The sequence below is a fragment of the Caballeronia arationis genome (assembly GCF_001544975.2).
GTDB classification, from domain to species: domain Bacteria; phylum Pseudomonadota; class Gammaproteobacteria; order Burkholderiales; family Burkholderiaceae; genus Caballeronia; species Caballeronia arationis.
This window is the reverse complement of sequence record NZ_FCOG02000012.1, coordinates 1-55,442: the sequence shown is the minus strand read 5'-3', so window position 1 is coordinate 55,442 and position 55,442 is coordinate 1. Positions and strand designations below refer to the sequence as shown.

The window sequence follows — 55,442 nt, the reverse complement described above, 5'->3', positions numbered from 1 at the left end:
GGCGACGAAGTGCTGATGCCCGATCCGTGTTACCCGTGCAACCGCCATTTCGTCGCGGCCGCCGACGGCAAGCCCGTCCTCATCCCGAGCGGCCCCGCCGAGCGCTTCCAGCTGACCGCCGAACACGTCGATGCGCACTGGGGCGAGCACACGCGCGGCGTGCTGCTTGCGTCGCCGTCGAATCCGACCGGCACGTCGATCGAGCCCGCCGAACTGCGGCGCATCGTCGAGTCGGTGCGGGCGAAAGGCGGCTTTACGATCGTCGACGAGATCTATCAGGGTTTGAGCTACGACGCGAAGCCTGTCTCCGCGCTCTCGTTCGGTGACGACGTCGTCACCGTCAACAGCTTTTCGAAGTATTTCAGCATGACCGGCTGGCGGCTCGGCTGGCTCGTCGTGCCGCCCGCGATGATCGGCGCAATGGAGAAGCTGTCGCAGAACCTCTTCATCTGCCCGTCGGCGCTCGCGCAATATGCCGCGCTCGCCTGCTTCGAGCCGGAAACGCTCGCGATCTATGAAGCGCGGCGCCTGGAATTCAAGCGCCGCCGCGACTTCATCGTGCCCGCGCTGCGCTCGCTCGGCTTCGGCGTGCCGGTCGTGCCGGACGGCGCGTTCTACGTCTACGCCGACACGCGCGGCGTCGCGCACCCCGCCGCCGGTGACAGCGACGCCCTCACCCGCTCGATGCTGCACGACGCCGGCCTCGTGCTCGTGCCGGGCGCGGATTTCGGCTTTCACGCGCCGAACCAGTATCTCCGGCTGTCCTATGCGACGGCGTATTCGAAGCTCGAAGAAGCGGTCGAGCGGCTGGCGAAGCTGTTCAGGCGCTGAAGCATTTATCGTCTGCTGATAATAAAAAAGGCACCTTCCGGTGCCTTTTTGCATTCCAGCCAACGCTTCCTTCAGATCAGGCGCCAAACTCCGCCGATGCCACATGCTTCGGCGCGGCATCGCTGTCGGCGTCGTCCTGATCGTGCGACGCGCCCGACTTCGGCGCCGTGATCGGCTTGGCGCCGTCGAGCGTCGCGTGCACGCGCTTGCTCGCATCGGTCGACGTCGAAGCCAGCACCTGCTTCTGCGCCGGTGCCTGCGGTGCGTTGATGGGCACGTTGCGGCCGCGCGCGACATCGCGCAGACGCGTACGCTCGGCCAACACCTTGGCGCCGTAGCCGCCGTCGTCCTGCGTCGTCGAGCCGACGTAGTAGCGCAAGCCGCCCGCCACCGAGCCGCCGCGCGCGATGCAGTCCTTCAGCACCAGCGCGCCGACCTTGATGTTCGCGAGCGGATCGAGCGCCGCGTGCGAGCCGCCGAAGTATTCGAACTTGTCGGAGTGGACCTTGGACATCACCTGCATCAGGCCCTGCGCGCCGACGCCGCTTTCCGCATACGGATTGAAGCCGGATTCGATCGCCATCACCGACAGCAGCAGGAGCGGATCGAGACCGACTTCGCGGCCGGTATCGAAGGCAGCGCGCACGAGCTCGCTGACCGGCTCCTGCGCCACGCGATAACGCCGCGCGATGAACGTCGCGACGAGTTTTTGCTCGCGTGTCGAGATGAGCACGCGATCATCGCGCGCATCGGCGACGACGCGTTGCGCCGGAATCGCGTTGGCGAGCATTGCGACGGTCGGCAGGGTGCGCGGATCGAGCCCGTTCGGCGACACCGCGAGGCTGAGGCCGCCCGTGAGCTGGCGGGTGCTGTCGTCGTCGGCTGCAGCGGCACCGAGTGAGGGCGCGGTCGCCGGAGACGGCGAGACCGATGCAAGCGACGACGGCAGCGCCTGAGCCTGTGCGGCTTGCGCTACCCGGGCGGCTTCCAGCTCGGGACGGCGTCCGCCCGCGAACGGCGGCAGCGGCTGGCCGGCGAGCAGACGCGCGGGGCCGGCCTGCACGGCAGCGGAGACCATCGGCATGATCCGTGCTGCGAAGGTTCCGCGCCACGAAGGAAGCAGCCAGAGGGCGAGCGCGGTCAAAACGGCCGCGCAGCCGACCAGACTGAATAGATAGTGACTCATGCGGGTCCCGCGACGCACGGCGACGCGCACTCTCTGCGCGATGTGTGTGTCTGGACGCCACGACAACCAAGCGTTCATTGGTGCTCCCATGTTGCATTGATTTCCGCTGATTAATACCAATAGAACGGCATTCAAAAGCGCAAATCAGACACCGCTCGCCTCTTGGCAAGCAGGAGCGGCATCGGGAAAACGGCATGCGCCGTCTGGGAAGCCGATCCGGAACATTTCGTTTCCGGTAGCGAACGGCACGAGACGCATGCCGGGGCGCAGAAGGCTTCCACGCGAAAAACCGGCGGAGAAGAGCGCCGGCAAGAACAATCAGCTACGAACCGCGACACGCATTTGGGCGCCGCCGATTCCCTGCACCTCAAAAAAGTTCTGAGGAAAGGTAAAAAGTTGCAAAGGCAACTTGTGATGTTGAGCGATTCTAGGCAGGGTTAAATGATCCGTCAATGCTATAGCCGACTGTTTCAATTACTTACAGTTATAATGAACAGCGTTTAGGTGGTTAGACAACACGTTTTGCGGCGATCTCCGTAGGAAATTACTGAATGTCCGCGAACGCACTTACAGCATCGCAGGTAAAATCGACAATCGACTCGCGCGCAGCGCATTCCTCCCCGATTCTCGATGAAATATAAAGATCTGCGCGACTTCACCGCCCGCCTCGAAGGCCTCGGCGAACTGCGCCGCATCAGGCAGCCTGTTTCCCCCGTGCTGGAAATGACCGAACTCTCCGATCGCGTCCTGCGCTCGGGCGGCCCGGCCCTGCTCTTCGAATCCCCGACCGGTCACTCGGTTCCCGTACTTGCCAATCTGTTCGGCACGCCGCGGCGCGTCGCGCTCGGCATGGGCATCGAAACGGACGCCGCCGCCGGCAGCGATCCGAGTCTCCTTTCCGATACCGCCGCGCTCGAATCATTGCGCGATGTCGGGCGGCTGCTCTCGGCGCTGAAGGAACCCGAGCCGCCGAAGGGACTGAAGGACGCGGGCAAGCTGCTGTCGCTCGCGAAGGCCGTCTGGGACATGGCGCCGAAGACCGTTGGTTCGCCGCCTTGCCAGGAGATCGTGTGGGAAGGCAATGACGTCGATCTGGCGAAGTTGCCAATCCAGACCTGCTGGCCGGGCGATGCCGGTCCGCTCGTCACCTGGGGGCTCACCGTCACGCGGGGACCGAACAAGACCCGCCAGAACCTCGGCATCTATCGTCAACAGCTTATCGGCCGCAACAAGCTCATCATGCGCTGGCTCGCGCATCGCGGCGGCGCGCTCGACTTTCGCGAATTCGCGCTCGCCAATCCGGGCAAGCCGTATCCGGTGGCGGTTGTGCTCGGCGCCGATCCGGCCACGATCCTCGGCGCGGTGACGCCGGTGCCGGACACGCTCTCGGAATATCAGTTCGCCGGCTTGCTGCGCGGCGCCAGGACCGAACTCGCCAAGTGTCTGACGCCGGGCGTCGACACGCTTCAGGTGCCCGCGCGCGCGGAAATCGTGCTCGAAGGATTCATCTATCCGCAGGACGGCGCGCCCGATGCGGCGTCCCGAGCGGCGCCGGCAGGCGCGCCGCCACGGCCGTCGAAGGGCGCGTCGGCGAACTACGAGCACGCGCTCGAAGGCCCATACGGCGATCACACCGGCTATTACAACGAGCAGGAGTGGTTTCCCGTTTTCACCGTCGAGAAGATCACGATGCGCCGCGACGCGATCTATCACTCCACCTACACCGGCAAGCCGCCCGACGAACCCGCCGTGCTCGGCGTCGCGCTGAACGAAGTGTTCGTGCCGCTCCTGCAGAAGCAGTTCGCCGAGATCACCGACTTCTATCTGCCACCGGAAGGATGCAGCTACCGGATGGCGATCGTGCAGATCAAGAAGAGCTACCCGGGACACGCGAAGCGCGTGATGTTCGGTGTCTGGAGCTTCCTGCGCCAGTTCATGTACACCAAGTTCATCGTCGTGGTGGACGACGACGTGAATATCCGCGACTGGAAGGAAGTCATCTGGGCCATCACGACCCGCATCGACCCGACACGCGATACGGTGCTCGTCGACAACACGCCGATCGACTATCTCGATTTCGCGTCGCCGGTGGCGGGGCTCGGCTCGAAGATGGGACTCGACGCGACCAACAAATGGCCCGGCGAGACAAATCGCGAATGGGGCCGGCCGATTCAGATGGACGACGCGGTGAAACGACGCGTCGACACCTTGTGGGATGAAATCGGACTGGGGAAGCGCCCATGAAAGCAGCGACGGTGTATCGCGGCGACGCGATCGAAAACACGCACGAGGCGCACGTCGCGGTGGTCGATTCTCAAGGCCAGCTGCTGTATTCCTTCGGCGATCCGCATCGAATGACGCTCGCGCGCTCGGCGGCAAAACCGGCGCAGGCGCTCGCGGTACTGGAAACCGGTGCGCTCGAACGCTTCGGCTTCGACGACGCCGACCTCGCGCTCATGTGCGCGTCGCACAGCAGCGAGGAGCGGCATATCGAACGGGCGCACGCGATGCTCGGCAAGGCGCACGCGAGCGAGGCCGACCTGCGCTGCGGCGGCCATCCGGCGATCTCGGATGCGGTCTACCGCAACTGGATCAGGCGCGACTTCACGCCGACGCCCGTGTGCAGCAACTGCTCGGGCAAGCACGCGGGCATGCTCGCGGGCGCGCGGGCGATCGACGCGCCCATCGCCGACTATCACCTGCCCGACCATCCCCTGCAGGTGCGCGTGAAGCACACGGTCGCGCGCGTGCTCGATCTCGCGGACGACGAAGTGCAATGGGCCATCGACGGCTGCAACCTGCCGACGCCCGCCTTCCCGCTCGATCGTCTCGCGCGTCTCTACATGAAGCTCGCCGATGCTCAACCCGACACACCGGACACCGCGCCGCTCGCACGCATCTATCGCGCGATGACGACGCATCCGGAACTCGTCGCGGGCGAGGGGCGCTTCTGCACGCTGCTGATGCAAGCCTTCGGCGGCGCGCTCGTCGGCAAGCTCGGCGCCGACGCGAGCTATGCGATCGGCGTGCGGCGGCCGGAAGGCGCGCTCGGCATTGCGGTGAAGGTGGAAGACGGCAACATGACCGTGCTCTACGCGATCGTCGCCGAAGTGCTCGCGCAACTTGGCATTGGCGCCGAGGACGAGCGCCGCAAGCTCGACGCGTTCCGTCATCCGCCGATGCGCAACACGATCGGTATCGTGACCAGCCGGCTCGACGTATCGCTGCAGCTCGCTCGTCACTAACAAGAACAAGGGAAATACGCAGGATGCATTCGTGGTCGTTGTTGTCGGATGGTTTTTTTCTGTCGCTGTCGCTGTGTCTCGATATCGGCATTGCGAACGTCGCGATCATTTCGCTCGTGCTGTCGCACGGATTCAAGCCGGGTTTCGTGCTCGGACTCGGCACCTGCGCCGGCGACCTGTTCTATGCGGCGCTCGCGCTCGCGGGCATGTCGGCGCTGCTGCAATTCAGCACGGTGCGCTGGGTCGTGTGGATCGGCGGCGCGATCGTGCTGCTCTTTCTCACCTGGAAGATGGCGCGTGAGGCGCTCTATCCGGCCTCGGCGCCGCCCGTTGAAGGGGAAGCCGATCTCGTCACGCCGCGCCAGAGCCACCTAAGGAGTTTCCTGCGCGGCGCGTTGCTCGCGGTGTCGTCGCCGAGCGCGATACTGTGGTTCGCGGCCGTCGGCGGCGCACTGATCGCGAAGGCCGGCGCAACGAGTCCCGTGAGTGCATCGGTGTTTCTCGCGGGCTTCTTCGTCGGCGGGCTAGGCTGGACCGCCTTCATCTGCGTGCTCGCGAGCCACGGCCGCAAGCGCGCCGGCACGACGCTCCTGCGAGCGTGCCACGTGCTCTCGGCGGTGCTGTTCGCGTATTTCTCGTATAGCGTGAGCGTCAACGGCTACCGCGATCTGATCGTGCACGCGGCTTCGTAACCTGCCTCACGAGCCGCGCAGATACAGATCAGCCGACGAACTGCGCGAAGCGTGCGAGATCGACGTTGCCGCCGCTCACCAGCACGCCGACGCGCTTGCCTTCCACCGGAATCACCTTGTTGAGAACGGCCGCGGCCGCGAGGCATCCGGTCGGCTCGACGATCATCTTCATACGCTCGGCGAAGAAGCGCATCGTGTCGATCAACTGAGCGTCACTCACGGTCACGATCTGGTCGACATGGCGCCGGATGATCTCGAAGTTGTACTCGCCGACGTGCGTGGACGCGGCGCCATCGGCGATCGTACGCGGCACGTCGATGTGCACGATTTCGCCGCGCGCGAGCGACTGCTGCGCGTCGTTGCCCGCCTCGGGCTCGACGCCGATCACCTTGCACGACGGACTCAACGCCGCCGCCGCGAGCGCGCAGCCGCCGATCAGCCCGCCGCCGCCGAGACACACGAACAGATAATCGAGCGGCCCGGTCTCCTCGATCAGTTCCTTCGCCGACGTGCCCTGCCCCGCGATCACATGCGGATGGTCGTAAGGCGGAATCAGCGTCATGCCGCGTTCCTCGGCGAGTTTGCGGCCGATTTCCTCACGATTCTGCGTGTAGCGGTCGTAAGTGATCACTTCGCCGCCGTAGCCGCGCGTCGCGGCCACCTTGGCGGCGGGCGCGTCTTCCGGCATGACGATGGTCGCGCGGATACCGGCGAGCTTCGCCGACAACGCGATCGCCTGCGCGTGATTGCCCGACGAATACGTGAGCACGCCGCCCGCGCGCTGGCGCTCGTCGAAATGCGAGATGGCGTTATAGGCGCCGCGGAACTTGAACGCGCCCATGCGCTGGAAGTTCTCGCACTTGAAGAAGAGCGACGCGCCCGCGCGCTCGTCGGCGGTGCGCGAAGTCAGGACGGGCGTGCGATGGGCGGCGCCGGCGATGCGGCCAGCAGCATCGACGACATCGGCGTAGGTCGGGGCGGAAAGAGTGGACATCGGAGGGAAGTGGCGTGCGTTGAGGAAGTGCCATTGTCCCAGTTTCCAACGGGCGGGGGAAAGACGGGGTGATGTCCGATCGGCTCGGCGCATTGTTGGCGCGAGGGAGGCCCAATATCAAACGGCGCAACCCGGCGTGATGCCGGCGTTGCGCCGTTCGTTGTGACAGGACTGGGACTAGCGCTTAATGCCAGTGTCCGTGTCCATGACCGTAATAACCGCGGCCGTAATACCCGCGACCGTAATAGCCGCGATTCCAGTAAGGCCGTCCATAGTAACCGCCGACAACGACGGGCGGCGGCGCATAGACCACGGGCGGCTGGTAAACCACAGGCGGAGGCGGCGGCGCTACATATACGGGAGCGGCATAAACAGGATACGCCGGCACCCCGATGCCGATGCCGACTGACACATGCGCTTGTGCCGCGCCGACCAAGCCGGCGCCGAGCGAAGCAGCAACGATGAATGGGACGATTTTTCTCACTTTCTCTTCTCCTCGCCGCTCTTCAGTGCACATGACTGAATCTTTGCGACGGTATGAATCGAATTTAGCGAAAAAGCGTCGAGGAGGTTGCGTCCATTTGTAGCAAATTGCAATTCGTCTTACAGCGCCCAGCGGCTGTAAGAATCGGCGCGTGTCGCCGCGCCCGCGCAGACACACGCAGATGACGATCGGCTGACGGTCAACCCGAAGGCCGCGCTCACCGACATCGAAAGGCACGGTAATTTTTATTTACAAATGAGTTAAAAAAGCCCCGCGGGACGCGAGGTCCGGCGGGGCTTTCGGCCGGTATGCCGGCCAGGTGCAGCTGCGCTGCGTGTTGTTTCGAAGCTCGATTTTCCGGTGGCCGCGTTTTTCAGCCCACCTTCACATACGCGAATTCACGCGTCACATTCGGTGGCACATACGCCCCGCCGATCACGACCCGTGGCGTGAGTCGCTTCTTCTGATCCCACCAGCGGCGGCGCTGGGCCTGACTGAGAAACCGCAGATGCTTCCGGTAAGCAAAAATGCTCATGGCGACCTCCGAACGTAGCGAATGACAACCACAAAGGGGAAACAAGCAACTCATCGCACAGAAAAACCGGTCTTTCGTTTTAATCATGCTGCCGGCCGAGCGCTGCAAGCCACGTGGCGAGCATCCGTTGCGCAAATCATTCGCGCGGTACTTTCGGCGCGATACCTTTGATTCCGGCGCCGGGGCGCCCTTCCCTGTCTTTTACCGCTTTCCTCAGACCAGGAGCACCAAACATGCCATATTCAGCGACGCCACGGCTCGGATTCGTCGGCGCCGGGCGGCTCGCACGCTGCGTCTCGCGTGCGTGGTCGCGCGCGGGCTATCCCGTCACCGCCATCGCCAGCCGCTCGCCGGGTCCGGCGCGCGCGCTCGCGGATCAGTTGCCCGGCTGCCTCGTCGCCGATGACCCACAAGCGGTCGCGGCGCGCGCCGATATCGTCTTTTTGACAGTTCCCGATGACGAAATCGGTGCGGCGGCGAACGCACTGCGCATCGATCCTTCCGCGACCGGCGCGCGCGCCGTCGTGCACTGCAGCGGCGCCACTCCAGTCGATGTTCTCGCGCCGGTTCGCGCGCAGGGCGGCGACATCGGCGGCTTTCATCCGCTGTATCTGTTCGGCGGCCTCGACGGCGACCTGACGCGCATCCAGGGCTGCTCGGTGACGATCGAAGCGCCGCCGCCGCTCGGTGAAACCCTTGATGGGCTTGCCCGGGCGCTCGGTTGCCATCCGCTTTCGATCCCGCCCGGCGGCCGCATGCTGTACCACGCCGCCGCTCATTATGCTGCCAGTTTTGCGCTCGCCGCGCTTTCCGAGACCGTCTCACTTTGGCAACAGTTAGGGTTTTCCGAAGACGACGCGTTGCGCGCCGTTCTGCCGATGCTCGCCGGCACGATCGAGACCGCGCGCGAGAAAGGCCTGGCCGGCGCGCTCGCGGGGCCGGTGTCGCGCGGCGATGCGGGCATCGTCGAGAAACAGCTCACGCTGCTCGACGGCCTCGGCGGCGACCACGCGACGCTCTACGCGCTGATGACGCGGCGCGCCATCGAACTGGCGCGGCGGCGTCCGGTTCCGCCGTCGGCGAATGCGCTCGCTGCGATGGAACGGTCGGTCGAAAAGATCCTCGATGCGTCCCGGACGAGGGCGGACGAGCGGCCCGGTCCGCCCGTCGCAGAGTGACGCTTTCAAACCGTTAGACAACACGCGCAAGCGGCGCTGAAGCCATGATAAGGTGACGACCGGCGCCCCACCGTGCATGGACGGTGGGCGGGGAGCCGGGCCGCCGCGCATGAAAAAAGCGCGGCACCCGGGCAGACGATGTCAGGCAGGCCGCCAGCGAGCGAGATCGGCGCTGCCCGACAAACAGCCAGAGAATCAACAATGATCAAGGTCAGTTTCCTGTATCCGTATCGCGAGAACGGCCGTTTCGACGTGGACTATTACTGCAACCAGCACATGCCGCTCGCGGCCGCGCTTCTCGGCGACGCGGTGAAGGGCTGGTCGGTCGATGCCGGTCTGTCCGGCGCGGCGCCGGGATCGGCGCCGCCGCACGCCGTCGTCGGGCATGTGCTGTTCGATTCGGTCGAGGCGTTCCGGACGGCGCTTGCGCCCGTCGCCCGCGAACTGCAGGCCGATCTGGCGAATTATTCCGACGGCCCCGGCCCCACGCTTTCGATCAGCGAAGTCCGCGTGAGCCGTTGAAGCGGCGTCCGGCCAGCTTTCCTCATTCGTTCAGATCCGCTGTCAACCCGTAACCCGTGAACCCGACGCAGCATCAAACTGCGCACGCATAAAAAAGGACCCGAGATGTTCGGCGATATCGCCCGTTTTCTGCTCAATACCGTTTTCACGCTGTTCGGCGCGGCGCTGCTCTTGCGCGCCTGGATGCAAGTCGTCCGCATGCCGCCCTACAACCCGGTGTCCAATGCGGTGATGCAGGCCACCAACTGGATCGTGCTGCCGCTGCGCAAGATCCTGCCGGGCGGCAAGATCGACTGGGCGAGCATTCTCGCAGCATTCATCGCGTCGCTCGTGTATGTGGTGCTGATGGTCGTGCTGGCGGGCGTCGACCCGATGCTGATGGCGCCGATGCTGCTGCTCGTCGCCGTGCTGACCGTCATCAAGTGGGCGCTTAATCTGATCATCTGGATGACGATCCTGATGGCGTTGCTCTCGTGGCTCAATCCGCAGTCACCCGCGATGCCGCTGCTCTATCAGATCACCGCGCCTTTCCTCGATCCGCTTCGGCGCATCCTGCCGCGCCTCGGCGGCATCGACCTTTCGCCGATCCTGCTGTTCGTGATCGTTCAGGTGCTGCTGATGGTGGTGACGCGAGTGGCCGTTTCGATGACGCTGTTCGGCATCTGACACCGGCCGGCCGCGCGGCTACGGCCGCGCCAATTGCGCTTTCCGACGGCTTGCGCTTACAATATCCGGCTTACGCGGGCGTCGTATAATGGCCATTACCGTAGCTTCCCAAGCTACAGACGTGGGTTCGATTCCCATCGCCCGCTCCAGACATCGAACAAAAAGCCGCCTCTTCGACACTTCGAAGGCGGCTTTTTGGTTTTCGGCGCCGCCGCGTTCCCTTGCCAGCGCCTTTATCAAGCCCATTACCCTACGATGACGCACGATCCCCGCGATGAAGCCGCCGATGAAGACGTTCAAGACGCACCTCCCGCCGACGGCACCAACCCCCTGCATCGCCGCCGCATTCGCAGTTTCGTGACGCGCGCCGGCCGCGTCTCGACGGGCCAACGCCGTGCGCTCGACGAGTTCGGGCCGCGTTTTGTCGTTCCGTACGCGGCCAACACGCTGGACTGGGACGCCGTCTTCGGGCGCCGCGCGCCGCGCGTGCTGGAAATCGGCTTCGGCATGGGTGCGACGACGGCGGAAATCGCGGCGACGCGTCCCGGCGACGACTTTCTCGGTGTTGAAGTGCACGAGCCGGGCATCGGCGCGCTCCTGAAGCTGATCGGCGAGGAAGGGCTCACGAATATCCGCATCGTCCAGCACGACGCCGTGGAAGTGCTCGAACACATGATTGCGCCGGAGAGCCTCGACGGCGTGCACATCTACTTCCCCGATCCGTGGCACAAGGCGCGCCATCACAAGCGCCGGCTGATCCAGCCGAAGTTTGTCGCGCACCTCGTCTCGCGCCTGAAGCCGGGCGGCTACATCCACCTCGCGACCGACTGGCAGAACTATGCCGAGCAGATGCTTGAGGTGTTGTCGGCCGAAACGGCGCTCGAAAATACCGCCGATGGCTACGCGCCCCGCCCCGACTATCGTCCCGTGACGAAGTTCGAGCGGCGCGGCATCAAGCTCGGGCACGGCGTCTGGGATCTGGTCTTCAAGCGCCGCTGATCGGCGCGACAGGATGCAAAAACGCCACGGCAAGCCGTGGCGTTTTTATTTCGGGCAACGGGAATGCGAGATTTACTCCGCCCAGCTCAGCCCGCCGCTGTATCCGACGATCAGAATCAAAAGCCCGAAGCCGATCCGATACCACGCGAACGCGGTGAAATCGTGCGTCGCGACGTAGCGCAGCAGCCAGCGCACGCAGACGAACGCGCTGATGAACGCGGCAATCAGTCCGACGGCGAACAACCCGAAGTCGTTCACGGACAGCGTGCGCCAGTACTTCGCGAGCTCATAGAGCGTCGCGCCGAAGATGATCGGGATCGCGAGGAAGAAGGAAAATTCGGTCGCCACGCGCCGTTCGAGGCCGAACAGCATGCCGCCGATGATCGTCGCACCGGAGCGCGACGTGCCCGGGATCAGCGCGAAACATTGCGCGAGGCCGACCTTGAAGGCGTCGGCGTAGGAGAGATCGTCGACCGAGGTCACGGTCGGCGCGACGCCCCGGTCGCGCTGGCGTGCCTCGGCCCACAAAATCACGATGCCGCCGACGATCAGCGCCACCGACACCGGCACCGGCGAAAACAGCACCGATTTGATCGCCTTCTCGAAGAGTAGTCCGAGCACGATGGCCGGAATCGTCGCGATGATGACGTTCACGGCGAAACGCCGCGCGTCGGGCCGGGTCGGCAATCCGCCGACTACGGTGCCGATCTTGCGCCGGTATTCCCAGCAAATGGCGAGAATCGCTCCGAACTGGATCACGACGTCGAACACTTTCGACTGTGCATTGGTGTAATTCAGCAAGCTGCCTGCGACGATCAGATGCCCTGTGCTCGAAACCGGCAGAAATTCGGTCAAGCCCTCCACGACGCCGAGAACCAGCGCCTTGCACATAAGAATCCAGTCCATCCGTCTGCCCTTTCGCTTTATTTGTCGCTGGTCTCGGGTATGCGGGCGCAGATTTCAGCTTACTTCTCAAGAATCTGTACGCGTATACCGTTTGTAAGGACCGTGATTGTACCGGGTTCATAATTCACCCCGGCGAATTGCAGCTGCTCGGGCTTGAACGTATAGATCGGATAGCGGTCGAGCAACTGCGTCGCGATGAGCGCGCCCGCCGCGTTGATCTGCTGGTTGTACTGCGCGGCTTCGCCTGTGACCCGAGTGTCGTCAACGGTCGGAGACATCAGGATCACTGAATGGCTCGCGGCGTCGTAGGCGAGCTGGCTCGACAGCGTGAACACGCCGTTCACCGGATTCGGCATGAACGGCGTCGAGAGGCGTGCATCTAGCCGCACGGTCACGCGGTTGCGATCGGGCGCGAGGCCGACGACCGGATTGCTCAGGACGACATCGAAAATCTGCGAGGCCGTGCGCTGCAGCGGGAACTTGCGGGCGACCGCTTCCTGCACCTGCTGCTGCGTGAACGTGTAGTGATCGGGGATGAACGGAAAAATCGACGCCGCTTGGGCGAGCGGCGCGAAAGCGAGCGCGGCGGCGCTCGGGAGCGCCGCGAACAGGAACCGGCGCCGCTTGGGCGCGACGGTTTGAGTCATGCGAAATCCTCCAGGGCGATGATCCATATCGACGAAACGCGCAAACGCGCGACGAGCGTTCGACCGCGCCCGCTCAATCCGGTTGCGTTTCGACTTCGAGTTGCGTGAGCCATGCGAGCGCGTAGGCGCGCGCGTCGCGGGCATCGGCCGCGTCGCCGCACATTTGTGCGGACGGCTGCAGGCCCGCGCAGCAGGCCGGCCTTCGCGAATCGCCGAAAATCATACAGCGCAGGTCATCGCCGAGCTGGATGCAGCGCACGCCGGCCGGCTTTCCCTCGGGCATGCCGGGAATCGGGCTGGAAATGGAAGGCGCGATGCAGCACGCGCCGCAGCCTTCGCGGCAGGCGTGGGGTGGTCGGATAACGGGTTCAGGCATGGGAGTTCCGAAGACGATGCAGGCAACCGCGCATTGTCCCACGGCGACGCTGCGGCGATATCACGCAACGGGGCGCGCCGCTATCTCGATAGACTCGACGAGTCCGTCCAAGGCCCCGCGATGACTCACGCCGACACTCTTTTTCGCCCCGATCTCCTCGACAAATACAGCGCCAACGGTCCGCGCTACACCTCCTATCCGACCGCCGTCCAGTTCACCGATTCGTTCGATCCGGCCCACTACCGGCGCGCGGCGCGAGGATCGGGCGACCTGTCGCTCTACTTCCACATTCCGTTTTGCGATACGGTCTGCTTCTACTGCGGCTGCAACAAGGTCGCCACGAAGAACCGCGCGCATGCGCGCCCGTATCTCGACCGGCTGAAGCGCGAGCTCGCGCTGCAGGCCGAACTCTTCGATACGACGCGCCCCGTCTCGCAACTGCACTGGGGCGGCGGCACGCCGACGTTCCTGTCGCACGACGAGATGACCGAACTGATGGCGGCGACCCGCGAGCACTTCAACCTGCTGCCCGACGATGCAGCCGAATGCTCGATCGAAGTCGATCCGCGCGAAGCGTCGCCGCGCGCGATCCGCCTCCTGCGCGAAATCGGTTTCAACCGGCTCTCCCTCGGCGTGCAGGACTTCGATCCGCGCGTCCAGCACGCCATCAACCGCATCCAGCCGCGCGAATTGACCGAGACCGTGCTCGCCGCGGCGCGCGACTCGGGCTTCAAGTCCGTGAGCGTCGACCTGATCTACGGCCTGCCGCATCAAAGCGTCGAAAGCTTCAGCCGCACGCTCGACGCGATCGTGGAACTGGCACCCGACCGGCTCTCGGTATTCGGCTACGCGCACATGCCGTCCCTTTTCAAGATGCAGCGCCAGATGGACGAAGCCGCGCTGCCCTCGCCCGCCGCACGGCTCGCGATCCTCGAACGTGTGATCCGCAAGCTGACGGACGCGGGCTACGTCTACATCGGCATGGACCACTTCGCGCTGCCCGGCGACGAACTCGCGCTGGCGCAAAAGGCCGGCACGCTGCATCGCAATTTCCAGGGCTACAGCACGCGCGCGGATTGTGACCTGATCGGCTTCGGGGCGTCGTCGATCGGCAAGGTCGGCGACGTGTACGCGCAGAACGCGCGCGAGCTCGCCGCCTACGCCGAGGCGATCGACAGCGGCCGCCTCGCGATCACGCGCGGCGTGCGCCTTTCCGCCGACGACCGTCTGCGTCGCGACATCATCGTCCAACTGATGTGCCGGTCCGAACTGCGTTTCGATGCGGTCGAGGCCGCGCACGGCATCGACTTCGCGAGCACCTTCGCCGGCGAGCTGGCGCGGCTCGCGCCAATGGAACGCGACGGCCTCGTCGCCATCGACGCCGACGCGATCCGCGTGCTGCCCCCCGGGCGCATGCTGGTGCGCAACGTCGCGATGACGTTCGACCGCTACCTCGGGCAGGCGACGCTCGAACGTTTCTCGCGGACGATCTGAGCACGGCGGGTTGGATCGCGGGCGCATGCAGTATTTATTACTGCGGTGGCATAGAATGACAGCCACTCTGGGCGAGTGGTCGTGTCGCCCGCATCGCAAGCCGCCGGTCGGCGCGTGCAGCCCGCGCCGAGCGCTCACCACTCCGACACCATGCCGACCACCTCCGCCCAGTTTCCCCCGCTCGCCCAGCTGGCCGCCGACCTGCGCACCAACCGCACGACGAGCCGCGCGCTCGTCGAACGCGCGCTGGAACGCATCGAAGACACGTCCGGCCAGGGTTCCACCGTTTTCCTGCACGTCGATGCCGCCGCCGCACGCGCCGCTGCCGACGCCCACGACGCGCTGCGCCGCGCGGGCACCGTGCTCTCGCCGCTCGCGGGCCTGCCGGTGTCAGTAAAGGATCTCTTCGACATCGAGGGCCAGGTGACCCGAGCCGGCTCCCGCGTGCTTGCCGACGCGCCGCCCGCCAAGGCCGACGCGCTCACCGTTGCCCGCCTGCGCCGCGCCGGCGCGGTGATCGTCGGTCGCACGAACATGAGCGAATTCGCGTTCTCCGGGCTCGGCCTCAACCCGCACTACGGCACGCCGCGCTCCCCCTGGCGCGCCGACGTGAAAGGCGACGAGCGCATCGCAGGCGGATCGTCGTCGGGCGCGGCGGCATCGGTCGCCGACGGCATGGCGGCAATTGCGTTCGGCACCGACACCGGCGGCTCGATCCGCATTCCGTCCGCGCTCTGCGGCCTGACCGGCTTCAAGCCGACCGCGAGCCGCATCCCGACGCAAGGCGGCGTGCCGCTTTCCAGCACGCTCGATTCGTTCGGGCCGATCGGCATGTCGGTGGCGTGCTGCGCGCTCATCGACCGGATTCTCGCCGGCCGCGAGCCCGAAGTGCCCGCGACCCGCCCGCTCGACGGGGTGCGCCTTGGCGTGCTGACGAACTACGTGACGGACGGCGTCGACGAAGCGGTTGCGAGCGCGGTATCGACGGCGATCAAGCATCTGTCGGCTGCGGGCGCGCTCGTCGAGGACGTGCGTTTCGCGCCGCTCGACCGCCTGCCCGAGATCAACCGCTTCGGCTTCGCGCCGATCGAGGCGTACGCGTGGCACCGGCCGCTCCTCGCCGATCACTCCGCCGCGTACGATCCGCGCGTACTCGTGCGCATCCTGAAGGGGCAGCCCGCGAGCGCCGCCGACTATCTCGACCTGCTGCACGCGCGCGCCGCGATGATCGAGGCGGCGCGCACGACGCTCTGGCAGCGTTTCGATGCGATCCTCTGCCCGACTGTGCCGGTGGTGCCGCCGCGCATCGCCGATCTCGAACACGACGACGACGCTTTCGGCAAGACCAACGCGCTGATCCTGCGCAATCCGAGCGCGTTCAATTTCCTCGACACGTGCGGGCTTTCGCTGCCGTGCCACCCGCGCGGCGAGGCGCCGGTCGGCCTGATGCTCTCGGGCGCCCCGATGAGCGACGACGCGCTGCTGTCGATCGGACGCGCCGTCGAAGCGGTGCTCGCCCCGACACGCTGAATTTTTCGAGATGAGGTTCGCGCTAGAATCCTCGTCATCCGCGCGCACTTTGTAGTGCTTTATCCTCGAATCGTTGCAATAAATGAACAACTCTCTACACCATTTCACGATGCATGAAGAAGACCGCGTCCTGCGTCGTGAACGCCGGCTTCTGGTACTGCTCGGCATCGTCTGCCTCGCGCTCGTCGGCGGGGCGCTGTACCTGCAGTACTACCACGGCGAGGACCCCTGCCCGCTCTGCATCATCCAGCGCTATTTCTTCGTGCTGGTCGCCGTGTTCGCGTTTCTCGGCGCGGGTCTGAACGGCTGGCGCGGCGTGGCGCTACTGGAATCGCTCGTCGCGCTGTCGGCGCTCGGCGGCATCGTGACGGCTGCCCGGCACGTCTACGTGCAGGCGCGCCCCGGGTTCAGCTGCGGGTTCGACACGCTGCAGCCGGTCGTCGACGGTCTGCCGCCTGCGCGCTGGCTGCCGCAGGTGTTCAAGGTGGCGGGGCTCTGCGAAACGCCTTACCCACCGATTTTGGGACTGTCGCTGCCGCAATGGTCGCTCGTGGCGTTCGCGGTAATCTTTCTCGCTGTCGTGGTAAGCCTGCGGAGTAAGCGCAGGCTGCGGGCGTCGACGATGTGATGTCCGGGCCGCCCGCGCGGCGGCCTTTTCCACGCTCGCACGCGGCGTTTCGCCCGCAGCACGCGCCCGAACCGGCGGCAGACCCTCTGCATCCGGCGCGCCCAACCGGCGTCCTTTCCGCCCCGCCCTCCACGGGCGCCTTTTCGTTGCGCCCCTTTCCCCCATCAGCGCATCCGCATAATCTTGATATGCGAGCCGCAATATTTTTGGGATATTGCGGTGTTACCTTCGGGTATGGATGGCGATCTACGTGCGCTCAGTCCGGATCGCGCGCGCGAACCCGGAACGCGTAACGCGCGCCTGATCCGCAATGTCCTGGATTCCCTGATGACAACGCAAACCATCCGATTTCTGCAGCATGGCGTCGTCCACGAGGTTGGCGATGCGCCCGTCACGCGCACGGTCCTTCAGCACCTGCGCGAAACGCAGCAATGCACCGGCACGAAGGAAGGCTGCGCCGAAGGCGATTGCGGCGCGTGCACGGTGGTCGTCGGCGAACTCGACGCGCACGGCCAGGTCGCGCTGAAGGCGGTCAACGCGTGCATCCAGTTCCTGCCGACCCTCGACGGCCGCGCGCTCTTCACCGTCGAGGACCTGCGCGCCGCGGATGGCACGCTGCATCCCGTGCAACAGGCGATGGTCGATTGCCACGGCTCGCAGTGCGGGTTCTGCACGCCGGGCTTCGTGATGTCGATGTGGGCGCTCTACGAGAACCAGCCAGCCGACGCCGGCCTGCCGACGCGCGATGAAATCAGCACGGCGCTTTCCGGCAATCTCTGCCGCTGCACGGGCTACCGGCCGATCGTCGATGCCGCGCAGAAAATGTTCGACTATCCGCGCGCTGCGTTCGACCGCGAAGCGCTGAAGGCGTCGCTGCGGGGCATCCGCCGCACAGCGGGTTTTGACTACGCCGCATCGGGCGCCACCTTCCACGCGCCGACGACGCTCGCCGAATTCGCCCGCCTGCGTGCGGCGCATCCGAACGCGCGCATTCTCGCGGGCAGCACGGACGTCGGGCTGTGGGTCACGAAGCAGTTCCGCGATCTCGGCGACATTCTCTTCATCGGCAACGTCGACGAACTGAAGACGATCACGCACGATGCGCAATACCTGACGATCGGCGCGGCGGCGTCGCTCGAAGACGCGTACGCGGCGCTCGCCGCCGACTACCCGGAACTCGCCGAACTCTGGACGCGCTTCGCATCGCTCCCGATCCGCAACGCGGGCACGCTCGGCGGCAATGTCGCGAACGGCTCACCGATCGGCGATTCGATGCCCGCGCTCATCGTGCTCGATGCGCAAATCGTCCTGCAACAAGCCGACAAGACCCGCACGCTGCCGCTCGATGCGTTCTATCTCGGCTATCAGAAGACGGCGCTCGCCCCCGGCGAATTCGTCGCGGCGATCCGCGTGCCGCGCCCGTCGGCGGACCTGCGCTTTCGCACCTACAAGGTCTCGAAGCGCTACGACCAGGACATTTCGGCCGTCTGCGCCGCCTTTGCCATCCGGCTCGCGGGCTCGCGCGTGACGAGCGCGCGAATCGCATTCGGCGGCATGGCGGCGACGCCCAGGCGCGCGCAAGCGGCCGAAGCCGCGCTTCTCGATCGCGAGTGGGCCGAGGAACCCGTGCGCGCAGCGATGGCCGCGCTCGACGCCGACTTCCAGCCGCTCACCGACATGCGCGCGTCGAGCGCCTATCGCAGCAAGGTGGCGCGCAACGTGCTATGGCGCTTCTATCTGGAAACGCGCGGCGACGCCCCGCTCGCCCTTTTCGACGTGAACGCGTTCGCGTTCGAAGCACGGGAAAACGGCGCACTGAAGGAGTTGCCATGAACAAGCTGAGCGAACCGCCCGCAGCCGGCACGCTTGCGCCGCAGGCGATCGGCGTCGGTCTGCCGCACGAATCCGCGACGCTGCACGTGAGCGGCGAAGCGACCTACATCGACGACATTCCCGAACTGCGCGGCACGCTGCACGCGGCGCTCGGGCTCTCGCGTCACGCGCATGCACGCATCGTCGCGCTCGATCTCGATGCGGTGCGCGCAGCGCCGGGCGTCGTCGCGGTGCTGACGGCGGCGGACATCCCCGGCGAAAACAATTGCGGCCCGGTGCTGCACGACGACCCGATCCTGGCGGAGGGCGAAGTGCTCTATCTCGGCCAGCCAGTGTTCGCGGTGATCGCGGAAACGCACGATCTCGCGCGGCGCGCGGCGGCGCTCGCGAAAAGCGAGGACGTCGTTCGCTACGAACTGCTCGACGCCGTGCTCACGCCGCGCGAGGCGAAGGAAAAGAAGCAGTTCGTGCTGCCGCCGCTGCATCTGCGGCGCGGCGACCCGGACGCGAAGATCGCGGCAGCGAAGCATCGCATTGCGGGCGAGTTCGAAGTCGGCGGGCAGGAGCAGTTCTATCTCGAAGGCCAGGTTGCGTACGCGATTCCGAAGGAACTCGACGGGATGCTCGTCCACAGTTCGACACAGCATCCGAGCGAGATGCAGCAAGTGGTCGCGCACATGCTCGACTGGCCGGCGCACAACGTTCAATGCGAATGCCGGCGCATGGGCGGAGGCTTTGGCGGCAAGGAATCGCAGTCGGCGGTGTTCGCGTGCGTCGCGGCGCTCGCGGCGCACAAGCTGCATCGGCCGGTGAAGCTGCGCGCCGACCGCGACGACGACTTCATGATCACCGGCAAGCGCCACGACGCGATCTACACCTACGAAGCCGGCTTCGACGACGAAGGTCGCCTCGCGGGTGCGCGCGTCGAGATCGCGCTGCGCGCCGGGTATTCGGCGGACTTGTCGGGCGCAGTGGCGACGCGCGCGGTGTGCCACTTCGACAACGCCTATTTTCTCGGCGACGTCGACATCGTCGCGATGGCTTGCCGCACGAACACGCAGTCGAACACGGCGTTTCGCGGCTTCGGCGGACCGCAGGGCGCGCTCGTGGTGGAAGTGCTGCTCGATGAAGTCGCGCATCGGCTGAAACGCGATCCGGTCGACGTGCGGCGCGCGAACTTCTACGGCATCGGCGAGCGTGATACGACGCCCTACGGGCAGAAGGTCGAAGACAACGTGATCGCGCCGCTCACCGACGAGTTGATCGCATCGAGCGACTATTCCGCACGCCGCGCCGCGATCGCCGCGTTCAACGCGACGAGCCCGGTGCTCAGGCGCGGCATTGCGTTCACGCCGGTCAAGTTCGGCATCTCGTTCAACGTGCCGTTCCTGAACCAGGCCGGCGCGCTCGTGCACGTCTACAAGGACGGCTCAGTGCTCGTGAATCACGGCGGCACCGAAATGGGCCAGGGCCTCAACACGAAGGTCGCGCAGGTGGTGGCGAACGCGCTCGGCGTCGCGCTCTCGCGCGTGCGCGTGACGGCCACCGATACGTCGAAGATCGCGAACACATCGGCGACGGCGGCATCGACGGGCAGCGACCTGAATGGCAAGGCCGCCGAAGCCGCCGCGCTGACGATCCGCGCGCGCCTCGCCGACCTCGCCGCGAAGCAGCTCGGCGGAAGTGCGGAAGACGTGCGCTTTCACAACGGCGTCGTCGATTCGAACGGCGGCGAGATGCCGTTCAGCCAGCTGGTCGCAGCGGCATATCTCGCGCGCGTGCAGCTCTGGTCCGACGGCTTCTACGCGACGCCCAAGGTTCACTGGGACGCGAAAACGCTGCAAGGCCATCCGTTCTACTACTTCGCGTATGGGGCGGCGGTGTCGGAAGTAGTCGTCGATACGCTCACGGGCGAATGGAAACTCGTGCGCGCCGATCTGCTGCACGACGCCGGACAGTCGATCAATCCGGCGATCGATATCGGTCAGGTCGAAGGCGGCTTCATCCAGGGCATGGGCTGGCTCACGACCGAAGAACTCTGGTGGAACCGCGACGGACGCCTGATGACGCACGCGCCTTCCACTTACAAGATCCCGGCCGTCAACGACACGCCCGCGGCCTTCAACGTCGCGCTCTATCGCAACGACAACGCCGAGCCGACCGTGTTCCGCTCGAAGGCGGTGGGCGAGCCGCCGCTCTTGCTGTCGTTCTCGGTGCTGCTCGCGATCCGCGCGGCGATTGCGTCGGTATCGCCCGCTTCAGCCGATGCCCCGAAGCTGCGCGCACCCGCGACGCCCGAAGCGATCCTCGATGCGATCGACGACTGCCGCGCGCGTTTGACAGCAGGACTCGCCGGGCACGCCGCGCAAGCAGCGCCGGTAAACTAACGCCTTTCGCCAACCTCCAGGAGCCCGATCGATGCAAGCATGGCTGCACGACCTGCAACAACTGCTCGCGCACGGCGACGCGCTCGTGCTCGTGACGGTCGCGCGCGTCGAAGGCTCCGCGCCGCGCGAGCCCGGCACGAAGATGATCGTTACGCGCGAGGACGCGCGCTATACGATCGGCGGCGGCCATCTCGAATGGAAAGCAATCGAGACCGCGCGGCAAGTGCTGAAGGACGGCATGCGCAGCCCGCGCATGCGCCGGCTCGAACGATTCGCGCTCGGACCGAGCCTCGGCCAGTGCTGCGGCGGCGCCGTCGTGCTCGCGTTCGAGCGGCTCGATGTCTCGGATCTCGGCTGGGTCACGTCGCTCGCGAAGCGCACGGCGCGGGGTCTTTCGACCGTGCGCAGCGTGTCGTTCAGCGCCGCGCCCGACGCCGTGATGATCTCAGACCCCGAGCCGGGCGTCGCGGGTTCGGACTGCCTGCTCTGGGACGGCGCCGGCTTCGACGACAGCGGAGCGCTCCTCACCGAGACCATCGCGCCGCGCGAATTCGAAGTGGTGCTGTTCGGCGCGGGTCATGTCGGCGTCGCGCTCACGCGCGTGCTTGCAACGCTTCCGTGCCACGTGACCTGGGTCGACGAGCGCGACGCCGCGTTTCCCGCGCCGCAGTTTGTGCCGGACAACGTGACCATCGAACCGAACGACGCGCCCGATTCCGCCGTCGATGCCGCGTCGCCGAACACGTACTTCATCGTGATGACGCACAACCACCCGCTCGATCTCTTGCTTGCCGAACGCATCTTGCAACGCGGCGACTTCGCGTTCTTCGGCATGATCGGCTCGCATACGAAGCGCAAGCAGTTCGAGCACCGGCTGGCGTCGCGCGGGATCGATCCTGCGCGCATCGCGCGCATGGTGTGCCCGATCGGCGTGTCCGGCATCGTCGACAAGGCGCCCGAGGTGATCGCCGTTGCAGCGGCAGCTCAACTGCTGCAGGCGGTCGAAGCCCATGCCCACGCATCGTCCCAGCAGATGGCGTAACCAACCACCCATAGCCCCATTTCCAAGCCCAATAAAACACGCATGAATCCCACACTCGCCGACAAGATCGCACGCGCGCCCAAGGCCGAACTGCACATCCACATCGAAGGCTCGCTCGAACCCGAGTTGATCTTCCAGCTCGCGCAGAGAAACGGCGTGAAGCTCGCGTACGAATCGATCGATGCGCTGCGCGCGGCCTACGCGTTCACCGACCTGCAGTCGTTCCTCGACATCTACTACGCGGGCGCGAGCGTGCTGCTCCACGAGCAGGACTTCTACGACATGACGATGGCCTACGTCGAGCGGGCGCTAGCCGATCACGTCACGCATGCCGAAATCTTCTTCGATCCGCAAACGCACACCGAACGCGGCGTGCCCATCGCGACGGTCGTCGCGGGCATCGAGCGGGCGCTCGCCGACGGCGAAAAGCGCGGCATGACGAGCAAACTGATTCTCTGCTTCCTGCGCCATCTTCCGGAAGAAGACGCGCTCGCCACCTTCGACTCCGCATTGCCGCTTTTCGACCAGTACAAGCATCGCCTGATCGGCGTCGGGCTCGATTCGTCGGAGCAAGGCCATCCGCCTTCGAAGTTCGAGCGCGTGTTCGCGAAGGCACGCGAGAAGGGCCTGAAACTCGTCGCGCATGCAGGCGAGGAAGGGCCGCCCGCTTACGTCTATGAAGCGCTCGACCTGCTGAAGGTGGATCGCGTGGATCACGGCGTGCGCAGCATCGAAGACCCGGCGCTCGTCGCGCGTCTCGCCGATGCGCGCATCGCGCTGACGGTGTGTCCGCTTTCAAACCTGAAGCTCTGCGTCTTCGACGACATGACGAAGCACACCTTGAAGGACCTGCTCGACAAGGGCGTGGCGGTGATGGTGAATTCCGACGACCCCGCGTATTTCGGCGGGTACGTGAACGCCAATTACTTCGCGATCGTCGACGCGCTGAAGCTCTCGGACGACGAGGTCTACACGCTCCTGAGGAACAGCCTGGAGGCGTCGTTCGTGACGCCCGCGGAACGCGACGCGATGATCGCGAAACTCGACGATCACTGGAAGGCCGCGGCATAAAGCAATGAAGATGGAAAGCACAGCACCAATCGAACGCGACACGACTACGCTCGAACGCTTCTTCGGCATTCGCGCGGCGGGTTCGCGGGTAAAAACAGAAGTCGTCGCGGGCATCACGACGTTTCTCACGGCGATGTACATCATCGTCGTGAATCCGGGCATTCTTTCGCAGGCTGGCGTGCCGTTCCCCGCGGCGCTCACGGCCACCGTGATCGTCAGTTTCCTCGGCAGTTGCGCGATGGGACTCTATGCGCGCAACCCGGTGCTCGTCGCGCCCGGCATGGGCATGAACGCGCTCTTTGCGTTCGTGATGGTCCACGGCGGAAAGATGCCGTGGCAGACTGCGCTCGGCTGCGTGTTCTGGTCCGGCGTGATCTTCGCCGTGCTCGCGGCGTTCAACGCGCGCAAGCTCGTCGTCGATGCGATTCCCGCGAACCTGCGGCATGCGGTGTCGTGCGGAATCGGTCTCTTCATCAGCCTGATCGGGCTCGTGAACGCAAAGTTCGTCGTCGGCGATCCGGTGACGATCGTGCATTCGGCCTCGCTCAATCCGGTCATCGTCACGTTTCTGATCGGCCTTGCCGTGACCACGATTCTCTTCGCGCGGCGCGTGACGGGCGCGCTGATGCTCGGCATCGTGTTCACGACGATCATCGCGATCCCGATCGGCCGCTTCTGGGGCGACGGCACCGCGTACTGGCCCGCCGCGATCGCGACGAAGACGCTCGTCAACTGGAACGGCCTCTTTTCCGCGCCGGACTTCTCGGGCATCGGCCAACTGGACCTGATCGGCTCGCTGAAGGTGATCTACTGGCCGTTCATCTTCGTGATGCTGTTCACGTCGTTCTTCGATGCGCTCTCCACCTTCATGGCGATCTCCGAAGCCGGCAAGCTGTTCGACAAGGACGGCAATCCGCGCAACATCCGCCAGTCGATGATGGTCGATGCGTTCTCCGCGCTCGTGTCCGCGCCGCTCGGCACGAGTCCGGCGAACGCGTATATCGAATCGGCGGCGGGCATTTCGGCGGGCGGGCGCACCGGGCTCGTCGCGGTAGTCGCGGGCCTGTGCTTCCTGCCGTTCCTGTTTCTCTCGCCGCTGCTCTCGCTCGTGCCCGCGATCGCCACGGCACCCGCGCTCGTGCTGGTCGGCGTGTTCATGATGGAATCGATCACGCAGATCGAATGGCATCGTTTCGATGAAGCGATCCCCGCGTTCCTCGCGATGATCCTGATTCCGCTGACCTATTCGATCACCGACGGCATCGCGTACGGCTTTCTCGCGTTCGTCGTGATCAAGGCGTTCACCGGCCAGATGAAGGCCATCAAGCCGGCGATGTGGGTCGTCGCCGCGCTTTCCCTTTTGCTTCTGACCCAGCTTTGAAAACCTAGACCACAGTATCCGGAGACGTTGCACCATGACTCAAACCGCCTACCGCGCCCAGCTTCTGACCTTCCGCGACGATCCCGCGCACGCCGCCGATGGCGCGGTCTTCGACGAAGACGGCCTTCTGATCGTCGAAGACGGCCGCGTGGTCGCGGCAGGCGCCTACGCGGCACTGCGCACGCGCCTCGCGCCCGACGCGATCGTGAAGACGATGCGCGACAAGCTGATCGTGCCGGGCTTCATCGATTCGCACATCCACTATCCGCAGACGGACATGATCGCGTCGCCTGCGCCGGGCCTCTTGCCGTGGCTGAACACGTACACGTTCCCGACCGAGCGCGCGTTCGCCGATCCGGCGCATGCGCGGCAGACGGCGCGCTTCTTCCTCGACGAACTGCTCGCCTGCGGCACGACAACCGCGCTCGTGTATTGCACGGTGCATAAGGAATCCGCCGACGCGTTCTTCGCCGAGAGCGAGTCGCGCAACCTGCGAATGGTCGCGGGCAAGGTGCTGATGGATCGCAACTGCCCCGAGTTCCTACGCGACACCGCGCAGTCCGGCTACGACGACAGCGCCGAGCTGATCGCACGCTGGCACAACCGCGGACGCCAGCAGTACGCGCTGACGCCGCGTTTCGCGCCGACCTCGACCGAGGCGCAGCTTGAAGCGTGCGGCGTCCTCGCGCGCGCGCACGAGGACGTGTTCATCCAGAGCCACGTCGCGGAGAACACCGACGAGATCAAGTGGGTCGAAAGCCTCTTTCCGGGCCACCGCAGCTATCTCGCCATCTACGATCACTACAGCCTCTTGCGCCGCCGCGCGGTGTACGGCCACTGCATCTATCTCGACGACGCCGACCGCCAGCGTATGGCCGAAACGGGCGCGGTGGCGTCGCATTGCCCGACGTCGAACCTGTTTCTCGGCAGCGGCCTCTTCGACTTCGACAAGGCGGGAGCCGCGAACATGCCGGTGGCGCTCGCGACCGACGTGGGTGGCGGCACGTCGTTCTCGATGCTGCAGACGATGAACGAAGCGCACAAGATTGCGCGCCTCACGGGCCATCACCTCACCGCGACGCGCATGTTCTGGCTTTCGACGACGGGCGCAGCGAAGGTGCTCGATCTCGACGACCGTATCGGGACGCTCGCGCCCGGCAGTGAAGCGGACTTCGCGGTGCTCGATCCGGCCGGTACGCCGCTGCTCGCGCGCCGCACGTCGCGCGCCGAGTCGCTCGAAGAACTGCTGTTTGCATTCGCATTACTCGGCGACGATCGCGCCGTGTTCGAAACGTATGCTGCCGGCAACTGCGTGCATCGGCGCGATGCGCGCAGGAGTTCAGCGCTGGAACTTGCCGCGTAATTCGCATCGAGCCGGCTTGAAACAAAAGGCGCCTGGGGATAGCACCGGGCGCCTTACCCGGTTCAATCGGCCGGAGCGGGGGGAGGGGTTGAGTCGAGCGGAGGCATGGGCTGCTCGGCGACCGACATGAACGGTTTGAGTTCAGGCTTGAACATAGCAAGGCTGTTCAGAATGGCGACGCCGAACCGTCGCGCAAATTCATCGTCGATACGATGTTCGAAGTCGGCCAGACATACCGGCACCGCAACACCGGTAAGTAGCGGAAGCAGCTTAGTATCTTCGATCACCTGGAAGATGATTTCCTCGCGATCGACGTCGTAATAAACGGCTATCGAGCTGGGGCGGTATTTTGTAGTCATATCGGGCGTGTAAATCCCATGCAGATGTTGTAGTTGTAGCGTGCTTTCTCGACGCAAGCCTGAATTCCCGGATAGCCGCCCATTGCCTTGCCGACCGAGTAGCAAAGATCCATATCTCGTTCCCAGAGATACATACATTCGGCCTGTTCAGCCGGTGAGACGCCGCGAACGGCAATGTCCACAGCCTCGCCAGACAGAATACCCTCGCCCAACTCGAACGGCGGCGCATCGCCGAGCGGCGTCGCGCCGGATTCGTCGCTGATCTCGTCGATATGAATCGTCTTGCCGCCAGGTCGACAGGTCGGGCAGACCATATCTGGAAACCCAGCCAGCCTGCGCAAATACCGGCAATGTACCGACCGGGTCCATCAGCACCGCCGCGTGCATGAACTGCTGATTGATGGCGTCGTTCATGGCCTCGATTTCGGGCCATGGCGTCGCGTTCGCCTCCAACTCCGCGATCTGCGCCCGCTACCGTTCCTGTACGCTCGCGTAGCGTGGGGGATCATAGTTATCGACGCCCCAGAACTCCGACTGCAGGCGCGATTGCGGCGCGACCAACCCACCGCGAGGCTCGGGTGCACGCTCGACGATGTACACATCCCCTTTACGCACGGAACGCCGCAGCGCTGCGAGTGTGTGATGCGCATTGCCCTTGGGATAGTACGGGAATGAGGCAACGAGAAAATCTTCGACGCACTTTACGAGTTCGGCGTTGCGTTCCCATATATCGGGATAAACCGCGTCGAGCATCTTGCGCCCCGCGTCGGCGGCGGCTTTCTTTTCTGGATCGGGGTCAGTGAGCGAACCCATGCGATAGTCGTTCGCGAGGTCCATCGTGTAGCGGCACCCACCATAGTGCGTCAGCAATGCCATCATTCGTTATCCGAAATAATTGCAACGACGAAACACTAACGCATGCTCCGCAAGACCCGTCCCAAAATTAATCGCCTGACATTTGCGCTCGTGTGTGGGGTGATGTTCGGAACACGGCAATTTCTTGTGCGCGCGCCGATTCAGCACGCTTTGCAGCTTGACGCTACAGTTGAGTTTTCCACTTCGCCACGCGCGTCATGAAGCAGCCAGCACGGACCGTTCGCCTTGCAGTGTCGACGCTCGTCGCCGCACTGCCCGCGCTTTCGCACGCCCATGCCCTCGACGCCCAGCTCGACTGCAAATCGAACGCACATGCGTTCATCGCGCCGCTTCTGCAACAGAATCTGATCGAAGAAAAACCGATGCGCGTCGAGAAGAACTCGGTCAATGCGTTTCGACCGGCGAAGGGAATCGAGTTGACCGCGTACGAATTTCGCGTCTATGCGGTGGTCGGCTATCAGAAAGACGATCCGATCTTCAAGCAGGGAACTGGCGAGCCGATTGCCGATTCGGCGTATGGCGCGGTCGTGGTCGGCCTCGACAGCGCAGTGGAAGCGAAGGTGCGCGCGGCGGGCAGCGACGCCGTGGTGCATCACGTCGCGCCCTTCATAACCGCGATCTTCTGCAACCAGGACTAACGGGACAGACGCGCCTGCAGCCGCGCACGCACGTCTTCGGGCGTGATCGACGGGCGCGGCAGGTCGCCCGGCGTGCCAGTCTTGATCGACAGCCGCGCGAACCGCACACCGTCGACGTCCCTCGCTTCGAACAGACGGTCGATCACGCCGATGTCGTCGCCATCGAGCGCGAGCGCGTAGCCGCATGCCGAAGCGATCGACGCGAAATCGACGCCGCGCGATACCGTCGCCTGCCCGCCCGTCGATTCGTGCGCGCCGTTGTCGAGCAGAAGATGAACGAGGTTCGCGGGACCGTATGCGCCGAGCGTCGCGAAGACACCCATGCGCATGAGCGCGGCGCCGTCGCCGTCGAGCGCGATCACGCGCAGGTCGGGCCGCGACAGCGCCAGGCCGAGCGCCATCGGCGTGACGCAGCCCATCGAACCGACGAGATACAACTGGTTCTCGCGATCGTCGATGGCGTAAAGTTCGCGGCCGCAGAAGCCCGTCGACGCGAGCACGACGGTGGAATGCGCGGGCGTTTGCGCGATCACGCGCTGCAAGGCGTCGTGACGCGTCACGCGCTCGCCTTCGAAGCGCTCGACCTGCGCACGCTCGGCACGTTCATGCACGCCAGCGAGACCGGTCTTTTTCAACGCGTAAGGCGCGACGCTGCCCTTCTGCATCACGAGTGCGTAGGGGCGGCCCGTGCTGTCCATGTGTGCGGTTGCACGGCCGAGCGCCGGACCGATCGCGCCGGCTTCCGTTGGAAACAGCTCCCACGGAATTTCCATCGTGTCGAGCATCGCTGGCGTGACCGGGCCCATCAGCGCGTGCTGCGGCTCGTCGGCGACGCCCGGCTGGCCGCGCCACGTCACGATCAGCAATTGCGGCAGACGAAACGTCCACGTGAGCGACGTCAGCGGACTTACCGCGTTGCCGAGGCCTGAGTTCTGCATCATCGCGATGCCGCGCCGGCTTTTATATTCGCCCGACGCGCCGAGCGAAACGCCCGCGATCAGCGCGACTGCATCGCCCTCGTTCGCCGCCGACACGTAATGCAGCGTCTCGTCCTGCAGCACGTAGTTGATGAACGGCGTGAGGAACGAACACGGCACGCCGGCATACCAGTCGAAGCCGCGCTCGCGCGCCGCCTCGACGAACTGGGCGGCCTCAATCACGCGCGCCCTCCGCGAGTGCCGCGCCGCCCGTTCCATACGGCGACTGCGCGTGCGCGAAGTCGCCGGCGCGGCGGAAGTCGTCGAGATCGTTGACGCCGCGCCAGTGTCCGTGCACGTACTGCACTTCGATTTTTTCGCCCGCTTCAACCAGCGCGTTAAGCAGCGCGGCCATGTCGAGCTTGTTGAAATCGTCGCGTTGCTGGAGCCGGGCGAGCGTTGCGAGCAGGCGCTCGCGTGCATCGCCGCGCACGTTGAGCAAGCCCATCCAGCGGCCTTGCGGAGCGCGGGCGTCGCTTGCTTCGCCAGCCGCGCTCGTCACGCTTTCGAGCCACACTTTCTGGCCGAACAGCGCGCGGTCGTCGGCAGTCGAGCAATACGCGAAGTCGGTTGCGGTTGCGCCTGCCTGCGGCGTCTGCGACGAATCGACCACGACGCAGAAGTCGCTGTCCGATTCCACCAGGTCGCGCAGGATGTAGCTGCGAAACAGCAAGTCGCCGTAAGAGATCACGGTGTCGCCGGTGAAGGCCTTTGCGGCGCAGGCGAGCGAAGCCAGTTCGCCCGTCTTGTCATGCGCTTCGTTGACCACGAGCCGGATGCCCGACGTATCGATCGCGTCCGCGCGGTAGCCGCCGACCACGGTGATCTCGTTGATGCCTTCCTTCTTGAACGCCTCGACGAGATGGCGCAAGAGCGGCTTGCCCGCGACCGGCAACATGACCTTCGGACGGTCGGCGGTGACGGCTTCGAGGCCCGCGCCGCGGCTCGCCGCAAGCACCACCGCGCTTCTCGCCGCATTCGACGCCGACAGGTACACGCTCTCGGCCGCCGAATATTCATCGGCGTCCTGCAGGCGGAAGATTTCATTGACCGCCGCGATGCGGTCTTCCACGTTCACGAGCGTCTCGCTTTCGTGGATCTCCTTCGCGATCGCCTGCATCGCCGAGGTGGCGCCGCGGATCAGGTGATTCGCCCAGATCACGGTGCTGATGCCCGCTTGCCGGAAGGCGTCGGTCGGCGTGCTGTAGTACTTCGTCGGCACGATGACGAGCGGCCCGCGCCCCGCCCATTCTCGCGCGAAGGTCAGGATCTCGTCAGGCTTGGACAGCTTGCTGTGAATCAGGATCGCATCGGCGCCCGCCTGGCGATACGCCTCCGCGCGCCGCAGCGCCTCTTCCATGCCCCAACCCGCAATCAGCGCCTCGACGCGCGCGACGATGGAAAAATTCGGATCGCTCTGCGAATCCTTGCCGGCCTTGATCTTGCCGCAGAATTCGTCGATGTCGGCGAGCGGCTGTGCTTCGCCGTTGATGAAGCTGTTGGTCTTCGGGAACTGCTTGTCCTCGATGCATACGCCCGCGATCCCCCGCTGCTCCAGCTTCTTCACGAGCCGCCGCACGTTGTTGAAGTTGCCGTAGCCGGTGTCGCCGTCGAGCAGGATCGGGAGGTCGCTCGCGTCGGCCATAAATTCGAGCATGTCGACGACCTGCGTCCAGCTCGCTTCGTTGTTGTCTCGCACGCCGAACTGCGCCGAGATCGCGAGGCCCGAGCCCCAGATCGCCTTGAAGCCCGCTTCCTTCACGATGCGCGCCGACAAGCCGTTGTGCGCCTCCATCATGAATTCGAGGCGATTGCTCTGCAGCATCTCGCGCAGGCGCATCGTGCGCGAGAATCCGGCGGGAAGGTGTCCTGGTGCGTTCATCGCAATACTCCGGCAAGCTGGTTCAGTTGCGGCAGCACTTCGTCGGCTGCGCGCTTCACGTCATTCTGGAAGTCGATTTCGATCCACGGCGCGCCGGTCACGTCGGCGATGTCGAACGTCTGCCTGCGCTCCTGCAGCAGGTCGCGCACCGCTTCTTCGTGCGGCAGGTTCGCGCGGCCCGTTGCGACATATTCCGCGACGATTTCCGCGAGACGTCTTGCCGCGCGCTCGTCGAAGCGGAAGAAGCCGACCGATTCGCCGATCGTGTCGAATTTGAGGCCTGCCACAACCTGCTTGCGCAATTCGACGGGCACGCCGTCGTCGATGCACAGCTTCACCGGCTCGTCGCCCGCTTCGAAGTCGCGGTCGATCAAAAGGCGGTTCACCTGCGCATGGGGGTTCGCGACGAGCGGGTCGAGCACGCGCTCGTCGTAGAGCACGTCGGCGTCCATCAGGAGCACGTCGCCGCCGCGCGTGAGCGCGTCGGCCGCGGTGTGCACGGACAGCACGCTGCCGAGCGAGAACTCGTCGTTCACGACAACTTCGGTCGACGGCTTCCAGTCGATCGAATCCAGTTCGGCCTCGACCATCTCATGCTTGAAACCGAGCACGAAGACGATCTGGTCGACACCCGCCGCCTTCAGCAATTGCAGATGGCGTTCGAGCAGCGATGCATCGCCGAAACGCAACAGGCACTTCGGCTTTTGCTGCCCCTCCGGCTGGACGAGGCGCAAGCCCATCCCGGCCGCAAGAATAATTGCGCGCATTCTTGTTATCCCTTCGAGGATGATTCAGTCGATCTCCGGCACGCGCGCGAGACGGCGACGCTGCCAGCCCTTTTCAACGAAATGCAGATAGACGATGCCCGGCACGCCGAGCAGAAGCTCGCGCGCGCGTTTTGCGAGCGAGAGCGCAAGCGCCGCTTCCGGCGGCAGGCCAACTAGGCGCGCGAGCAGCAGATAACCGCCCTCCTGCACACCTAGCGAACCGGGAATCGCGAAGGCCGCGCCGCGGATCGCCTGACCGAGGCTTTCGAGGATCAGCGCGTCGGTCCAGTCGACCGGATGGCCGATCAGACGCAGCGTGAGCCACACTTCCCCCGTGCCGACGATCCAGCCGACGAGGCTCAGCGCAAAACTCGCCGCGACCTTGCCGCGCTCGCGATACATCTCGTGGACGGCGGCGTCGACGGCTTCGGCGCGCGTGACGAGCGACGACCAGTCGCGCTTCGCGGAGAAGCGCGCGGCAACCGAAGACGCAAAACGCATCGTGCGACCGAAGAGACCGCGCCGCTGCGCCAGATAGAAGCCGAAGATCAGCGCGCCGATCACGACGATCACGATCAGCACGGCATTGCGCACGCCCGTGCCCGAGCCGCTGCCGAGCAGCGCGACGCCGATCAGCGCGAACACCAGTTGCGCGATGGTCTGCATCGTCGTGCTGACGGTGATGACGGCGGCGGCATCGCGCGCGCGCATGCCGCGTTGCGCGAGATAGCGGACCATCAGCATCGGACCGCCGATCTGTCCGGCGGGCATCAGGCTATTGACCGACTCGCCGCTCCAGCGCGCGAGCACGGCGTCGCGCAATGTCACGTCGCGGTCGCGCTTGCCAAACAGCACGCTGATGGCGCCCGCGTCGAGCACGACCGGCAACAGGTGAAATGCCGCGACCGCGACGAGGCCCCAGCCGGCGGCCGCAAGCGTCGACGCCACCGAGCCGAAGCCTTGCCAGCCGATCAGCGCGACGAACAACACGACGCCGATCGAGAGCATGACGGTGCCGGCGCGGCTCATACGCTTCCGTTCTTGCCGGCTTTGCGGCGAAAGACCTGCCCGAAGCCGAAATAGGCGATCGAATCCTTCATGTTCGAGATGAAGCGCTGCCACGGCCGCATGTTCGGATTCGTCACGTATTCGAACGTGAGGGAGACGCGCATTTCGTTCGCCTTGAGCGGCGTGATGCGATGGCGCAGTTTGTCGCCGTCGAAGAAGACGAGCGCGCCCGGCGGATATTGCACGGAGCCCGGTTCGTCGGGAACCTCGGGATTGTGCGTGTGCAGTTCGTAGTCGAGCCGGCAGGACGAATCGTCGATCACGCCGAGCAGCATCGTGTAGCGGCGGCCTTCGTAATAGGACGTGTCGTAGTGCCAGCCGATATGGTCGCCCGGGCGCGTGTAGAAATAGAGCGCGTAGGCGTGCGGATCGTCGGCGGGCGAGAGTTGCAGTTTGTCGCCGCTGATCGTTTCGAGCCACTTGATGAGCGCTTCCGAGCGGTACAGATCGGCGATGAACGGCGCCAGCTTGTCGATCGCGTGGCGGCTCACGCTGCCGCCCTGCTTGTGGCCCGGCAGGTAGTTGCGGTTCACGGCCGGCGTCACCGCGTGGACGGCGTCGATCAGCCGTTCGGTGTAGTCGCGCGGCAGGAAGTCTTCCAGATAGAGAAAACTGCCCTGCTTGTCGAAGGATTCGTGCAGTTGCGCGGTTTTGAGTTCTCGCAGGCGCGCATTGAGCGTCGCATCGATCTCGCGCGCGGAGGGCGTCGCGACCCGGGCCGCGGGTGCGCGCGCGGCGCTTCGATCCAAGGTTTCCGTCGACGGATTGGCTGCCTGGTTCATCGTGCTGTCTGAAAGTCCTTGCCGTCGGTGTCTTTCGCGTGCGCCGAGCCCTTCCTGCGAAGGGCCGCCTGACGCATCACGCGCTGATGATCGAGCGCGACCCATGCGGCGAAGAGCGGCGCGCCGATCGAGGCCGCGATCAGGAACGGCGTCATGCCGTTCACGACGGTGATGAGCGGAAGAAGATAAAGCACGTCTTCGGTCTCGAAGCCGGCCATCGATGCCTGTTTCGTGCCGTCCTTGCCGACCATCGACTCGATGCGCATGCGCAAATAGAAGATCAGCGCGACGGCAATGCCCGCGATGCCGCCGAGCCATTCGGCCGGCACGATCATCGACGGATGATGCACGCCGACATAAAAGCCGAGTCCAAGGAAGAGCAGCACGGTCACGAGCGCGTCGCACGCGAGATCGTAAAAATGACCGATTTTGCTCGATTTCCCGCTGATGCGCGCGAGTTCGCCGTCGGTGTGATCGACGAAATTGGACAGCGCGATCAGCAATGCGCCGAGCGTGCAGATCCAGAACTGGCCGAGCGACAGGTAATAGGCACCGCCGAGCCCGATCAGAAGGCGCAGCGAGGTGAGATGGTTGGGTGTGACAGGGGTGCCAACGAGCGGAGTAACCAGGCGGCGGGCAAGCCGCGCGTCCCATGTGGCGGGCTCTGGAACGGCTCGAGGCTGGGTCGGACTTGATTTTGTCATGAACGCGAATATATCCCGATTCCGGCGGGCGTGCATATTCGCGGATGGCACAGTGGACGCGCTTCGCCACGTGCCGGAAGCGCTCGCGCCGGGCTTCGAATGGAGCATGGGATTATCGCAGTCTGGCGCCGCCGCGTCCTTGCCCGGCGGCAAAAATTACGGCCCAGCTGCGTGCGCGCTTACTCTACCGCTTTCGGCGGGGGCGCTCCGCTGCCCGGTGCGACCGCGCGTTCGTTGGCACCGGCCACGGCTTCGTTCGTCGCGCCGCCACTGCCGTCGATCGGAATCTTCACCGTGCGCACAGTGCCGTTGCCGAGCGGGAAGTCGGCGAGCGCGCTCTGGATCAGGAAGGGCATCGCGCGAATCAGCGACGCTTCGCCGCCCGAGTTCATCGCGGTCACCTTGTAGACCTCGCGCCCGCTCGCGCGATCGGTCATGCGGATCTGCAACGCGTGCACGTAGATCGGAAAGGTCTGGTCGACGTAGCTCGCCGGGCCCGGCCCCCACGGCCCGTACGGTCCCCACCCGCCCCACGGCCCCCAGTACGGGCGCCCGTAGGGACCGTACATCGGCCACGGATCGTAATAGACCGGCTGGCGCACCGTCATGACGTCGCCGCGGATCGAATAGGCGAGCTCCACCTTGTAGCGCGCGCTCGCTTCGGGCGCGGCCCGGAACGAATACTTCGACAACTCGTTGGCCACCTGCGCTTCGTACGTCGACTGCTCGATGCTGTTCTGCTGCTCGGGCGAGCGTGCGAACGCATAGGTACGGGTCGCGTCGGTGCCCGTCCAGTCCGAGAATGCCGTGACCTGCGTCTGGACGTAGGTCGTGCAGCCGGCGAGCCAGAGGGCGACGAGCGCCAGCGCGGCGCGAACGACACTCGTCCAGCGATCGAACTTCATAGTCGTCCTCATTTCGTTGTGCGTGTTTCTTTAGTTATAGGAAGTGTTGCGGCGTCCCGCACGCCGTCGCACTCCGCGACATTTCGCGCGAGACCGGCAGATCTTGCTGAAGATAGGGACCGCCGTCGATCCCTGAAAGTTCTTCGCTGGTCATCCGGCCGATCCGTGGCCGGACCCATGATCGGCCGAGGCTTTGTACAATGGTCCGAACCAGGGCCGCCAACGGGCGGCGCCATTCACCCTTACAGAGCCGCCATGTCCAATTCGATTGACTCCGCGACTGAAACCGCGACCGCCCCTGCCGTGATACGCCGCGCAGACTACGCGCCGCCCGCGTTTCTCATAGATTCGGTCGCGCTCGAGTTCGACCTCGTACCCGAACGCACGCTCGTCAGAAGCACGCTGCGCGTGCGCCGCAACCCGGACGCGATCGTCGACGGCAATCCCGCGCCGCGCCTCGCCCTGACGGGCGAGCAACTCGAATTCGTGCGCGCTTCGGTAAACGGCCGCCCGCACGAAGACGTCCGCACAAGTGATAACGAACTGTCGATCGGCACTATTCCCGACGAATTCGAGCTCGGAATCGAAAATATCTGCAATCCGGCCGCGAACACCACGCTTTCGGGACTTTATGTTTCGAGCGGCAACTTCTTTACGCAGTGCGAGGCCGAAGGCTTCCGCCGCATCACGTATTTCCTCGACCGGCCCGACGTGATGTCCACCTACACGGTGACGCTGCGCGCGGACAAGGCGGCGTATCCGGTGCTGCTGTCGAACGGCAACCTGATCGAGGAAGGCGACCTGCCCGACGGCCGCCATTTCGCGAAATGGGAAGATCCGTTCAAGAAGCCGAGCTATCTGTTCGCGCTCGTCGCGGGCAAGCTCGTCGCGATCGAAGAGCGGATCACGAGCGGTTCGGGCAAGGAAAAGCTGTTGCAGGTGTGGGTCGAGCCGCACGATCTCGACAAGACGCGCCACGCGATGGATTCGTTGATTCATTCGATCCGCTGGGACGAAAAGCGTTTCGGCCTGGAACTGGACCTCGACCGTTTCATGATCGTCGCCGTGAGCGACTTCAACATGGGCGCGATGGAGAACAAGGGGCTCAACATCTTCAACACGAAGTACGTGCTGGCGAACCCCGAAACCGCGACCGATACCGACTTTTTCAACATCGAATCGGTGGTCGGCCATGAGTATTTCCACAACTGGACGGGAAATCGCGTCACCTGCCGCGACTGGTTCCAGTTGAGCCTGAAAGAGGGCCTGACGGTTTTCCGCGACCAGGAATTCTCCGCCGACATGGCCGCCGGCGACTCGCCCGGCGCCGCGAGCGAAGCCGCGCGCGCAACGCGGCGCATCGAGGACGTGCGAGTGCTGCGCCAGATGCAGTTCGCCGAGGATGCCGGCCCGATGGCGCATCCGGTTCGACCGGAGAGTTACGTCGAGATCAACAACTTCTACACGATGACCGTCTATGAGAAAGGTTCGGAAGTCGTGCGGATGTATCAGACGCTTTTCGGACGCGACGGCTTCAGGCGCGGCATGGACCTGTATTTCGAGCGGCACGACGGCCAGGCCGTGACCTGCGACGATTTCCGCCACGCCATGGCCGACGCGAACAATCGCGATCTCGCGCAATACGAGCGCTGGTACAGCCAGGCGGGCACGCCGCGCGTGACCGTGCGCACCGCCTACGACGCCGCAGCGAAGCGTTACACCGTGACGCTCGCGCAAGGCTACGGCGAGGCGTCCGAAGCTTCGCGCGCGACGCAGCAGGGGCCGCTCCTGATTCCGTTCGCGATCGGTCTGATCGGCGGCAAGGGTTCGGACCTGCCGCTCGAGCTCGAAGGCGAAAAAGAGCCGCAAGGCACGACACGCGTGCTCGAACTGACCGAACGCGAACAGTCCTTTACGTTCGTCAACGTCGCCGAAAAGCCGCTCCCGTCGCTGTTGCGCAATTTTTCGGCGCCGGTGATCGTCGAATACGACTATACGAACGAGCAGTTGGCCTTCCTGCTCGCGAACGACAGCGACCCGTTCAACCGCTGGGAAGCCGGCCAGCGGCTCGCCACGCGCGAACTGCTCGCGCTCGCCGCCCGCGCCGCGAAGGGCGAAACGCTCGCGCTTGACGATCAGGTCGTCGCGGCTTTCGAACAGGTGCTCGACGATCCGTCACTGTCGCCGGCGTTCCGCGAACTGGCGCTGATGCTGCCGTCGGAAAGCTATCTCGCCGAGCAGATGACCGTTTCCGACCCGGCGGCGGTCCACGCGGCGCGCGTGTTCGTCAGCCGCCGACTCGCGACCGCCCTGCGCGACAAGTGGCTCGCGATCTATGAGGCGAACCGCACGCCGGGCGAATACCGTCCGACGCCTGAAGACGCCGGCAAGCGCGGCCTCAAGAATCTCGCCCTCGCCTATCTGAGCCAGCTCGACGATCCCGCCGAAGCCGTGCGCCTCGCGCGCGCCCAGTACGACGGCGCGGACAACATGACGGACCGCTCGGCGGCGCTTTCGGCGCTTCTGACGGCGAGCGCATCGCCGAACGGCGGGGCGTCGGCCGCTGACACCGCACTCGCCGATTTCTACCAGCGCTTCGACGACGAGGCGCTCGTGATCGACAAATGGTTCGCGTTGCAGGCGACGCAGCGCGGCGGCCCGAACCGCAAGGTGATCGAGATCGTGCGCAAGCTGATGCAGCATCCGGCGTTCACGCTGAAGAATCCGAACCGGGCGCGGTCGCTGATTTTCAGCTTCTGCAGCGGCAACCCGGCCCAGTTCCACGCCGCCGACGGCTCCGGCTACGCGTTCTGGGCGGAACAGGTGATTGCGCTCGATTCGCTGAATCCGCAGGTCGCGGCTCGCCTCGCTCGCGGACTCGAACTGTGGCGGCGATTCACGCCGGGGTTGCGGGAGAAGATGCACGGCGCATTGACCGAAGTCGCGTCGAAAGTGAAGTCGCGCGACGTGCGGGAGATCGTGGAAAAGGCGCTCGCCTGATCCGGCGAGGCTTCAGGGCCTGCGGAAACCGGCTGGTTTCCGCAGGCTAATGATCCGGCGCGCATGGCCGGCGCAGGGTCAAGCGTCGGGCGGCACGCTGTGGCGTTGGCGCGAACGTTTCCCGACTGACACGGGGCTGAAGTCCCGAGCGGGTAGAATCGGGGAATTCGTCAAACGCTCGTGGAGCCAAGCATGTCCATATCTCGTCGCACTACGCTGACCAAGTATCTGATCGAGCAGCAGCGCGAACATCAGAACCTTCCCGCCGACCTGCGTCTTCTGATCGAAGTTGTCGCGCGGGCCTGCAAGCAGATCAGCTTCCAGGTGAGCAAGGGTGCGCTCGGCGAAGCGCTCGGCAGCGCCGGCAGCGAAAACGTGCAGGGCGAAGTCCAGAAGAAGCTCGACATCCTCTCGAACGAGATCCTGCTCGAAGCCAACGAGTGGGGCGGCAACCTGGCCGCCATGGCATCGGAGGAAATGGAAAAGATTTTCCCGATCCCGAACCGCTATCCGAAGGGCAATTATCTGCTGACGTTCGACCCGCTCGATGGCTCGTCGAACATCGACGTCAACGTTTCGATCGGCACGATCTTCTCGGTGCTGCGCTGCCCCGACGACACCGAACCGACGGAACAGGCGTTCCTGCAGCCCGGCTCGGCGCAGGTCGCGGCGGGGTACGCGGTGTACGGTCCGCAAACCGTGCTGGTGCTGACGACGGGCAACGGCGTGAACTGCTTCACGCTCGACCGGGAACTGGGCTCGTGGGTACTCACGCAAAGCGACATGCGGATTCCGGTCGAAACGCGCGAATACGCGATCAATGCGTCGAACAGCCGTCACTGGTATCCGCCGGTGCAGCAGTATATCGACGAGCTGAATCAGGGCAGCGACGGTCCGCGCAAGGACGATTTCAACATGCGCTGGATCGCGTCGATGGTCGCCGATGTGCATCGGATCCTGAACCGCGGCGGCATCTTCATGTATCCCGCCGACAAGCGCACGCCGGATCGACCGGGCAAGCTGCGTCTGATGTACGAAGCGAACCCGATGGCTTTCATCGTCGAGCAGGCGGGCGGAGCGGCAACGAACGGCGAGAAGCGTATTCTCGACATCCAGCCGCAGAGCCTTCATGAACGCGTGCCGGTCTTCCTCGGATCGAAGAGCGAAGTGGATCGGGTGACCCGATATCATCTCGAAAAGAAAATTTGATCGGGGTATTGCCAAACCCGGAAAAGGGTATCTATAATCTCGTTTCCCTGATGCCGGAATAGCTCAGACGGTAGAGCAGCGCATTCGTAATGCGAAGGTCGGGGGTTCGATTCCTCTTTCCGGCACCAAGCTTCATACAAAAAACCCGCGTGGTCGCAGACCACGCGGGTTTTTTCATTTCACCCTCTTCGCCCGTCCCAGCCCGCCTCTGCGCCGCCTCGTTCTCAGCGACCGATGTCGTCGAATGACAAATACATGGTGTTTTTAATACGCACGATTCGTTCGAATTGCGGTGCGAATTGCAATTCTCCTGCTCTATGTGCGTTTCCACACAACTGAATAATTATTCCCCCTCGGGCGATATTACGTCAACGATGGTTTCCCGCTATCGTTATAAGTATGGAGTGAACGTTAAAGTGCTATTGCAGCGCGTCATCCGGTAGCGCCGAACCGCTGTACAGCAGGCGCAGCAACGCCACGCCGCAGCAAGCAAGGCGCACAAAGTACCGGCTAGCGTTGAAAACCGGTAAATCAGTCGATTTGATTTTTTGCAGGGCGGATTTCACGAACGGTCATGCGCTTATTTTCGGTGGTCGGATTTACTTTCGGACACCTCAAGTAATGCTGCGACGTTCCGATAAAGCAACAAAGGAACTTGGAAATGTTCCTGTAGTGCAATCGACGCGGACAGCCGGGTCGAGTCTGAAATCGAGCTACAAGGAGAGAAATCATGGACGCCAAGCCGACGAAAATTCCGACACCCGACAAAGTGCGTTGTCCGGATCCGGAACCGGTCGGGGTCGAGTTCCTGGCTGCCGAACTGCCGGAGCACGTTCGCGCGTTTTTCGACGAGCAGCGCAATCTGCGCGAGTCGAAATAAACGCCGCAGACGGGAACGCCCGCCATCACCGCGTATTCGACGCCTCGTGAAGGAACGCGCTCGCGGACCTCGCGAATCATTCATGGCTCACGCCAGGCGCCGCTGCACCTGATCGCGCCAAAGTCGCGCGACTCGGTCGCGAGTCGCGCGTAATCCTGCGCGGCGGGCAAACGGAACGCTGAGTTATGCTGGCGCTTTTCGGCCGTCCGACCCGTCGCATGCATCCAACGTCTAGTTTCTCCGCCACAGTCCGAAATCGCCGAGTCCGCGCACTCGCCGCCCTCGCCTCCTTGTTGCTCGGCTGCATCGGCACGGCCCACGCCGACGGCGACGACGCTCCGCTCACCAGCCTCGTCGCGCTGACGTCGCAGCGGCTCGCGCTTGCCGAACCGGTCGCCCGATGGAAGTGGGCCCGTCACGAACCCATCACCGATGAACCGCGCGAAGCGGCCCTGCTTGCAGGCGTCGAACAAAAGGCGCTGGCGGCGGGCGTCGATCCGGCATTCGCGCAACGCTTTTTCCGCGACCAGATCGAGGCGAGCAAGGACGTGCAGAACGCGCTCTTTGCCAACTGGCGCGCAGCGCGCCCGCCCGAAGGATCGCCGCCTGATCTCGCCGCTGACACCCGCCCGAAGCTCGATGGCCTCACGCAGTCGCTGATCGCTGCACTCGCGCGCGTCGAGCCGATTCGCCACGCCGCTGATTGCCCGTTGCGACTCGCCGACAGCGTCGCGCGATGGAAACACCTCACGCGCTACGACGCCGCACTCAACGCGCCTTTGTCGCGCGCGCTGTCGCATGTGTGCGCGGCGGGCGGCGTCGGGGCGGTCGGATAGTAGAAGCCTGCAAAATCAGTCGACAGCCGCCATCGCGGCGAGCGGCACGAACGCGAGACCACGCGCGAGCCGCTCGTTGAGAATTCGGTAGGTCGACAATTCGAAACCGGTCGCCGGCAATTGCGCACGCAACGCCGCCGCATCGGCGGGCGTCGCGGCGGAGCCGAAGTACTGCCACTGGTCGACGACATGCCACGCGTGCAGGCCCGTACCCGGATCGCGCTCCTCGATTGCGATCGGGCCCGGATAGGGCCAGACTGCGCCGCGCGCGTCATCGCGCCGGTCGCGCACCGGGCGATTGTGCGGCGGCCGCAAGCGCGCCACCGACTTCGCTTCGGCGAGCAACGCGCCGATCTCGCCACCGGTGGCCGTCCATTCGACGTGCCGCACGAGCGCCGCGAGCCGCAGGTCTTTCGACGACCGGCGCGCGCCCGTGAGATGCGACCGCACGCGCTGCCGCAAGCGCACGCTTCTGCCGACGAAGAGCGGCACGTCGTTCTCGCCATAGAACACGTAGATGCCGCAGCCCGCCGGAATCCGCTCGATCGTGTCCTCGTCGATGTCACCGGCCAGGCGAAAGCGTCGCGTGACTTTCTCCATATGTCCGCGCAGCACATCCGAAGCATGCGCGCGGTGCAGGTGCTGCCAGAACTGCCAGAGCAGATCCGCGTCGGCGAGTGCGCGGTGGCGCGCTGACGGCACGAGCGCGTGCCGCTCGACGAGCGCATCGAGACCGTGTCGCGTTTCCGACGGGTAGACCGCGCGCGAGAGCTGGACCGTGCACAGCACGTCGGGCTGGAACTTGAACCCGACCCGCTTGAACTCGCCGCGCAGAAAACCGTGGTCGAAATGCGCGTTGTGAGCGATGAACAGCCGGCCGTTCATCCGCTCGAAGAGGTTCGCGGCGAGTTCGTCGAAGGTGGGGGCGTCGCGCACCATTGAGTCGGTGATGCCGGTCAGGTTCTGGATGAACGACGGAATCGGCTTCAGCGGGTTGACGAGCGTGCTCCACTGCGTCACGCCGGACGGACCTGCTTCGACGATCCCGATTTCCGTGATGCGATCGATACCGAGCGAGCCGCCGGTCGTCTCGAGATCGACGAAAACGACGGGGTCCGCGGGAAAGTGATTGACGGGAAACGGAGGGAGAGCGTGCATCGCGATAAATGAGGGCGCGGCGTTCAGCAACCCTGGGGTGGGCTGAAGAAGCTCATGCGCGTGAAGATGCGGACATTTTAGCCCAGCCACGCTATGCGGACGACTTCATCCAATTCCCGATGCGCAATTGCAATCCCGATTTTGAGGCAGATTAAAAATCCCGAATCGACTTGGCATTTACCCCAATTTACGGATCGGGTGTTCGCCGCATCGATTATCTCCGGCTGTTTAATCATAGCGGCGCCAGGTGAAAAACGCAGAATGATCAAGGCTAATGCCAGCACATAAACGATCCGCGCGCGCAATACTGGTTTTCCCGGTCAATAAAAAACCCCTTGCGAACGCAAGGGGTTTTCAAAGGCGCCGATGTCGCTCGCGGTTTAGAGCGCGCGGATGTTCGCAGCCTGCTTGCCCTTCGGGCCCGCCTTCGTTTCGAAGGACACGCGCTGGTTTTCCTTCAGCGACTTGAAGCCGTCGGCACGGATCTCGGAGAAGTGCGCGAACAGGTCTTCGCCGCCAGCGTCGGACGTGATGAAGCCAAAGCCTTTAGCATCGTTGAACCATTTGACGATACCGGTTTCCATATACTCGATTCCCTCGGAAGTTTGATCAAAACGGGCGAACCCTTTAACGCCGTGTCAATTATCGCCGCCAGAACGGCCGCCGGCATATTAATCCACGGCCTCGCTTTTATATAAGGAGGCGTCGCGAGCGTCAAGTCAATTTTCAGTGACAAACCGTCTTGATTCAGCATTATTTGCGCGAAGCAAATCAACTCACGCTGCATGACTTAAGCACATTAAACAGTACAGCACGACACAAGAATAATCAGAGGAAGTTCTTACCACAAATGTAACAAGAGTTTTCTAATCGTAAGTGTTTACGCGTCTTGTTCGAACCGCTTCCAATCCGCAAACTGGAGTCGTAATTTGCAGACGAATCAGGAGGGTCAGTTGTGATGACCGAACTCAAGCGCGCGCTTCAAAAAATGATGTCGCTCGTAGCACCGATGACGCCCGAAGCAACCGCCGCCAACGCTGCCGCCCCGCTCGAATTCGATCCGGTCTGGCATGGCGATCACTGGCAGAACCTTTTGTCGTCGCCGATGGATGCCCGGCATTACGTGATGGAAGACTGGACCATTCCGTTCCAGTACGAATCCACAGACGCTCCGGCGGAGGTCAATGCCGGGAAAAAAGCTGCCTGATCGGCTGCCTTGGAATTCGATGCACAAAAAAAAGCGCGACTGGAAAGTCGCGCTGACAAAGGTTTGGAGATCTTTTCCGTCAACGAAAAAGTCTGCTTCGGAAAGCAGAGATGTCAGTATAGCGAGGCGCGCCGCAATAATTACCACCATAAACGGCAAACGACTATTGCACTTATCTCAATAATCTAATTTTCGGATTATTCATCTTGCGCACGGCATTATTTTTGTCGTGAATGCGCAACGGCAAAAGGTTGACACCCCTCGCCGACTTCTCTCGATTCCCCGTAAAGCCTTGTCAGTCAAGGCTTGCCGACGATTTCCAGATCATTGCCGATCAAAGAATACTTTATTGCGGATTTCAGAATGTCTGCGCTGTAACGCCGTCTTTACACTTCGTGTGGTCCGGAAACAAATGTGTTCAAAACCGAACATATTGCTCGCCTGACAGCGCCTCTCGCAGCGCGTCGGAGGGAAGGTTTCCTTCAAGCCTGGGCTCACCGCCCATTCTGCTCTCGGAGTTACAAAGATGAAAAAGACTCTCATGGTCGCCGCCCTGACGGGCGTATTTGCTACCGCCGCTCACGCACAAAGCAGCGTCACGCTGTACGGCCTGATCGACGCGGGCATCACGTATACCAACAACCAGCAAGGCCACAGCAACTTCAAGGCGACGAGCGGTTCGGTCAACGGCAGCCGTTGGGGCTTGCGCGGCGCTGAAGACCTCGGCGGCGGGCTGAAGGCAATCTTCACGTTGGAAAACGGCTTCAACATCATGAACGGCAACAACGGCCAGGGCGGCCGTGAGTTCGGCCGTCAGGCGTTCGTCGGTCTGTCGAGCCAGCAGTTTGGCGCCGTGACCCTCGGTCGTCAGTATGACTCCGTCGTCGACTACCTCGGGCCGCTGGCTCTGACGGGCACGCAATACGGCGGCACGCAGTTCGCCCACCCGTTCGATAACGACAACCTCGACAACTCGTTCCGCGTGAACAACTCGGTCAAGTACACGAGCGCGAACTACGGCGGCCTCAAGTTCGGCGGCATGTACGGCTTCTCGAACGAAGCAGGCGGCTTCGCGGACAACCGCGCTTACAGCTTCGGCGCATCGTATAACTACGGCCCGTTGAACGTTGCCGCAGCGTACATGCAGTTGAACAACGCGAACGCCCTCGTTCCGACCAACCCGAACGGCGCAATCGCTTCGGACGCTCCGTTCGCAGCAGGCCGTCAGCGCGTCTACGGCGGCGGCATCAGCTACGCGTTCGGCGCGGCAACGGTCGGCTTCGTGTTCACGCAGACGATGCTCGACGACGCAACGCAAATCACGACGGCTGGCACGGGCGGCGCGGCGATCAACCTGACCGATCCGCATGCTCGCTTCACCAACTACGAAGTGAATGGCCGTTACAACCTGACGCCGGCCCTGAGCCTGGCAGGCGCGTACACGTACACGGACAGCCGTATCGACGGCGTGAAGCCGAAGTTCCACCAGGTCAGCCTGCAAACGGCCTACGCGCTGTCGAAGCGCACGGACGTGTACCTGCAAGGCGAATACCAGCACGTGACCGACACCGAAGGCACGAACCTCGGCGCGACGATCACGGGTGTTGGCGTGTCGTCGACGGAGAACCAGGTTTCGGCAACGGTCGGCATTCGTCACCGCTTCTAAGCTTCATCCGCCGTACCGATGTGAAAAAGGCGCCGCTTGCGGCGCCTTTTTTTATGCTCCGGCTGCGGTGCGCTGTTCAGGAACCGCGCGGATACCGGACATCGAGAATATCGATCTGCTGGACGCCCGCCGGCGTATGCAGCGCCACCGTGTCGCCGATCTTCGCCTTCAGAAGCGCCCGCGCGATGGGCGAAATCCAGCTGACGTGCCCGACATCGAGATCGACCTCGTCGACACCGACGATCGTCACCGTATGCGACTCGCCGTCGTCGCCCGCGTAATCGACCGCTGCGCCAAAGAACACCTGATCGACGTTCTCCTGCTTGCTGCTGTCGACGACTTCCGCCAGATCCAGCCGCTTCGTCAGAAATCGAATCCGCCGGTCGATTTCGCGCAGGCGCCGCTTGCCGTAGATATAGTCGCCATTCTCCGACCGGTCGCCGTTAGACGCCGCCCACGAAAGCAGCTTCACGATGTCCGGACGCTCGACATCGAGCAGATGCAGCAGTTCGTCGCGCAGCCGCTGATGCCCGGCCGGCGTGATGTAGTTCTTGGTGCCCGCGGGCACGTCGGGCTGGGCGACATCGAGGTCGTCGTCCGTATCGTCCGATTCTTTGACAAATGCCTTATTCATGGTGCAAACCGCCCAAAAGTCCCGTGGAAATGCGCGCAGGATTACGATTACGCTGATGTACAAGGTAACACGAAGGTGAACGAAACCTCGCGAAAATGCCTTCCGGCTCTTCCTTTTTCAGACAGGTTTGTCTATAATCTCGCTTCTGCGTGCGGCTGTAGCTCAGTTGGATAGAGTACTTGGCTACGAACCAAGGGGTCGTGGGTTCGAATCCTGCCAGCCGCACCACTCTTTCAAGCGTATTTCCCCTCGGGAAGTCGTTTAATCAGCAAATAGCGCTTAACTACGAGCGCATCGAAGTATCGAGTAGTATCGGTTTTGCGTGCGGCTGTAGCTCAGTTGGATAGAGTACTTGGCTACGAACCAAGGGGTCGTGGGTTCGAATCCTGCCAGCCGCACCACTCTTTCAAGCGTATTTCCCCTCGGGAAGTCGTTTAATCAGCAAATAGCGCTTAACTACGAGCGCATCGAAGTATCGAGTAGTATCGGTTTTGCGTGCGGCTGTAGCTCAGTTGGATAGAGTACTTGGCTACGAACCAAGGGGTCGTGGGTTCGAATCCTGCCAGCCGCGCCACCTTTTGAAGGGCCTTCCATCCGGAAGGCCCTTTTTGTTTTTTCCGCGTCATCTGTCGCGACTTGGACAAGCGCGCTACTGACGCGGCGACGATCCGATATCGCCGATGCGCCCGTCCGGCGCCGGCATGTCCTCCACCGACGCCACCGCGCTCGGCTCGCCGATCGGTTCCGCGCGCGCGCCGAGCAGCGTCTGCGGGCGACGCAGGACTTCGTCTTCGACGGCGTCGCCGAATGCGTGGCGCACGAACGCCCTCAGCAACGCGATCCTGAGCGACGCGCCCCTCCCTTCCACCTGTCCGCCATCCCTGCCGAACGTCGCGGTGCAAATCACCTCGCCGCGCCCGTGATCGCTCATTTCGAGCCGGCAGGCGCGCTCCAGCACGACTGACGCCGCTTCCCACGACGTCGAAGGCAGGAAGCGTCCGTCCCACGGCTTGCCGCGATCGTTGCCGCGGATCGAGAGCGTCTCGCCGCTGTCGGTGAAGTGGATTTCGCGGATGAAGTCGTGCAGGCCGCGCGCGACCCAGTAGTCGAGCGCGGGACCTTCGAGATCGGATGTTTTCATGGTCGTGCCCTCGTGTACGTCGTGTTCGTTCAACGGGTACAGGCACGCAGGTTACGTTCCAGCGCCGGCGCGCCAAAAACGGTCGATGTCAGTAATCACCGCGCTCGCGGTCGATGCGAATGCCGCCATCCTGGTTGCGATGGTGCGGCTCGTCGCTCGGACGCTCGCGCGCGATGCGCATCACATCGGGATTCGTGCGCACGCGCCGCATCACGTTCGCGAGGTGCACGCGGTCGCTCACCTGGATCACGAAGCGCAGCAGCGTGGCTTCCTGCGTGGGATCCTCGTCCATCGCGATGTGGACGATATTCGCGTCGGCCGAAGTGATGTCCGCGGCGACGCGAGCGAATACGCCCTTCGTGTTCTTCACGAGCACCTTGACCGCGACGTCGAAGAGACGCCCCGGCTGCGGCGCCCACGCCACGTCGATCCAGCGGCCCGGGTCGCGGCGATGAATGCGTTGCGCGACGCGGCAGTCGGTCGTATGGATCGCCATGCCGAGGCCGATGCCGATATAGCCCATGATGTCGTCGCCGGGAATCGGGCGGCAGCACGCCGACAACTGCACCGACATCCCTTCCGTGCCCGTGATGACCACCGGCGGCGCAGTATTTGTGGTGAAGCTTTCGCGCGGGGAATCGTCGTCGTCCCGGCCGTTCATCAGCACTTCGATGCGCTTCGCCATCACCGCCGCCACGCGCCGGCCAAGGCCGATATCGGCGAAAATTTCCTGGCGCGTCTTGTTGCCGGTCCACTGCACGAGCTTTTCCCACGCTTCCGGCGTGACTTCAGCCAGCGTGAGGCCGTAGCCCTTGAGACTCTGGTCGACGAGCCGCTCGCCCAGTTGCACCGATTCGTTCAGGCGCATCGTCTTCAGATAGTGACGAATGGCCGAGCGCGCCTTGCCCGTGCGCACGAAGCCGAGCCACGCGGGATTCGGCTTCGAATACGGCGCCGTGATCACCTCGACGATATCGCCGCTCTTCAGCTCGGTGCGCAGCGGCAGCAATTCGTTGTTGATCTTCACCGCGACGCACTGGTTGCCGAGGTCGCTGTGGATCGAATACGCGAAGTCGAGCGCGGTCGCGCCGCGGGGGAGCGGCATGATCTTCGACTTCGGCGTGAATACGTAGACGGCGTCCGGGAACAGGTCGATCTTGACGTGTTCGAGGAATTCGCTGGAATCGCCCGCTTCGCTCTGGATGTCGAGCAGCGACTTCAGCCACTGGTGCGCGCGCTTTTGCACGTCGTTGAGATCCGCGCCGCCGTTCTTGTACAGCCAGTGCGCCGCCACGCCCGCCTCGGCGATCTCGTGCATCTTGCGCGTGCGGATCTGGAACTCGATCGGCGCGCCGAACGGCCCGACGAGCGTCGTGTGAAGCGACTGATAGCCGTTCACCTTCGGAATCGCGATGTAGTCCTTGAACTTGCCCGGCACGGGTTTATAGAGCGCATGCAGCGCGCCGATGCACGTGTAGCATTCGAGCGCGCTCTCGACCACCACGCGAAAACCATACACATCCAGCACCTGCGAGAACGACAGCTGCTTGTCGCGCATCTTCTTGTAGATGCTGTAGATGGTTTTCTCGCGGCCGGTGACTTCGGCGGAAATCTTCGCGTCGCAAATGGTGCGCTGGACCGCTTCCAGAATCTTGCCGACCACTTCGCGCCGGTTGCCGCGCGCCGCCTTGACCGCCTTTTCGAGCGTAGCGTAGCGGTTTGGGTTGAAGTTCGCGAAGCTCAGGTCCTGCAACTCGCGATAGGTATTGTTCAGGCCGAGCCGGTGCGCGATCGGCGCATAAATGTCGATGGTCTCGCGTGCCACGCGCCGGCGCTTCTCCGGCGGCACCGCGCCCAGCGTGCGCATGTTGTGCAGCCGGTCGGCGAGCTTCACGAGGATCACGCGCACGTCGCGCGCCATCGCGAGCAGCATCTTGCGGAAATTTTCCGCCTGCGCTTCCTCGCGGTTGCGAAATTCCATCTTGTCCAGCTTCGACAACCCGTCGACCAGTTCCGCGACCTTCGCGCCGAAGCGCTCGGCGATCTCGGTCTTGGTGACGCCCTGGTCCTCGATCACGTCGTGCAGGAGCGCCGCCATGATCGACTGTGCGTCGAGTTTCCAGCCCGCGCAGATTTCCGCGACCGCGACCGGATGCGTGATGTACGGCTCGCCGCTTTGCCGGTACTGGCCGAGATGGGCTTCGTCGCTGAAGTGGAAGGCCGCCTTCACGTCCTTGATCTCTTCGGGCAAGAGATAGGACGAGAGCACATTCGTCAGTTTCGCGATGGAAACGACGTCGTGCCGGCGTGGCTGCTCGGGTGTCGCGGTTGGCCCGAACAGATGGCGAAACGACTGTTCGAGGACCGCGTCGATGTATTTGCGTGCCGGCGCCGGGTGGCTCGAGTCTTGAGCCGAGTCCTGGGCCGACTCGTGATCGGCGTCGTTATCCGCGTCGACGGAGACGGGCAAGGGTGTGTGACTCATGTTCGCCTCCGTGGTTGTGACGTGGTGGACGCCGGTTGCTAAAAAAGCTCGATGAAAAACGGCGCCGTCAGACCGGCACCTTCTTCAGCATCTCCACGCCGACCTGGCCCGCCGCGATTTCGCGCAGCGCTACGACGGTGGGCTTGTCGCGGCTTTCGATCTTCGGCGTGTGGCCTTGCGCGAGCTGACGTGCGCGATAGGTAGCCGCGAGCGCCAGCTCGAAGCGATTCGGGATCTGTTTCAGACAGTCTTCTACGGTGATGCGGGCCATGTTTGTTTCCTTCGGAATATGTTCTTCATTCTACCTTATGTGACCGGAACACCCTGATCACGAAGCATGCGGCGTATGAATGCCCAGTTCCACGAAAAGCTGCGTGTGGCGGGCGTATTGCGAACCGAAGCGCAGACGCGTCGCCGCAACGAGACATTGCAGTTCCGCGAGCGCGCGTTCGAAGTTCTCGTTGATCACGACGTACTCCGCTTCCGGCGCATGCGACATCTCGCTGCCGGCCGCGAGCAGGCGCCTCACGATCACGTTCTGCGGGTCCTGTCCGCGCTTCTTCAGGCGGTCTTCGAGGGCATCCAGCGACGGCGGCAGGATGAAGATCTCGACCGCGTTCCTGAACTGCTTCTTGACCTGCTGCGCACCCTGCCAGTCGATTTCGAGCAGCACGTCGTGGCCGCTCTTCATCTGCTCCTCGATCCACACGCGCGACGTCGCATAGTAATTGCCGTGCACTTCCGCGCTTTCGAGGAATTCGCCCTTTCCATGGCGCTCCATGAATTCGTCGACGGAGACGAAGTGGTACTGCACGCCGTTCTTGTCCTTCGGGCGCGGCTCGCGCGTCGTGTACGACACCGACAGGCGGATCGCCTGGTCCTGCGCGAGCAGCGCGTTGACGAGCGTCGACTTGCCGGCGCCCGAAGGCGCGACGACCATGAAAAGGTTGCCCGGATAGATGCCGGTGTAGGTGCTGAGATGCGGGTTGCGCGTCGGGGTGGTCATTGAAACGTTACTCCAGGTTTTGTACTTGCTCGCGCATCTGCTCGATGAGGAGCTTGAGCGTCATCGACGCATCGGCGAGTTCCTTCGCCGCCGCTTTCGAGCCGAGCGTGTTCGCTTCGCGGTTCAGTTCCTGCATCATGAAGTCGAGGCGCTTGCCGACCTTGCCACCCTTTTGCAGCACGTGGCGCGTCTCGGAGAGATGAGCGGTGAGCCGCTGCAACTCTTCCGCGATGTCGATGCGGATGCCGTAGATCGTGACCTCCTGGCGAATCCGTTCCGCGATTTCCTCGCGCGGCAGGCTCGTCGTGGTGCCTTCGGGCGCCGCGATGCCGAGCGCGTCCTGCAGCCGCTCGACGATCTTCTGCTGATGCTTCGCGATCAGCTCCGGGACGAGCGGCGTCACGCGCGCGACGATCGCTTCCATCTCGGTTGCGTTGTTGATCAGCACCGAGGCGAGCGCGGCGCCTTCGCGCGCGCGGACATCGATGAGATCGGCAATGGCCTGCTTGCCGCACGCGATCACCGCTTCGCGCAGCGCTTCCGGCGACACGCCGCTCTCCGCGAGCACGCCCGGCCAGCGCAGGATTTCGCCGGTGCGCATGCGTTCGGCCTGCGGGAAGATTTCCAGCACCGAGCGCTCGAGCGCCGCGAGTTGCGAGAGCGCATCGCGATTGAGCGCGCCGGCGTTCGCGGTCTGTTCCGCGCGATTCAGGTTGATCCGGATGTCGACCTTGCCGCGCGAGAGCTTCGTCATCAGCATTTCGCGCAGTTGCGGCTCGCAGGCGCGCACGTCTTCGGGCATGCGGAAGTTCAGGTCGAGAAAGCGCGAATTCACCGTGCGCAATTCCACCGATACGCCGATGCCCGAGCCGCTGGGTCCGGCGCCGTCCGCGGCGACTTCGCGCGTCGCGCTGGCATAGCCTGTCATGCTGTAGATCATGGTACGTCTCGCGATATGGACCTCCGAGCGGAGGCCGGTTTGCTACGAGCGCCCGGCTGATGACTTGTGCATGAGTGGCACGCGAGGAGGCCGGGCGGGGAAGCGGCCATTATCCCATTTTTACCGCGAAGGCCCGGCAATCGTGCCGCTGAAGCCGATGCAGCGCGGGCCTCGCCGACGATCGCGATCGATTGGCGATAAAATGCCCGGTTGAGCCTCGCCTCTCGTTTCTCCACCATTTTTCGCACATTCCATGACCGATTCCGTCCTGCTCGACCCCTCCGCCCTCGACCGCCCGAGCGGCCGCCGCGCGAACCAGTTGCGCGACGTGCGCATCACGCGCCACTACACGAAGCACGCGGAAGGCTCGGTGCTCGTCGAATTCGGCGACACCAAGGTGATTTGCACCGCGAGCATAGCCGAGCGCGTGCCCGAATTCCTGCGCGGCCGCGAGCAAGGCTGGCTCACGGCGGAATATGGCATGCTGCCGCGCGCCACGCACACGCGAAGCGACCGCGAAGCGGCGCGCGGCAAGCAAACCGGCCGCACGCAGGAGATCCAGCGCCTGATCGGCCGTGCGCTGCGCTCGGTGTTCGATCTCAACAAGCTCGGCGCACGCACGCTGCATATCGACTGCGACGTGATCCAGGCTGACGGCGGCACGCGCACCGCGAGCATTACCGGCGCGTTCGTCGCGGCGCACGACGCGGTGTCGAAGCTGGTGGCGTCGGGACGCATCGCGGAATCGCCGATCAACGACTTCGTCGCGGCGATCTCGGTCGGCGTGTATGCGGGCACGCCGGTGCTCGACCTCGACTACGACGAAGACTCGCAGTGCGACACCGACATGAACGTCGTGATGACCGGCGCGGGCGGATTCGTCGAAGTGCAGGGAACGGCCGAAGGCGTGCCCTTCACGCGCGCCGAAATGAACAAGCTGCTCGATCTCGCGCAATCCGGCATTTCCACGCTGATCGCGAAGCAGAAGGTCGTGCTGGAGCTGATCGGTGCCTGAAGCCAATGAACTGAAGCGGGTCGTCCTCGCATCGAACAATGCGGGCAAGCTGCGCGAGTTCGCGTCGCTGCTGAATGCGGCGGGCATCGAACTGATCGCGCAGGGCGAACTGGGCGTGCCGGAAGCGGAAGAGCCGCATGCGACCTTCGTCGAGAACGCGCTCGCGAAGGCGCGTCATGCGTCGAAGCTGACCGGCCTGCCCGCCCTCGCCGACGACTCCGGCCTCTGCGTGCACGCGCTGCGCGGTGCGCCCGGCGTGTATTCGGCGCGCTTTGCGCAACTCGCGTGCGGCGAAAAGAGCGACACGGCGAACAACGCGCGTCTCGTCGCGGAACTGGCGGGCAACGCAGACCGCCGCGCGTACTATTTCTGCGTGCTCGTGCTGGTCCGTCACGCCGACGACCCCGAGCCGCTGATCGCCGAAGGCCGCTGGTATGGCGAAGTGATCGACGAGCCGCGCGGCGCGCACGGCTTTGGCTACGATCCGCACTTCTTCCTGCCGCCCCTCTCCGCAACCGCCGCGGAACTCGAGCCCGCACGCAAGAACGCGGTGAGCCATCGCGCCATCGCACTCGGCGCACTGCTCGGCCGGCTTAAGGAACTCGCGTGAGCACGGGTCCGCAAGCCATCAACGTCGTGAAGGCCTTCACGTCGCCGGGCAGCATCCGGCTGACGTCGTTGCCGCCGCTGTCGCTCTACGTCCACTTTCCGTGGTGCGTGCGCAAGTGCCCGTATTGCGATTTCAACTCGCACGAGTGGAAAGGCGATTCGTTCCCCGAAGACCGCTATCTCGATGCGCTGCGCGCCGACCTCGAACGCGCCCTGCCGCTCGTGTGGGGCCGGCAGGTGCACACGATCTTCATCGGCGGCGGCACGCCAAGTCTCTTGTCCGCGAAGGGGCTCGACCGGCTGCTGTCGGATGCGCGCGCGCTCCTTCCGCTCGACGCCGACGCCGAAATCACGCTCGAAGCGAATCCCGGCACGTTCGAAACGGCAAAGTTCGCGCAGTTTCGCGCGAGCGGCGTGAACCGGCTGTCGGTGGGCATCCAGAGTTTCAACGCGCAGCATCTGAAGGCACTCGGGCGCATCCACGATTCGACGCAGGCGCACAAGGCCGTCGAGATCGCCGCGCGCCACTTCGACAACTTCAATCTCGACCTGATGTTCGCGCTGCCGCAGCAGACGCTCGACGAGTGCAGAAGCGACATCGAAACCGCGATCGGCTTCGCGCCGCCGCATCTGTCGCTGTATCACCTGACGCTCGAACCGAACACGCTGTTCGCGAAGTTCCCGCCGCAAGTCCCCGACGACGATGCCTCCGCCGACATGCAGGAGTGGATTCACGAGCGTACGCGCGAGGCAGGTTACGAGCGTTATGAAGTGTCGGCGTATGCGAAGCCGCATCGCCAGAGCCGCCACAACCTGAACTACTGGCGCTTCGGCGACTATCTCGGCATCGGCGCGGGCGCCCATACGAAGTTGTCGTTTCCGCAGAAAATCGTGCGCCAGGCGCGCTACAAGCATCCGGCGACCTACATGGACGAAGCGCTCGCCGGCACGCCGAACCAGGAAGAGCGCGAAGTCGGCCCGCACGACCTGCCGTTCGAGTTCATGCTGAACACGCTGCGGCTCGTCGAGGGGTTTCCGGTGCATGCGTTCGTCGAACGGACCGGACTCGCGATGTCGACGATCGAACCCGCGCTCGTCGAAGCCGAGCGGCGCGGCCTGATTCATCGCGACTTCGAGCGCATCGCGCCGACCGAACTCGGGCAGCGCTTTCTCAACGACCTCCAGGAACTCTTCTTGAAGGACACTCGAAGTTGAGCGCGCCGAGCACCCTGCCCGGCCCCATCATGCGTCATCGCCCGTTCGCGCTGTTCTGGAGCGCGCGCGTGATGTCGTCGGTGGCGTTCCAGATGATGTCGGTGGCGATCGGCTGGCAGATTTATTCGATCACGCATAGCGCATACGCGCTCGGTCTCGTCGGGCTCGCGCAGTTTGTGCCGATGTGCGTGCTGACGCTCGTCGTGGGCCACGTCGCCGACCGCTACGACCGGCGCACGATCGCGTTCGTCTGCCAGGGCATCGAAGGGCTCGCGGCGATCACGCTGTGCGTCGGCGCCTGGCACGGCTTGCAGAGTCCCGCGCTGATCTATGCCATCGCGACGATCACGGGCGCGGCCCGCGCGTTCGAATCGCCTTCGATGGCAGCGCTCCTGCCGAACCTCGTACCGCGCACGCAATTGCAGCACGCGACCACGTGGTCCACTTCAGCGAACCAGACCGCGCAGATTCTCGGGCCCGCGATGGGCGGCCTGCTGTACGGGCTTGGCGCGTCGAGCGTCTACGGCGTGGTGGCATGTGCGTTCGTCGCGGCGGCGGTGTTCGTGGCATCGATTCGCATCGACGAAGCCGTGCGCATGCGCGCGCCGCTTTCCTTCGAGGCGCTCTTCTCGGGCATCGCGTTCATTCGACGCAAGCCGGTGATCCTCGGCGCGCTGTCGCTCGATCTGTTCGCGGTCCTGCTCGGCGGTGCGACCGCGCTCCTGCCGGTCTTCGCGCACGACATCCTGCACACCGGGCCGTGGGCGCTCGGCGTGATGCGCGCGGCGCCGGCGGCCGGCGCGCTCGCCGGGTCGATCTGGCTCGCGCATTTTCCGCTGAAGCAGCGCGCGGGGACGGCGCTCTTCGGCGGCGTGATCGTGTTCGGCATCGCGACCATCCTGTTCGGGCTGTCGCGCAATCTGTATGTGTCGCTGGTTGCGCTGGCGGCGCTCGGGGCGTCGGATGTGATCAGCGTCGTCGTGCGCACGTCGCTCGTGCAGTTGCAGACGCCCGATGAAATGCGCGGACGCGTCGGCGCGATCAATTCGCTCTTTATTGGCACGTCGAACCAGCTTGGTGAGTTCGAGTCGGGGATGACGGCCGGATTGTTCGGCGCGGTGCCGGCGGTGCTGATCGGCGGAGTCGGGACGATCGCCGTCGCGCTGTTGTGGATGCGGCTATTTCCTTCGTTGAGGGCGACGCAGTCGCTGGAAGGCTGAGTCGGCTGCCACGCGGCGGATAGGAGCGCGAAGTTGCGTTACAATACGCGCCTCCTGGAGGTGTGGCCGAGCGGTTTAAGGCACCGGTCTTGAAAACCGGCGAAGGAGTGATCCTTCCGTGAGTTCGAATCTCACCGCCTCCGCCAGAGATGAATGAAAGACCCCATAACCAATAAGTTATGGGGTCTTTTTTTTGGGATCGTCGGGGGAATCTATGGGTGAATTATTGTGCGCGGCTAGCCAAGTGAAGCTCGATTCCGATACTGATAGAGC

54 protein-coding genes and 6 tRNA genes (1 of these 60 running past the window's edge) are annotated in these 55,442 nt (G+C 64.2%); 34 read left to right on the top strand and 26 right to left on the bottom strand.

Going from position 1 to position 55,442, the window contains the following annotated elements:
• Positions 1 to 831 carry the 3' portion of a pyridoxal phosphate-dependent aminotransferase gene (locus AWB81_RS09620; protein WP_062634733.1) on the top strand. It extends 363 nt beyond the left edge of the window, so the window shows 831 of its 1,194 coding nt (coding positions 364-1,194); its start codon lies off the left edge, out of view; its stop codon occupies positions 829 to 831.
• Positions 832 to 907: 76 nt separating this feature from the next.
• Here AWB81_RS09620 and AWB81_RS09615 read toward each other — a convergent pair whose 3' ends face one another.
• The gene (locus AWB81_RS09615) at positions 908 to 2,095 is read right to left on the bottom strand and encodes a lytic transglycosylase domain-containing protein (RefSeq protein ID WP_062634558.1); all 1,188 of its coding nucleotides are present in this window, start codon (positions 2,093 to 2,095) and stop codon (positions 908 to 910) included.
• Positions 2,096 to 2,647: 552 nt separating this feature from the next.
• Between AWB81_RS09615 and AWB81_RS09610 the strand changes: the two genes are divergently transcribed.
• Genes AWB81_RS09610 through AWB81_RS09600 form a run of 3 tightly spaced genes read left to right on the top strand, consistent with a single transcriptional unit; the run spans position 2,648 to position 5,954 of the window.
• Complete coding sequence (locus tag AWB81_RS09610; protein ID WP_062634556.1) at positions 2,648 to 4,261, top strand: UbiD family decarboxylase; 1,614 nt, start codon at positions 2,648 to 2,650, stop codon at positions 4,259 to 4,261.
• Positions 4,258 to 5,262, top strand: a complete 1,005-nt coding sequence (locus AWB81_RS09605; protein ID WP_062634554.1) for an asparaginase — start codon at positions 4,258 to 4,260, stop codon at positions 5,260 to 5,262. The genes AWB81_RS09610 and AWB81_RS09605 overlap by 4 nt, the downstream gene beginning before the upstream one ends.
• 23 nt (positions 5,263 to 5,285) lie before the next feature.
• Positions 5,286 to 5,954 (top strand): LysE family translocator, encoded by a 669-nt coding sequence (locus AWB81_RS09600; protein WP_062634552.1) that lies wholly within the window; start codon positions 5,286 to 5,288, stop codon positions 5,952 to 5,954.
• A gap of 28 nt (positions 5,955 to 5,982) precedes the next feature.
• On the opposite strand, the gene AWB81_RS09595 is transcribed toward AWB81_RS09600, so the two are convergent.
• The 3 genes from AWB81_RS09595 to AWB81_RS46410 form a co-directional block, all read right to left on the bottom strand.
• The gene (locus tag AWB81_RS09595; protein ID WP_062634550.1) at positions 5,983 to 6,948 is read right to left on the bottom strand and encodes a threo-3-hydroxy-L-aspartate ammonia-lyase; all 966 of its coding nucleotides are present in this window, start codon (positions 6,946 to 6,948) and stop codon (positions 5,983 to 5,985) included.
• 184 nt (positions 6,949 to 7,132) lie between these two features.
• A complete protein-coding gene (locus AWB81_RS09590; RefSeq protein ID WP_062634548.1) occupies positions 7,133 to 7,432 on the bottom strand; it encodes a hypothetical protein in 300 nt (99 codons plus the stop codon).
• Between the two features lie 373 nt (positions 7,433 to 7,805).
• Complete coding sequence (locus tag AWB81_RS46410; RefSeq protein ID WP_167306336.1) at positions 7,806 to 7,967, bottom strand: hypothetical protein; 162 nt, start codon at positions 7,965 to 7,967, stop codon at positions 7,806 to 7,808.
• 233 nt (positions 7,968 to 8,200) lie between these two features.
• On the opposite strand from AWB81_RS46410, the gene AWB81_RS09585 reads away from it, so the two are divergent.
• The 5 genes from AWB81_RS09585 to trmB all read left to right on the top strand — a co-directional run bounded on the left by AWB81_RS09585 (position 8,201) and on the right by trmB (position 11,332).
• A complete protein-coding gene (locus AWB81_RS09585) occupies positions 8,201 to 9,145 on the top strand; it encodes a Rossmann-like and DUF2520 domain-containing protein (RefSeq protein WP_062634547.1) in 945 nt (314 codons plus the stop codon).
• A gap of 201 nt (positions 9,146 to 9,346) precedes the next feature.
• Positions 9,347 to 9,667 (top strand): EthD family reductase, encoded by a 321-nt coding sequence (locus AWB81_RS09580; RefSeq protein WP_062634545.1) that lies wholly within the window; start codon positions 9,347 to 9,349, stop codon positions 9,665 to 9,667.
• A 105-nt stretch (positions 9,668 to 9,772) separates the two neighbouring features.
• The gene (locus AWB81_RS09575; protein WP_062634543.1) at positions 9,773 to 10,333 is read left to right on the top strand and encodes a YggT family protein; all 561 of its coding nucleotides are present in this window, start codon (positions 9,773 to 9,775) and stop codon (positions 10,331 to 10,333) included.
• A gap of 74 nt (positions 10,334 to 10,407) precedes the next feature.
• A tRNA-Gly gene (locus AWB81_RS09570) sits at positions 10,408 to 10,482 on the top strand.
• 106 nt (positions 10,483 to 10,588) lie between these two features.
• On the top strand, positions 10,589 to 11,332 hold the full coding sequence (trmB, locus tag AWB81_RS09565; RefSeq protein WP_062634541.1) for a tRNA (guanosine(46)-N7)-methyltransferase TrmB: 744 nt from the start codon (positions 10,589 to 10,591) through the stop codon (positions 11,330 to 11,332).
• 72 nt (positions 11,333 to 11,404) lie between these two features.
• Here the strand turns inward: trmB and AWB81_RS09560 are convergent, their stop codons facing one another.
• The 3 genes from AWB81_RS09560 to AWB81_RS09550 all read right to left on the bottom strand — a co-directional run bounded on the left by AWB81_RS09560 (position 11,405) and on the right by AWB81_RS09550 (position 13,261).
• Positions 11,405 to 12,238 (bottom strand): undecaprenyl-diphosphate phosphatase, encoded by an 834-nt coding sequence (locus AWB81_RS09560; protein ID WP_062634540.1) that lies wholly within the window; start codon positions 12,236 to 12,238, stop codon positions 11,405 to 11,407.
• Between the two features lie 59 nt (positions 12,239 to 12,297).
• Positions 12,298 to 12,885 carry a DUF1439 domain-containing protein gene (locus tag AWB81_RS09555; protein WP_062634538.1) on the bottom strand — a complete coding sequence of 196 codons (588 nt, stop codon included), beginning with the start codon at positions 12,883 to 12,885 and terminating at the stop codon, positions 12,298 to 12,300.
• A 73-nt stretch (positions 12,886 to 12,958) separates the two neighbouring features.
• Positions 12,959 to 13,261, bottom strand: a complete 303-nt coding sequence (locus AWB81_RS09550) for a YkgJ family cysteine cluster protein (RefSeq protein ID WP_062634536.1) — start codon at positions 13,259 to 13,261, stop codon at positions 12,959 to 12,961.
• Positions 13,262 to 13,381: 120 nt separating this feature from the next.
• Here AWB81_RS09550 and hemN point away from each other — a divergent pair, with 120 nt between their 5' ends.
• From hemN to guaD, 9 genes are all read left to right on the top strand, one after another.
• The gene (gene hemN / locus AWB81_RS09545) at positions 13,382 to 14,755 is read left to right on the top strand and encodes an oxygen-independent coproporphyrinogen III oxidase (RefSeq protein WP_062634731.1); all 1,374 of its coding nucleotides are present in this window, start codon (positions 13,382 to 13,384) and stop codon (positions 14,753 to 14,755) included.
• Between the two features lie 150 nt (positions 14,756 to 14,905).
• Positions 14,906 to 16,285 (top strand): amidase, encoded by a 1,380-nt coding sequence (locus tag AWB81_RS09540; RefSeq protein ID WP_062634729.1) that lies wholly within the window; start codon positions 14,906 to 14,908, stop codon positions 16,283 to 16,285.
• 109 nt (positions 16,286 to 16,394) lie between these two features.
• A complete protein-coding gene (locus AWB81_RS09535; RefSeq protein WP_062634727.1) occupies positions 16,395 to 16,913 on the top strand; it encodes a disulfide bond formation protein B in 519 nt (172 codons plus the stop codon).
• Between the two features lie 327 nt (positions 16,914 to 17,240).
• Entirely contained in the window at positions 17,241 to 18,746 is a 1,506-nt protein-coding gene (xdhA, locus tag AWB81_RS09530; RefSeq protein ID WP_062634724.1) for a xanthine dehydrogenase small subunit, read from the top strand.
• Entirely contained in the window at positions 18,743 to 21,133 is a 2,391-nt protein-coding gene (xdhB, locus tag AWB81_RS09525; RefSeq protein ID WP_062634534.1) for a xanthine dehydrogenase molybdopterin binding subunit, read from the top strand. Before xdhA ends, xdhB begins: the two co-directional genes overlap by 4 nt.
• 31 nt (positions 21,134 to 21,164) lie before the next feature.
• A complete protein-coding gene (xdhC, locus tag AWB81_RS09520) occupies positions 21,165 to 22,175 on the top strand; it encodes a xanthine dehydrogenase accessory protein XdhC (RefSeq protein ID WP_062634532.1) in 1,011 nt (336 codons plus the stop codon).
• Between the two features lie 42 nt (positions 22,176 to 22,217).
• Positions 22,218 to 23,246, top strand: coding sequence for an adenosine deaminase (locus AWB81_RS09515; RefSeq protein WP_062634530.1), 1,029 nt, complete (start codon positions 22,218 to 22,220; stop codon positions 23,244 to 23,246).
• A gap of 10 nt (positions 23,247 to 23,256) precedes the next feature.
• Positions 23,257 to 24,627, top strand: a complete 1,371-nt coding sequence (locus AWB81_RS09510; RefSeq protein ID WP_062634722.1) for an NCS2 family permease — start codon at positions 23,257 to 23,259, stop codon at positions 24,625 to 24,627.
• Between the two features lie 34 nt (positions 24,628 to 24,661).
• Positions 24,662 to 25,990 (top strand): guanine deaminase, encoded by a 1,329-nt coding sequence (guaD, locus tag AWB81_RS09505; protein ID WP_062634528.1) that lies wholly within the window; start codon positions 24,662 to 24,664, stop codon positions 25,988 to 25,990.
• Positions 25,991 to 26,052: 62 nt separating this feature from the next.
• On the opposite strand, the gene AWB81_RS09500 is transcribed toward guaD, so the two are convergent.
• The 3 genes from AWB81_RS09500 to AWB81_RS09490 all read right to left on the bottom strand — a co-directional run bounded on the left by AWB81_RS09500 (position 26,053) and on the right by AWB81_RS09490 (position 27,228).
• On the bottom strand, positions 26,053 to 26,349 hold the full coding sequence (locus AWB81_RS09500) for a hypothetical protein (RefSeq protein ID WP_062634526.1): 297 nt from the start codon (positions 26,347 to 26,349) through the stop codon (positions 26,053 to 26,055).
• Positions 26,346 to 26,663: a hypothetical protein gene (locus AWB81_RS09495; protein ID WP_062634524.1), complete on the bottom strand. Its 318-nt coding sequence runs from the start codon at positions 26,661 to 26,663 to the stop codon at positions 26,346 to 26,348. Before AWB81_RS09495 ends, AWB81_RS09500 begins: the two co-directional genes overlap by 4 nt.
• 157 nt (positions 26,664 to 26,820) lie before the next feature.
• Positions 26,821 to 27,228: a hypothetical protein gene (locus AWB81_RS09490; protein ID WP_062634522.1), complete on the bottom strand. Its 408-nt coding sequence runs from the start codon at positions 27,226 to 27,228 to the stop codon at positions 26,821 to 26,823.
• A 194-nt stretch (positions 27,229 to 27,422) separates the two neighbouring features.
• Between AWB81_RS09490 and AWB81_RS09485 the strand changes: the two genes are divergently transcribed.
• Positions 27,423 to 27,863 (top strand): hypothetical protein, encoded by a 441-nt coding sequence (locus tag AWB81_RS09485; RefSeq protein WP_062634520.1) that lies wholly within the window; start codon positions 27,423 to 27,425, stop codon positions 27,861 to 27,863.
• Here the strand turns inward: AWB81_RS09485 and aepY are convergent.
• The 7 genes from aepY to AWB81_RS09450 form a co-directional block, all read right to left on the bottom strand.
• Positions 27,860 to 29,023: a phosphonopyruvate decarboxylase gene (gene aepY, locus AWB81_RS09480; protein WP_062634720.1), complete on the bottom strand. Its 1,164-nt coding sequence runs from the start codon at positions 29,021 to 29,023 to the stop codon at positions 27,860 to 27,862. The genes AWB81_RS09485 and aepY overlap by 4 nt on opposite strands.
• Positions 29,016 to 30,722 (bottom strand): phosphoenolpyruvate mutase, encoded by a 1,707-nt coding sequence (aepX, locus tag AWB81_RS09475; protein WP_062634517.1) that lies wholly within the window; start codon positions 30,720 to 30,722, stop codon positions 29,016 to 29,018. The genes aepY and aepX overlap by 8 nt, the downstream gene beginning before the upstream one ends.
• Positions 30,719 to 31,489: a phosphocholine cytidylyltransferase family protein gene (locus tag AWB81_RS09470; RefSeq protein ID WP_062634515.1), complete on the bottom strand. Its 771-nt coding sequence runs from the start codon at positions 31,487 to 31,489 to the stop codon at positions 30,719 to 30,721. Before AWB81_RS09470 ends, aepX begins: the two co-directional genes overlap by 4 nt.
• A gap of 24 nt (positions 31,490 to 31,513) precedes the next feature.
• A complete protein-coding gene (locus AWB81_RS09465) occupies positions 31,514 to 32,518 on the bottom strand; it encodes a flippase-like domain-containing protein (RefSeq protein WP_062634513.1) in 1,005 nt (334 codons plus the stop codon).
• Complete coding sequence (locus tag AWB81_RS09460; protein WP_062634511.1) at positions 32,515 to 33,339, bottom strand: HalD/BesD family halogenase; 825 nt, start codon at positions 33,337 to 33,339, stop codon at positions 32,515 to 32,517. Before AWB81_RS09460 ends, AWB81_RS09465 begins: the two co-directional genes overlap by 4 nt.
• The gene (locus AWB81_RS09455; RefSeq protein WP_062634718.1) at positions 33,336 to 34,043 is read right to left on the bottom strand and encodes a CDP-alcohol phosphatidyltransferase family protein; all 708 of its coding nucleotides are present in this window, start codon (positions 34,041 to 34,043) and stop codon (positions 33,336 to 33,338) included. Before AWB81_RS09455 ends, AWB81_RS09460 begins: the two co-directional genes overlap by 4 nt.
• 179 nt (positions 34,044 to 34,222) lie before the next feature.
• Positions 34,223 to 34,948: a DUF4136 domain-containing protein gene (locus AWB81_RS09450; protein ID WP_062634509.1), complete on the bottom strand. Its 726-nt coding sequence runs from the start codon at positions 34,946 to 34,948 to the stop codon at positions 34,223 to 34,225.
• A 255-nt stretch (positions 34,949 to 35,203) separates the two neighbouring features.
• Here AWB81_RS09450 and pepN point away from each other — a divergent pair, with 255 nt between their 5' ends.
• The 3 genes from pepN to AWB81_RS09435 all read left to right on the top strand — a co-directional run bounded on the left by pepN (position 35,204) and on the right by AWB81_RS09435 (position 39,285).
• Positions 35,204 to 37,948, top strand: coding sequence for an aminopeptidase N (gene pepN, locus AWB81_RS09445; RefSeq protein WP_062634507.1), 2,745 nt, complete (start codon positions 35,204 to 35,206; stop codon positions 37,946 to 37,948).
• A 192-nt stretch (positions 37,949 to 38,140) separates the two neighbouring features.
• Positions 38,141 to 39,157: a class 1 fructose-bisphosphatase gene (locus tag AWB81_RS09440; protein WP_062634505.1), complete on the top strand. Its 1,017-nt coding sequence runs from the start codon at positions 38,141 to 38,143 to the stop codon at positions 39,155 to 39,157.
• A 52-nt stretch (positions 39,158 to 39,209) separates the two neighbouring features.
• Positions 39,210 to 39,285, top strand: a tRNA-Thr gene (locus AWB81_RS09435).
• Positions 39,286 to 39,576: 291 nt separating this feature from the next.
• Here the strand turns inward: AWB81_RS09435 and AWB81_RS45655 are convergent.
• Positions 39,577 to 39,723: a hypothetical protein gene (locus AWB81_RS45655; protein ID WP_159938865.1), complete on the bottom strand. Its 147-nt coding sequence runs from the start codon at positions 39,721 to 39,723 to the stop codon at positions 39,577 to 39,579.
• A 164-nt stretch (positions 39,724 to 39,887) separates the two neighbouring features.
• Between AWB81_RS45655 and AWB81_RS46405 the strand changes: the two genes are divergently transcribed.
• Entirely contained in the window at positions 39,888 to 40,037 is a 150-nt protein-coding gene (locus AWB81_RS46405) for a hypothetical protein (protein WP_165829947.1), read from the top strand.
• Positions 40,038 to 40,255: 218 nt separating this feature from the next.
• Complete coding sequence (locus tag AWB81_RS09430) at positions 40,256 to 40,873, top strand: chorismate mutase (protein WP_062634716.1); 618 nt, start codon at positions 40,256 to 40,258, stop codon at positions 40,871 to 40,873.
• 15 nt (positions 40,874 to 40,888) lie between these two features.
• Here AWB81_RS09430 and AWB81_RS09425 read toward each other — a convergent pair whose 3' ends face one another.
• Positions 40,889 to 42,031, bottom strand: coding sequence for an exonuclease domain-containing protein (locus AWB81_RS09425; protein ID WP_062634714.1), 1,143 nt, complete (start codon positions 42,029 to 42,031; stop codon positions 40,889 to 40,891).
• 380 nt (positions 42,032 to 42,411) lie between these two features.
• A complete protein-coding gene (locus AWB81_RS09420) occupies positions 42,412 to 42,615 on the bottom strand; it encodes a cold-shock protein (protein WP_062634503.1) in 204 nt (67 codons plus the stop codon).
• Between the two features lie 404 nt (positions 42,616 to 43,019).
• Between AWB81_RS09420 and AWB81_RS09415 the strand changes: the two genes are divergently transcribed.
• Together AWB81_RS09415 and AWB81_RS09410 are read left to right on the top strand one after the other, a co-directional pair.
• Positions 43,020 to 43,238, top strand: a complete 219-nt coding sequence (locus AWB81_RS09415) for a hypothetical protein (protein WP_096032055.1) — start codon at positions 43,020 to 43,022, stop codon at positions 43,236 to 43,238.
• 526 nt (positions 43,239 to 43,764) lie between these two features.
• Positions 43,765 to 44,904, top strand: coding sequence for a porin (locus tag AWB81_RS09410; protein ID WP_062634501.1), 1,140 nt, complete (start codon positions 43,765 to 43,767; stop codon positions 44,902 to 44,904).
• A 76-nt stretch (positions 44,905 to 44,980) separates the two neighbouring features.
• Here AWB81_RS09410 and greB read toward each other — a convergent pair whose 3' ends face one another.
• Positions 44,981 to 45,538: a transcription elongation factor GreB gene (gene greB / locus AWB81_RS09405; protein WP_062634499.1), complete on the bottom strand. Its 558-nt coding sequence runs from the start codon at positions 45,536 to 45,538 to the stop codon at positions 44,981 to 44,983.
• Positions 45,539 to 45,689: 151 nt separating this feature from the next.
• Here greB and AWB81_RS09400 point away from each other — a divergent pair.
• From AWB81_RS09400 to AWB81_RS09390, 3 genes are all read left to right on the top strand, one after another.
• Positions 45,690 to 45,766, top strand: a tRNA-Arg gene (locus AWB81_RS09400).
• Between the two features lie 96 nt (positions 45,767 to 45,862).
• Positions 45,863 to 45,939 (top strand) — tRNA-Arg (locus AWB81_RS09395).
• Positions 45,940 to 46,035: 96 nt separating this feature from the next.
• Positions 46,036 to 46,112, top strand: a tRNA-Arg gene (locus AWB81_RS09390).
• Positions 46,113 to 46,187: 75 nt separating this feature from the next.
• Here AWB81_RS09390 and AWB81_RS09385 read toward each other — a convergent pair.
• From AWB81_RS09385 to AWB81_RS09365, 5 genes are all read right to left on the bottom strand, one after another.
• Entirely contained in the window at positions 46,188 to 46,679 is a 492-nt protein-coding gene (locus AWB81_RS09385; protein ID WP_062634710.1) for a phage protein NinX family protein, read from the bottom strand.
• Positions 46,680 to 46,767: 88 nt separating this feature from the next.
• A complete protein-coding gene (locus AWB81_RS09380; protein WP_062634497.1) occupies positions 46,768 to 49,164 on the bottom strand; it encodes a RelA/SpoT family protein in 2,397 nt (798 codons plus the stop codon).
• A gap of 67 nt (positions 49,165 to 49,231) precedes the next feature.
• Entirely contained in the window at positions 49,232 to 49,435 is a 204-nt protein-coding gene (rpoZ, locus tag AWB81_RS09375) for a DNA-directed RNA polymerase subunit omega (protein ID WP_006025620.1), read from the bottom strand.
• A gap of 57 nt (positions 49,436 to 49,492) precedes the next feature.
• On the bottom strand, positions 49,493 to 50,170 hold the full coding sequence (gene gmk / locus AWB81_RS09370; protein ID WP_062634495.1) for a guanylate kinase: 678 nt from the start codon (positions 50,168 to 50,170) through the stop codon (positions 49,493 to 49,495).
• 7 nt (positions 50,171 to 50,177) lie between these two features.
• Positions 50,178 to 51,110, bottom strand: coding sequence for a YicC/YloC family endoribonuclease (locus AWB81_RS09365; RefSeq protein ID WP_062634493.1), 933 nt, complete (start codon positions 51,108 to 51,110; stop codon positions 50,178 to 50,180).
• Between the two features lie 253 nt (positions 51,111 to 51,363).
• On the opposite strand from AWB81_RS09365, the gene rph reads away from it, so the two are divergent.
• The 5 genes from rph (at position 51,364) to AWB81_RS09340 (ending at position 55,315) form a co-directional block, all read left to right on the top strand.
• Positions 51,364 to 52,125: a ribonuclease PH gene (gene rph, locus AWB81_RS09360; protein WP_062634491.1), complete on the top strand. Its 762-nt coding sequence runs from the start codon at positions 51,364 to 51,366 to the stop codon at positions 52,123 to 52,125.
• Positions 52,118 to 52,735 carry an RdgB/HAM1 family non-canonical purine NTP pyrophosphatase gene (rdgB, locus tag AWB81_RS09355; RefSeq protein ID WP_062634489.1) on the top strand — a complete coding sequence of 206 codons (618 nt, stop codon included), beginning with the start codon at positions 52,118 to 52,120 and terminating at the stop codon, positions 52,733 to 52,735. The genes rph and rdgB overlap by 8 nt, the downstream gene beginning before the upstream one ends.
• Positions 52,732 to 53,949: a radical SAM family heme chaperone HemW gene (hemW, locus tag AWB81_RS09350; protein WP_062634487.1), complete on the top strand. Its 1,218-nt coding sequence runs from the start codon at positions 52,732 to 52,734 to the stop codon at positions 53,947 to 53,949. The genes rdgB and hemW overlap by 4 nt, the downstream gene beginning before the upstream one ends.
• Before the next feature lie 29 nt (positions 53,950 to 53,978).
• Positions 53,979 to 55,169 (top strand): MFS transporter, encoded by a 1,191-nt coding sequence (locus AWB81_RS09345; RefSeq protein WP_200822479.1) that lies wholly within the window; start codon positions 53,979 to 53,981, stop codon positions 55,167 to 55,169.
• Positions 55,170 to 55,225: 56 nt separating this feature from the next.
• Positions 55,226 to 55,315, top strand: a tRNA-Ser gene (locus tag AWB81_RS09340).
• Positions 55,316 to 55,442: the final 127 nt, after the last annotated feature.

Excerpts from the sequence above, each read along its gene's own strand:
- AWB81_RS09615 (WP_062634558.1), bottom strand. The coding sequence starts at position 2,095 with ATGAACGCTTGGTTGTCGTGGCGTCCAGACACACACATCGCGCAGAGA.
- AWB81_RS09610 (WP_062634556.1), top strand. The coding sequence starts at position 2,648 with ATGAAATATAAAGATCTGCGCGACTTCACCGCCCGCCTCGAAGGCCTC.
- AWB81_RS09605 (WP_062634554.1), top strand. The coding sequence starts at position 4,258 with ATGAAAGCAGCGACGGTGTATCGCGGCGACGCGATCGAAAACACGCAC.
- AWB81_RS09600 (WP_062634552.1), top strand. The coding sequence starts at position 5,286 with ATGCATTCGTGGTCGTTGTTGTCGGATGGTTTTTTTCTGTCGCTGTCG.
- AWB81_RS09595 (WP_062634550.1), bottom strand. The coding sequence starts at position 6,948 with ATGTCCACTCTTTCCGCCCCGACCTACGCCGATGTCGTCGATGCTGCT.
- AWB81_RS46410 (WP_167306336.1), bottom strand. The coding sequence starts at position 7,967 with ATGAGCATTTTTGCTTACCGGAAGCATCTGCGGTTTCTCAGTCAGGCC.
- AWB81_RS09585 (WP_062634547.1), top strand. The coding sequence starts at position 8,201 with ATGCCATATTCAGCGACGCCACGGCTCGGATTCGTCGGCGCCGGGCGG.
- AWB81_RS09580 (WP_062634545.1), top strand. The coding sequence starts at position 9,347 with ATGATCAAGGTCAGTTTCCTGTATCCGTATCGCGAGAACGGCCGTTTC.
- AWB81_RS09575 (WP_062634543.1), top strand. The coding sequence starts at position 9,773 with ATGTTCGGCGATATCGCCCGTTTTCTGCTCAATACCGTTTTCACGCTG.
- trmB (WP_062634541.1), top strand. The coding sequence starts at position 10,589 with ATGACGCACGATCCCCGCGATGAAGCCGCCGATGAAGACGTTCAAGAC.
- AWB81_RS09560 (WP_062634540.1), bottom strand. The coding sequence starts at position 12,238 with ATGGACTGGATTCTTATGTGCAAGGCGCTGGTTCTCGGCGTCGTGGAG.
- AWB81_RS09555 (WP_062634538.1), bottom strand. The coding sequence starts at position 12,885 with ATGACTCAAACCGTCGCGCCCAAGCGGCGCCGGTTCCTGTTCGCGGCG.
- AWB81_RS09550 (WP_062634536.1), bottom strand. The coding sequence starts at position 13,261 with ATGCCTGAACCCGTTATCCGACCACCCCACGCCTGCCGCGAAGGCTGC.
- hemN (WP_062634731.1), top strand. The coding sequence starts at position 13,382 with ATGACTCACGCCGACACTCTTTTTCGCCCCGATCTCCTCGACAAATAC.
- AWB81_RS09540 (WP_062634729.1), top strand. The coding sequence starts at position 14,906 with ATGCCGACCACCTCCGCCCAGTTTCCCCCGCTCGCCCAGCTGGCCGCC.
- AWB81_RS09535 (WP_062634727.1), top strand. The coding sequence starts at position 16,395 with ATGCATGAAGAAGACCGCGTCCTGCGTCGTGAACGCCGGCTTCTGGTA.
- xdhA (WP_062634724.1), top strand. The coding sequence starts at position 17,241 with ATGACAACGCAAACCATCCGATTTCTGCAGCATGGCGTCGTCCACGAG.
- xdhB (WP_062634534.1), top strand. The coding sequence starts at position 18,743 with ATGAACAAGCTGAGCGAACCGCCCGCAGCCGGCACGCTTGCGCCGCAG.
- xdhC (WP_062634532.1), top strand. The coding sequence starts at position 21,165 with ATGCAAGCATGGCTGCACGACCTGCAACAACTGCTCGCGCACGGCGAC.
- AWB81_RS09515 (WP_062634530.1), top strand. The coding sequence starts at position 22,218 with ATGAATCCCACACTCGCCGACAAGATCGCACGCGCGCCCAAGGCCGAA.
- AWB81_RS09510 (WP_062634722.1), top strand. The coding sequence starts at position 23,257 with ATGGAAAGCACAGCACCAATCGAACGCGACACGACTACGCTCGAACGC.
- guaD (WP_062634528.1), top strand. The coding sequence starts at position 24,662 with ATGACTCAAACCGCCTACCGCGCCCAGCTTCTGACCTTCCGCGACGAT.
- AWB81_RS09500 (WP_062634526.1), bottom strand. The coding sequence starts at position 26,349 with ATGACTACAAAATACCGCCCCAGCTCGATAGCCGTTTATTACGACGTC.
- AWB81_RS09495 (WP_062634524.1), bottom strand. The coding sequence starts at position 26,663 with ATGGTCTGCCCGACCTGTCGACCTGGCGGCAAGACGATTCATATCGAC.
- AWB81_RS09490 (WP_062634522.1), bottom strand. The coding sequence starts at position 27,228 with ATGATGGCATTGCTGACGCACTATGGTGGGTGCCGCTACACGATGGAC.
- AWB81_RS09485 (WP_062634520.1), top strand. The coding sequence starts at position 27,423 with ATGAAGCAGCCAGCACGGACCGTTCGCCTTGCAGTGTCGACGCTCGTC.
- aepX (WP_062634517.1), bottom strand. The coding sequence starts at position 30,722 with ATGAACGCACCAGGACACCTTCCCGCCGGATTCTCGCGCACGATGCGC.
- AWB81_RS09470 (WP_062634515.1), bottom strand. The coding sequence starts at position 31,489 with ATGCGCGCAATTATTCTTGCGGCCGGGATGGGCTTGCGCCTCGTCCAG.
- AWB81_RS09465 (WP_062634513.1), bottom strand. The coding sequence starts at position 32,518 with ATGAGCCGCGCCGGCACCGTCATGCTCTCGATCGGCGTCGTGTTGTTC.
- AWB81_RS09460 (WP_062634511.1), bottom strand. The coding sequence starts at position 33,339 with ATGAACCAGGCAGCCAATCCGTCGACGGAAACCTTGGATCGAAGCGCC.
- AWB81_RS09455 (WP_062634718.1), bottom strand. The coding sequence starts at position 34,043 with ATGACAAAATCAAGTCCGACCCAGCCTCGAGCCGTTCCAGAGCCCGCC.
- AWB81_RS09450 (WP_062634509.1), bottom strand. The coding sequence starts at position 34,948 with ATGAAGTTCGATCGCTGGACGAGTGTCGTTCGCGCCGCGCTGGCGCTC.
- pepN (WP_062634507.1), top strand. The coding sequence starts at position 35,204 with ATGTCCAATTCGATTGACTCCGCGACTGAAACCGCGACCGCCCCTGCC.
- AWB81_RS09440 (WP_062634505.1), top strand. The coding sequence starts at position 38,141 with ATGTCCATATCTCGTCGCACTACGCTGACCAAGTATCTGATCGAGCAG.
- AWB81_RS46405 (WP_165829947.1), top strand. The coding sequence starts at position 39,888 with ATGGACGCCAAGCCGACGAAAATTCCGACACCCGACAAAGTGCGTTGT.
- AWB81_RS09430 (WP_062634716.1), top strand. The coding sequence starts at position 40,256 with ATGCATCCAACGTCTAGTTTCTCCGCCACAGTCCGAAATCGCCGAGTC.
- AWB81_RS09425 (WP_062634714.1), bottom strand. The coding sequence starts at position 42,031 with ATGCACGCTCTCCCTCCGTTTCCCGTCAATCACTTTCCCGCGGACCCC.
- AWB81_RS09420 (WP_062634503.1), bottom strand. The coding sequence starts at position 42,615 with ATGGAAACCGGTATCGTCAAATGGTTCAACGATGCTAAAGGCTTTGGC.
- AWB81_RS09415 (WP_096032055.1), top strand. The coding sequence starts at position 43,020 with ATGATGTCGCTCGTAGCACCGATGACGCCCGAAGCAACCGCCGCCAAC.
- AWB81_RS09410 (WP_062634501.1), top strand. The coding sequence starts at position 43,765 with ATGAAAAAGACTCTCATGGTCGCCGCCCTGACGGGCGTATTTGCTACC.
- greB (WP_062634499.1), bottom strand. The coding sequence starts at position 45,538 with ATGAATAAGGCATTTGTCAAAGAATCGGACGATACGGACGACGACCTC.
- AWB81_RS09385 (WP_062634710.1), bottom strand. The coding sequence starts at position 46,679 with ATGAAAACATCCGATCTCGAAGGTCCCGCGCTCGACTACTGGGTCGCG.
- AWB81_RS09380 (WP_062634497.1), bottom strand. The coding sequence starts at position 49,164 with ATGAGTCACACACCCTTGCCCGTCTCCGTCGACGCGGATAACGACGCC.
- rpoZ (WP_006025620.1), bottom strand. The coding sequence starts at position 49,435 with ATGGCCCGCATCACCGTAGAAGACTGTCTGAAACAGATCCCGAATCGC.
- gmk (WP_062634495.1), bottom strand. The coding sequence starts at position 50,170 with ATGACCACCCCGACGCGCAACCCGCATCTCAGCACCTACACCGGCATC.
- AWB81_RS09365 (WP_062634493.1), bottom strand. The coding sequence starts at position 51,110 with ATGATCTACAGCATGACAGGCTATGCCAGCGCGACGCGCGAAGTCGCC.
- rph (WP_062634491.1), top strand. The coding sequence starts at position 51,364 with ATGACCGATTCCGTCCTGCTCGACCCCTCCGCCCTCGACCGCCCGAGC.
- AWB81_RS09345 (WP_200822479.1), top strand. The coding sequence starts at position 53,979 with ATGCGTCATCGCCCGTTCGCGCTGTTCTGGAGCGCGCGCGTGATGTCG.